The organism is Pseudoalteromonas sp. 5Ae-yellow, assembly GCF_014077565.1.
Taxonomy (GTDB): Bacteria; Pseudomonadota; Gammaproteobacteria; order Enterobacterales; family Alteromonadaceae; genus Pseudoalteromonas.
The window spans coordinates 1-40,725 of sequence record NZ_JACGWD010000041.1 but is presented as its reverse complement, the minus strand read 5'-3'; the positions used below and the strand labels follow the sequence as shown (position 1 = coordinate 40,725).

Genomic DNA, 40,725 nt, shown 5'->3' with positions numbered 1-40,725 from the left:
ATGGCTTGCTTTATCAGCGTTTAGGAAATAAGTTGATAAAATGTGAAGGGTACAGGAGCCGTATACGAGGTCCGTACGTACGGTTCTGTGAGAGGGATGAGGCATAAGCCTCACCCTACTCGATGCTCAAAAATAACGCTATACTAATACCTCCTCTTCAACTGGGCGGTACTTATGCATGCAACAAATTGAAATATTTGATATTCCAAGTCCTTGCAAAAGTATTTGCTTAGTTAACAACAGAGGGTATTGCAAAGGGTGTTATCGTAGTCGGGATGAGCGCTTTTCGTGGAATACCTTATCGAACGACCAAAAAAAGAAGGTGCTTAGTTTGTGCCAGCAGCGCTACAAGCGCTACCTTCAAAAAAAGCAGCAAAATGCAGTGCCAATCACGCAGGCGCAGCAGCAAGGGTTCGACTTTTAAAAGCTTAATCCATATTTGGCTCTTAGTGCGTACACAGTGCCATTGTTAGTTAGGTTAATTAATGACATTTTAAGCTTTTCTACTAAGTTTTCATTACGTTTATTTAAATAATGATAAAGCGGATAAGTACTCAATACTTCTTTTACAAAACAGCCTTGAGGTGACGGGAGCTCATTATTTTGCATTATAAAGTTAATCATCAAAGCTCCCTGTACTTTTTTCTGAGCAAGCAAATTAAGTTGGGTATTCATGCTTTTAACTTTAATAATATTCCCTGCAAACTGTGTGCTTGCTAAATAATGTTCTTGCACAGGGTAGCCATCAACAATTGCGACGCTATCGAGCTGTTCTAAACTGTTAGGTAAACAGTTTTTATATAATACTAAGTCAAACTTAAATAGCTCATAATCGACTCTAATTAAGTTTTCGTAATTTTCTTCAACGCTTGCATCTCTTCCTAACTGCCCATCAAGTACGCCATTATTTGCAGCGAGCAAAGCATTTTGGTGACTAAAATCGATTATATGTATTTTAAAACCGATATCTGCGTATGCTAACTTTAATAGCTCGAGGGCATAATCAGCTTGAGGTGTACTTTGCGGACGATTAAAAGTGAGGTTGTATTGATGACTAAAACAAGATGCACTAAAAAATAAATTTACCAATAATAACAAGATACTAAAATGTCTATTCATTATCAGTTCCAATTACTACAGAAATAAATAAAATAAGACGCGTATAATAACAAGGAGATTACCTCTTGCCCAGTTTAGAGGGGGAATCAAATAATCTTAAAAGCGAATGAGGAAGTATTGTGAGTTTTAATTTATGCCTATTACCACGTGAAGAAAAATATCAAATTCAGTTAGATTATGAAGCGTCTTTTTGGGCGTATCAAATTAAGCGTAATAAAAAAACGAGAGAGCAAGTTTACAACACAATCCACAGCCGCCCAGTGGCAGAGCAAATGGTTTTGAAACAAAAATTTGAACAGTATTTAGCGCTAATGCTTAGCTAAATATCGATATAAAAATGTATAAAGTTGAAGTGTTAAATGAACTAAAAACCCCACTTGTGAATAAATTCTACAAAAAGCACAGCGTAAGAGGGCGTGCTAATAAACAAGATAAGGTATGGGTTACTTACTATAATAATGAAATAGTGGCAGCATGTAGGTTACAAGATAAAACAGAGTTTTTATTTTTATCTACCATGTTTGTTGCGCTGGAACATCGCGGTAAAGGGATTGCAAAACAATTGCTTTCAACACTCTTAAAGTCGCAAAATAGAGAGATAAAGACCTTCGCATATGAAAACGTAGCTGATTTATATCGCGCTATTGGTTTTAACCAGGTGTTAACATATACTCTTGCTTTACAAGTACTTTTTGATACTTACAAACATCGAAATATAGTCGCTCTAGAGTACCCATAATAATAAATAATAATATGGAATAAGCATGAGTAAATGCGTTAACGGGATAATTAGTTGCTTTGTAGTTTTAATAACTATTCTAAGTTGCCAAGTAGAGGCACAAGTAAAACGTTTATCTCCAAGCGAAGGCTTATCACAAAGCTACGTTAATACTATGCTTATAGACACTAACGGTTACCTGTGGCTTTCGACTGAGGCCGGGCTCAATCGTTATGATGGCTATCAAGTTATTCCAATAAATGGACCTAATGGTGAATTAGAAGAGGCGATCATCGATCGTATTTACCAAGACCCTCAAGGACATATTTGGATTGCCTCGTTACTTGCAGGCCTATTTAGGTACGACCCCGTAACAGATTCATATCAGCAATTCCTTGAAAAACCAACCAGTGAAGAAGAGATTATCAATCAGTCTGTTTTTAGTATGGTGGCCGTTGATAAAAAAACGCTTTGGATTGGGCGAGGTCGCGATTTTGCAAAGCTTGATATCGCAACCGGAAAAATAACAACTATTTTTGAGCTGCCTGCTAAATATAAAAATACTCTTGTGAGAAAGCTGTTTGCTTACAATGGTTATATATTTATAGGTACAAGCCATGGCGCATACGTATTTGATATTGCCACAGAGCAAGTTAGACCTCTACAGCACTTAAAAGGTGAAGCTGAACATATTTACCAAAATAATATTAAGTCGTTCGCATTAGGTGAAAATAAACAGTTGTTAGTCGGGGCGGTACAAGGCTTATACGAAGTTGATATTAGTAACTTATCAAAAATGTTTGAACGCCCAGATTTATCTTTTAAGAGTAAAGTATTACTAAGTGACCTAAATGTTTGGAGCATAGTAAACGAACACGGAACAATAGATTTAGCTACCGACAAAGGCTTGTTTAAATTTGATTTAAACACAAAAGAGCTGATTAAAAATACTCGAATAGCCCAAAGTAAGTACACACTTGCCGATACCAGTATTATTGATATGGCTAAAGATAAATCGGGTGGTACATGGGTTGCGACTAAGACTGATGGTGCGTTTTATTTATCTCATGACAGCTATCATTTTAATAATGTCGATGGCACTTTGCTCGGGGGGGATGGTTTATCGCATCACTCTATCTGGGGGATTACCGAATATAAAGACAAGCTTTGGCTTGCAACGCATAATGGTATTACTGAGGTTGATTTAAAAACAAACATTGGTAAAGCTTATTTAAAAGACTACAAAGTTGACTTACTCACCACTGAATTTACCGTATATGAAATAACGCCCTATAAAGATAATTTATGGCTTTATACAAACCGTGGTTTATTTATTTTTGACCCTGTAACGCATCAAGTTAGCGAACCTAAAGTACATAACCCTGCTGATCAAGAGCTGATTACTGGTAGGGTGCATGGCGTTACACTAATGCCAAATGGCGATCTATACTTTGTGCACTCAGATCATGGGGTATTTATATACAATATAGATTCACAGGTAGTAACGCGTTTGGGTGGCCAATTTGATCAATTTGAACCCTTTTTAGCTCATGGCTTTTTACCCGCGTTGAGCAATAAGCCAGACTCACCACTATTTTTTAATGCTGGAATTTTATATCAAGTAAACCCAAGTGATTTAGCACTTAAAATGATTTACAAAGTGCCAAAGCAGCATGAAAACGTAGCCATTAGCGTGCTTTCTTATTTAATAGATAACAACAATATATTGTGGATATCACTTTCTAATTTTGGCTTGATAGGCCTTGACGCATCTACTTATCAATTAGTACATACAATCGATTTAGAGAAGAATAAATTAGGCACATTGCTTTACGATATGGTGCTAGATGATGATGGCATGATTTGGATGAGTAGCCATAAAGGCATTTGGCGATTAAACCCAGAAACACTTCATTTTCAACAATTTTCTACGTCAGAAGGGCTACTCTCTGCTGAGTTTAATAGTAACGCCATGGCACAGCTTAAAGATGGCCATATTGCGTATGGTAGCTTAAAAGGTTTTACTTATTTTCACCCAATGGAAAACCAAAATTACCAATCACTTATTGATCACGTAAATATTACGCGAGTTGATTTAATGTCACGAGATCTATCGCTTGATTTAAAACAGCCGCTCAACGAGGTTGTGTTAAACCATGATGATATAGGGCTTGAAGTGGCATTTTCTGCCATGGCATTTAGCAATCAAGAACGCATCATTTATGAGTATCAACTCGATAACGGACAAAAAAGTTATACTCGAAATAACAACCGCGTATTGTTTCCAAAATTGAATCCAGGTAATTACCAATTAAAAGTTTGGGCTAAAGACCCCCTGACTGGCGAATATACCTCGCCTGCTATTTTAAAAATAAAAGTAAAGTATCCGCTTTGGCGTGCACCTTATTTTATGGTGCTTTACGCCATGCTGTTTATTGGTTTTGTTGCTATGTGGGTTATGCGCCGTAATAAAATTCAGCGTATTTTATTGGCAGCAAATAAAGAAAGTAAAGAAAGCGAAGCGCGTTTAAAATTAGCACTTGAAGGCAGCGAATCGGGTGTCTGGGATTGGGAGTCGAGCAACCCAAGCATTTACCAACCCCGCTTAGCGAGTGAGTTAAGCTATGAAAATGAAACCGTAAGCCTTGATGAATATTTATCTAAAATTCATCCGCAGGACAAACAGCTATTTCGCTTAGAGTGGCTTGAATTTTTATCTACCGATAAAGGCTACTTTAATTGTACCTACCGCCTGCGCCATGCAAAAGGCTATTGGCGCTGGTATAAGGACTTTGGAAAAGTAGTTGAGTGGGATGATAAAACTCCACAAAAAGTAGCGGGTACTTATACAAATATGACCCGTGAGATGGTGTTTGAAGAACACGCTTTACTATTTACGGCAGCATTTGAGCAAACACGTGATTGGGTGTTTATACTCGATAAAAACTTAAATATTCGGGCTTCTAATAAATCACTGCAAACCGCCTTTAACTTCACCGCTGAGTCGTTATCTAGCCGGACTTTAAATTTAGGTATATCGCGCAGCAATCGTTTTGATTATTTACGCATTATGCAAAAGCTATCTGTTGGGGAGCATTTTTCGTGCGAAGACAGTGTGGTTTTAGCTAATGGTGAATCGCGTCATGTACTTGTGAAAATAAGTGCAGTGGCCGATAACGAGCAGCGCCTTAATAGTTATGTCATTATTTTAACCGATATAAACGCACAAAAATCAGCTGAAAACGAGCTGCACCTATTGGCCAACTACGATGCCTTAACTGGGCTGCCAAATCGTACATTATTTAATGACCGCGTTGAACACGCCCTTGAACAAGCAAAACTGCATGGATGCAAAGTGGCTTTGTTACATATCAATATTAAACGTTTTAAATACTTTAATGACTCATTAGGGCACGAAGCGGCTGATGAGCTAATTAAAGAAGTTGCTGAGCGCTTAAAGTGCTCTTTGCGACCATCGGATAGTGTTGCGCGATTTGGTGGCGATGAGTTTGTCGTGTTAGTAGAAGATATTCATCAGATAGAGCAAGTACTTATAATATGTACTAAGTTGATGGATTGCGTGAATCAAAATATTGCGATTAATGGTCAAGTTGTAAACGTTAATTTAAGTATTGGTGTGTCGATATCGCCAGATGACGCAGAGCAAGGCCCCGCACTTTTAAAAGCTGCGAGCATAGCGTTATATCATGCAAAAGACTCTTTAGAAGGGCGCTACCAGTTTTATAAGCAAGAGATGAACCAGCATGTTCAAAGAGCGCTGCATCTTGAATCTCAGCTTACTAGAGCGTATCGAGAAGAAGAGTTTTGTAATTACTATCAGCCTATTATTAATGCTAAGAGCCAAAAAACAGAAGGCTTTGAAGTGCTGCTGCGTTGGCCCGAAAATAAACTAGTACAAACTCAAGAGTTTTCTTTAGCAGCAGAGGGTATTGGCTTAATTACAAAAATTATGCTGCAAACATTTGCGCGTGCTTTACTAGAGCTAAAAGAGTGGCGAAAAGCCTCGCCTCACTTGTATCTTTCTATTAATTTATCGGCGCTCGATTTTGAATTCGAAGATTTAGTACCCGAGATTAGAAATGCGCTAAATCATGCGCAGGTATCATCAGAAGCCATTGTTTTTGAAATAACAGAATCTGTACTTATGCGCGACTCTCATCAAGCTCTGCAAAGCATGGAGCAACTTAAAAAGCTAGGTTGCAAGCTCTACATGGATGACTTTGGTACGGGGTACGCACCGCTCACTTATTTAAAGCGCTTTCCGATTGATGTATTAAAAATTGATAGGAGCTTTGTAGAAGATATTGGGATTGATTCTGACGACGAAGCCATTATTCAGTCAACCCTTGCATTGGCCCACAGCTTAGGTAAAGAATGTGTTGCGGAGGGTGTAGAAAGCTCGCATCAACTTACCTTTTTAAAGGCTCGAGGATGCAAGCATTTCCAAGGGTATTTGTTTAGTAAACCGGTACCAAATAACGAAGTGCTGGCACTTATTAATCGCGATTGGAGCGATATTTTCAATCAATAATAGCGATAGAAAATTAAGGGCGTTTACCACAATGGCGACAATAAATATGACTATTGTGCTGATTGAGTTGGGTCTTAATCGCTTTATTGGCCTCAAGTTTACTTAGCCCTAATTTGTAGCGTAGATCTTCTAAGTGTTCGTGTTGGGCTTGGTTAAGTGTGCCATCTTGAATTTGTTCATGCACTGCATCCTCAAAAAATTGGCGGCGCTTACGTATTTGTTCTGAAAAGCTAGACGCCAATAACCCTGTAGGAATTGCGACCATGCCCATGCTTAGCAATGTGATCACACCGCCAAAAAATTTCCCCATTGCCGTTATAGGCACTACATCCCCATAGCCCACGGTAGTTAGCGTTGCCATTGCCCACCACATAGCCGCAGGAATAGAGCCAAAAGTATCTGGCTGTATATCGTGCTCAATTAAATAAATTCCACATGAAGCTAAAATGAGCACTACGGCCATAATAAAAAATGCCGCTAAGAGTGAGCTACCTTCATCCATAAATGCTTGTAACAATAACTGCATTGCACGTGAGTAACGAGTAAGTTTAAAGACGCGCAATAATCTAAGTACGCGTAAAAAACGTAAATCGAGCGGAAATAAAAACATCATTAAGCTAGGTAAAATAGCGATTAAATCGATAAGTGCCAGTGGCGATAAAAAATATTTTAATCTGCGTTTACTGTTCGACCCTTCAATTGCCATATATTTTGTTTTATCTATACAGGCCCAAAGCCTTGCTAAGTATTCAACAGCAAAAATAGTGACAGAGACAATTTCTAAAACTAAGAATTCGTTGTAATACTGCTCTGCCACACTTGGGATTGACTCAATAACAATGGCTACAACGTTAATCATTATTATGCTAATGAGTGCAATATCAAGAATATGCCCTGAACGTTGATATTGACCTGTACCTTCAAACAGGCAAGCCATTTTTTGGCGTAAAGTTTGCGGTTCATTCATTATTTAAGTTTAAGTACCATGTTAATACTGCCTTCTTCAAAGTCGCGACTAATTTTAAAACCTAACTTACGGGCAAGCTCAATCATCCCCGTATTCTCTGGTAAGGTTATGCCTTCAATCGATTCCACACCTTGGCGTTTACAGTGGTTAATTGCAGCACTCATTAGTATGCGACCAAGCCCTAAACCTTGGCAATCTGAGCGTACTACAATGGCAAACTCAGCATGCAGGTTATCGGGGTCCATAATAACGCGAGACACACCCAGTGTACGAGTTTTACCTTCAAAGCGTTGGCAAACAATAAACGCCATTTCGCGGTCATAATCAATTTGGGTCATTTTAGCGAGTTGGTCGTGGTTAAATTGTGGTAGTTCGCCAAAAAAGCGTTTATATCTGTCCTCTTTATTAAGTGACTCGTCAAATGCTTTATGGGCTTGTTCATCTTCTGGCTTTATCGGTCTGAGCGTAGCTTGGGTGTTGTTTTTAAGCGTTACCACTTCAACAAGTTCAATAGGGTAGGGACGAATAGATAAGCGCTTACGATTGATCTGAGTTTGATAGCGGCTAAGTGTCATGGTGGCATCGAGCACTAAAAATTGACCATTACTGGCAAGTATAGGATTTAGTTCCATTGAGCTTATGTCAGGTTGATCAATAACTAACTGAGAAATACGCGTTAGCAGTGCACACAAACGATACTTATCAACTTTTTCGGGGAGTATGCGCTCCTTTAATACGCCTTTATCGTGCGCTGCTGCAATTAAATACTTTGCTAAGTTCATATTCAGTGGAGGTAGCGCAACGGCGGCTTGTGCATATTCAAGCCCGGTACCTGCTTCACCCAATAATATAACTGGGCCAAAATTAGGCTCTGTTTTAATCGCAATTCTCAGCTCATTTGCGCCTGCTCGTGGCGCCATTTTTTGTAATGAGAACCCTTCAATAACAGCATCTGGATAAGTGTTTTTAATACGGATGAGCATTGCAAAAGCGGTTTGCTCAACCTCGTTAGCATCATTTAGGTTAAGTACAACACCACCTACTTCAGATTTTGAGGCAATACTTGGGCTAATGAGCTTTAACGCGACTGGAAAACCCAGCTCTATGGCTTGCTCTCTCGCTTCTGTTGGTGTGTAGGCAACCTCAGTTTGAATACATTTAATACCGTAATGGTTTAATACTTGGCTTGCCTGATGGGTAGGTAAGTAGCTTTGTCCTTCATCTAAAAACTCATTAATAAGGGTTCTAGCTGCCACCTTATTTATTTTAGCGTCATCAGTGTTCGACTCGGGTGTTTGCGTTAAATGCTTTTGGTTACGACGATACGTTACCAAGTGCATAAATGCACCAACAGCCCCCTCTGGTGTTCTATAAGTGGGTATTGCGTTGTTTGAGCACACTTTTCTGGCAGCGTAAGATGCGTCTTCACCCATAAAGTTAGTTATAACGTAAGGGCGCGCCATTTTAGGCAATGTTTGTAAGGTTTCTACAATAATGTTGGCGTAGTCTTTGCTGGGCGCAAGCGCTGAGGGAGTATGGATAATCAGTAAATTTTTAACTTCTTTTGCGTGCAGTAAAACTTCTAATGCTTGCTTATAACGTGCAGGTGCTGAGTCGCCAAAAATATCCACAGGGTTTGAGGTGGTTTCTGATTGCGGAATGACTTTATTTAGCGCATTTCGGGTTTCAATGCTTAGTTCTGCTAATTTACCGGAGCTTTGAATTAGCTCATCAACAGCCATAACACCCGGGCCGCCACCATTAGTTAAAATAGTCAGTTGCTCTACTTTTAATAATTTGGGGTGCATGGCGAGTGTTTGTGTCGCTGCAAACAGTTCACGTAAGTCATTTACGCGCAGCATACCAGCGCGTTGAAATAACGCATCGTAAACAGCATCAGAGCTTTGCTTTCCGCCGGTGTGAATTTCGGCCGCGAGTGCGCCGGCACTTGTTTTACCTGTTTTAATCGCAATTACAGGTTTGCTAAAGGCCGCAGCTCTTGCTGCTGATATAAAGCCACGAATATCTTCAATGTTATCAATGTAGAGTAAAATAGCTTTGGTTTTAGCATCACGACCTAAAAAGTCGAGTAGTTCATTGAAGTTTATATCAAGGCAATCGCCTACTGATACAAAATATGAAAAGCCAATTTCTTTGTTTTTAGCCCAATCTAAAATGGTTGAGCATACTGCTGCTGATTGCGATACAAATGCTATTTTACCTGGGCTTGCCACGGTATGTGAAAAGCTCGCATTTAACCCAATATGAGGGATCAGCAAGCCTAAACAGTTGGGTCCAAGCAAAGTAACTTGCTTGGCTTGAGCGCATGCTTCAAGCGCGCTTTTTTGCTCCCCAGACAGCCCATCGGCAATAACAATAGCGGTTTTACAGCCAAGCTCTCCAAGCTGCTCAATAATATCAATTAAGGTGTTTTTGTTAGTACAAATAACAGCAAGGTCGGGTACTTTTGGTAAGTCAGCAATAGAAGGGTAAGCAAGTACGCCATGTACTGCGCTATGGCTTGGAGTAACAGGCATTATCGGCCCTTTAAAGCCACCTTGAAGTAAGTTGCGCATAACCACAAAACCAGCCCGAGTTGATATGTTAGAGGCGCCAATAACGGCCACTGAGCTTGGGTTAAAAAATTGGGTTATACGCTTAAGGCTCATGGTTTTTCCTAGGCTGATTAAATTTTGCGTTATTTATAGTTTCAATGTACCCTGTTTACTGTGTTATTTCGAGCGTCTCGATGCTTATTATTGATATCAATCAAGGAGATTATTGTGAATAAAACCCCCGGTTTTTACATTGTTATAGCGGCTATTTGTTTAAGTATAGGCTTAATTAGCTTAGGGTTTATTTTAAAAAGTACCGCTTTGAGTGTGAAAGGGATGGAACGTACTGTGCAGGTTAAGGGATTGGCCGAGCGAGAAGTAATAGCCGATACGGTAATTTGGCCTCTGCAATTTAGTGATGCCGACAATAACCTTGAAAAATTAGTAAGCCGAGTTGAGAAAAAAAATGATGCGGTAACTGCTTTTTTAAAACTCCATGGTTTTGACAACGATGAAATAACAATAGGTAGCCAGTCAGTTATTGATAAGCAAGCACGTGAATACAGTAATGAAAATCAACAATTTAGATACATAGTGCGCTCAAATATTATTGTTTATTCTGCTGCGCCAGATAAAGTGCAAAACGCGCTGAGTAAAGTAAGCCAGCTTGCTAAACAAGATATCGCAATAGTGCAAGATAGCTACGAAACAAAAGTTGAATACATCTTTACTGGCCTCAATGATGTAAAGCCTGCGATGGTGCAAGAAGCAACTGAAAAAGCGCGTGAAGTCGCTAATAAATTTGCTAAAGACTCTAATTCAAAATTAGGCAAAATAAAAACAGCTCGCCAAGGGCAATTTAGTATCAGTAATCGAGATTCAAACACACCGCAAATAAAAAATATAAGAGTGGTAACCAGTGTTGAATATTACTTAAATGACTAGGGCCTGTTGACCTTTCAGAATTAAAATTTGTTCAATCTAGGTGCGATTTAATCGCGGCGTGAGGTTTGTAACCTAGCGGGCTAAGTAAAAACCGAGCTAAGCTTCCGCGTCCTGCTCACGCCCCTTACCTACATCCATGTAGGCAACAAAGAGTAAATTGCCCCTAGGCAGAACCCTTCGGCAGCGCATGTTTGGCATTTATTCCACGTTACCGCCTATTTATGGGAAATAACCACACTGCATAGGCTCTGCCTTGCCTAAATACCAAACATACTGCTGCAAATTTAACCTCGAAAGATAAATAGGCTCTAGGAAATAATATGTCAGAGTCTAAATATGGTCAGTTTGTACTGGCGCCCCGTTCGTATTTTTTCACTGCTATAGCGAGCGTAGTATTTGCGTTTATAGGCTTTAGTTATAATGCATGGCGGATGGAGGCAAGTGAAGATAACAACAATACACGCATTGTTAGCTTTCAAATTTTACAAGAACTAGCCGAGCTTGAGCTTATTGTATTTGCAGCACATTACGATAATAACAAAATAGATGGCAGCCCCAGAAAAGGCTGGGTTAAAGTTAACTTTATTCATGACTTAAGCTACTTAGCCGTTGATAAAGTACATTTAAAAACAAAAGACTTACAAAAGGTCTGGCAAACAAATTGGCCAAATATGGTTGATCACCAAAGTGCTGCGCAATCTATTACACATGCCATAGACAGTGTGCGTACAGAAGTTGTGAGTGAATTAAAGCGCCTTGATTAAGTGAGCAACTTGCGCCGTTGAGCGTTGCAAGTAAGCGGCGCTCAGTAAAATTGTGGTCTCGTTAACTTTTTGCCCTTTTATTACGTTGGTAAGCTGCTGTTTAGCGTTAGGATTTTGTTTTTGCTCTATTTCCATTAATGCTAACAAAGCTGAAAATTCATGCTTTACCGGTGTGCTAGGTTTATTTGCATAGGCTATGTAGCAGGCAACCGGTGTTAAGCCATGAGAGTTGGGCTGCGCCAGCGCTTTAGCTAACTCATCATTTGATTCAAACAACATCAAAGAGCGCACATAGTTAAATGGCAGCTTTGTAGCATCGGCATGCTTAAACACATTGTGCAATACGTTATTTCCTTGTGTATCTTGTACTAAAAAGCCTTTATTTACTTTCAGCGCAGGGGTAAAAAAGCTCAATGCGTCAATATTAGTGAGTTGATTAATAAATGGAGAAGGTGCTGTATTAGTACTTAATATACGGATTGCTATGTTTTGCATAAAGTCATACTTAACACTCAACCGTTGGGCGCTGTCATATAAATGGTTAAGCTGCAAAGTTTGCTGAGCAGGGCTTAACTGCTTAAAGTCGTTATCGAGCTCATTTAACTGTTGCTTTGAAATACGCGCATTAAGTAGTTGTATGCTTAAATCCATTATTATTTCCAAAAATCTTTTTTACTACTATAAAACAAAAAAGGCCGCAAATGCGACCTTTCATATTTAAAGCAATTGTTTAAATTGGTTTTAAGCTTTTTTGCTTGCTACCCATTCATTAACAAAGTTCTCTAGTACATTTAGTGGTACAGGACCATTTTTAAGTACTACGTCGTGGAACTGGCGAATATCAAACTTATCACCCAGTTGCTTTTTAGCGTCTTCACGAAGCTCTAAAATCTTGAGCATACCCACTTTATAAGCCGTTGCTTGTGAAGGCATTACAATGTGACGCTCAACCATTTTAACACCGTCAGATGTTGCATTAGGCGTGTTATTTACGTAGTAATCAATACCTTCTTGACGAGTCCACTTCATCGCGTGAATACCCGTATCAACCACTAGACGACATGCGCGCCATAGCTCCATTGAAAGACGACCAAAATCTGAGTAAGGGTCTGAGTACATGCCCATTTCTTTAGGAATGAACTCTGAGTATAAACCCCAACCTTCAATATACGCAGTGTAACCACCAAATTTACGGAACTTAGGAACGCCTTCTAGCTCTTGCGAAATAGCGATTTGCATGTGGTGACCCGGAATACCTTCGTGGTAAGCAAGTGCTTCCATTTGATATGTTGGCATAGCTTCCATGTCATAAAGGTTAGCGTAGTAAATACCTGGGCGTGAACCATCTGGAGCTGGCTGTTGGTAAAATGCTTTGCCCGCTGCTTTTTCACGGAATGCTTCAACTGCTTTTACTTTTAAATCAGCTTTTGGTTTAACAATGAATAACTCATCTAAGCGTGTTTTCATTGTATCAATAAGTCCAGTGGCTTCATCAAGGTAGCGTTGCTTACCTTGTGCATCATTAGGGTAGTAAAATTGTTTGTCAGTTTTCATAAACTGCATAAACGCTTTTAAGTCGCCTTTAAAGCCTACTTTATCTTTAATTTCACGCATTTCATCATGAATACGTGTCACTTCAGATAAACCAATTGCATGAATTTCTTTAGCCGTTAAATCTGTTGTTGTAGTGCGCTTAAGTGCGTTGTTATAAAACGCTTCGCCATCTGGTAATTTCCATGCGCCATCGCGATCATCAGCACGTTTCTCAAGCTGCGCTAGGTAATTAATTAGCTTAGAGTAAGATGGTTTAACAGCCGATTTTAATGCATCTGATGCATCGCTGATTAACGAGTCTTTTTCGCCTTGGCCAATTTCAAGCGCTGTTACTTTTCGTTTAAAGTCAGCAAGCAATGTGGAATCATCGCCTTTTTCAAACGGTGCACCGTGAATAATGTTTTTGCTTGAATCAATAACATGCGGGAATATAAATTTAGGGGCTATGATGCCTTTTTCTGCACGTACAGTTAAATCAACGATAAGCTGATCAATAACACCAGTTACACCATTTAGGCGTGAAATGTAGTCTTTAGCTTCTTTTACATTACTAATTGAGTGCTGATTAATTAAAAACGCGGGGATCATAGAATGCGTACCAAACATCTGGTTCACAGGGTAATTATGGTAGCGCCATTTAAAGTCAGCAATTGAGCTTTCAAGATCCTGTTTTTTTAAGTCGTAGCTAACTTTTGTTGCATCATCTAATAGATCACGATTAATTGCTTTTAATGCAACTAGGTCAGCTTTTGTTTGTGCTAAATCTTTAAGCTTTCTTTCTTCGCTGCCATCGTCCCATTTATCGTAATCTTGCTTAATCCCCATGTATGTTTGATATACAGGGCTGCTCATTACATCGCGGTTAAATGTATCTTCAAAAAATGCATTGGCTTTGTCTATTTCACTTTGTTGTGATTGAACTGCTTGTGCAATAGGGGCTGAAGTAGATTGTTGTGTTGTTTGCTGGCAGCCAGCAAGTAGTGCAACGCTTACTGCGGCCGCAATAAAAGTGAGTTTACGCATTGTTTTCCCTTTTGTTGTTAGAAACCCATTAGGGTGATTTATATTTATTAGTTTTATATTGTTGTGCAGTGCCTTAGCGCTACACAAACAATTCTAGCAGGTCATTTAAAAAGCGATGACCTTTTAAGGTTACCTGCCAATGGCTGTCTGTTTGAGTCAATAAACCTTTATTTATTGCTTGGTTTAATGCACTTTGCTGACTTTGCAGCGGCAGTGTTGTTAGTTTATTAAAATCATTAATTGGGCAAGGCTCAACAAGGCGAAAGCGATTCATAAAAAATTCAAACGCTAAATCGTCCTGCTCTACATGCCAGCTTTTATACATATATGGTTTAATTAAATCCATATAGCCGCGTGGATGTTTAACCTTTTCGGTACGCGTTATAAGCCCTGTATTTGCATCAGTAACCTTACCATGTGCGCCGCAGCCAATACCGAGATAATCGCCAAAACGCCAATAATTTAAGTTATGTTGGCATTGATAGCCCGGTTTTGCATAGCCCGATATTTCGTATTGCACGTAACCTGCTTGCGCGAGTAACTCAACCCCTTGTTCTTGAATGTCCCACAGTGTTTCATCTTGTGGCAAGGTAGGGGGCTTTGAAGCAAACTGAGTATTGGGTTCAATAGTTAGTTGATACCAAGATATATGCGGAGGATCTAGCGCTATTATTTGCTTTAAATCACTCAGTGCATCGTCAAGTGTTTGCCCCGGTAAGCCGTGCATTAAATCAAGGTTAAAGCTGTTTAAACCGGCTTCTTTAGCTTGCTGCGCAGCATAATTAGCCTCGTCGCTGCCATGAATCCGACCAAGTGCTTTTAACTTGTCGTTTTGCATGCTTTGCACGCCAATAGAAATACGGTTAATACCTGCTTTTACGTAATCTTTAAAACGACCTGTTTCTACTGTGCCAGGGTTGGCTTCAAGGGTAATTTCGCAGTTGTCTTCAAGTCCAATTAGGCTATCGACTTCTTTAAGTAAGCGGGTGTAAGCTGCACCAGTTAATAAGCTTGGAGTGCCGCCACCAATAAAAATACTGTGAATTTTACGCCCTTGCACTAAGTGCAAATCAGCTTTTAAATCATCAATTAAATGCTGAACATATTCAGCTTCAGGTATTTCACCTTTTTGTCCGTGGCTATTAAAATCGCAGTACGGGCATTTTTGCACGCACCAAGGCACGTGCACATATAAGCTCAGTGGTGGAAGGTTCACAGGCCGCCTTTTTGCTTTAGCTCTAGCAATAATTTTTGTAGCGCTTGTCCGCGATGACTCACTGCATTTTTTTGCTCTTTTGTAAGCTCAGCACTCGTACAATTTTTCTCTGCTACAAAAAACACCGGATCGTAACCAAAGCCACCGTTGCCATTTTGAGTTAATGTAATTTCGCCTTCCCAGCTTGCACTGCAAATAAGTGGAGTAGGGTCATCTGCGTGGCGCATTAATACCAGTACACACCAAAAACGAGCACTACGGATAGGGTTATTACCCAAATCAACGAGTAACTTATCAATGTTATCTTGATCGCTGGCACCTGGGCCTGCAAAACGGGCTGAGTAAACGCCGGGCGCGCCATTTAAGCCATCAACTTCTAAACCAGAGTCATCGGCAATAGCTGCCATGCCAGTAATTTTAGCGGCATGGCGCGCTTTAATAATGGCATTTTCAACAAAGGTAGTGCCGGTTTCGGCAACTTCACTTACATTAAAATCGCTCTGTGGAACTACATTAATATTCAGAGAGCTTAGCATGTTAGCTAGCTCTTTTACTTTGCCAGGGTTACCTGTAGCAAGTACTAAAGTTTTGGTCATGTTATTAATCTACGTAAAATTTTTGCTGAAACTGTAATTTTTGAAATTGATTACTTTGTTGTATTTCAATCTCAAAGCGTAAAATCTCTTCGTTGGTGTAATCAACTTGGGCAAGGTAATAAATTGACTCACCTTCTTTTACTTCTTTAAAAGCAAGCGTTTGTTTGTTGCCAAGTAGGTTTTTCGCTGTGCCTGTAAGCTTTGCCGTTTGGGCTGTGTTTTCGGCATCATTTTTTAAAACAGAAATATTCACAATGCCTTTGTATCCGCTTCGCTCAAGGCCATACGCTTTTGATATTTTTGGCTGAATAAAAGTAGAAGGAAAAGCGATGTAATGCACTTGCCAAGGGCCAAGCTTTTTGTATTGTGCGCCTTGCATTTCTTCGCTTTGCGCGTTAAATGCAAATGCTAAACAAGCAATAAAACAAAACTTAATTAAACGGTTCATTATTAACTCCTAGAAACATATAAAAAAGAGACCATAAGGCCTCTAAAAATATTGAGTATAGACTTTTAAATTTAGTAAAAAATGTAACTAGGGATAAGAAATCCACTCAAGAGTATCTGTAAAAACTGAATTGCGATAATTAATATCAATACCGATAAGTCCAATCCACCCATAGGCGGAAGAAATTTACGAATAGGTTTAAGCATTGGTTCAGTAAGTTGGTGGAAAACTGCTTCAATAGGGTTATAGCCCTGGCTTACCCAACTTAAAATAGCGCGAATGATAAGGATCCAAAATACTAAATTAAATATTTCAAATATTGTTGTTATAAATGCATCCATAAATACATACGGTGTATTCCAAATGTAGTGAGATACTAATACAAGAGTACTGACTTTGGCTACGGCAACTATAAATGCCAGCAATAGAGATGCTAAATCAAGCCCACCAAATCCAGGAATGATTTTACGCAGTGGTTTTACCGCAAACGAAGTGGCTTTAACCACAAACTGGCTCATTGGATTATAAAAGTCGGCTTTTGCCCACTGCAGCCAAAAGCGCAGTAATACCACCATTAAAAACAAATCAAACAGGGTACTGATTAAAAATTGCATGGCATTCATAGTGTAACCTTCAATAAAAAGTGGTTTTAAAGTTCTTTTTCCATTTGCTCTGCGCGTGCAATACACGCATCCATTGCATCGCCAACGGTTTTAGTTAAGCCTTCATCTTTTAAGTGCTCAACAGCTGCGTGAGTAGTACCGCCTTTAGATGTTACGTTTGAACGTAGTTGCGAAATACTAATATCAGGCTGACTAAGTGCCATTTCGGCAGCGCCGAGTGCTGTTTGTTGCACTAAACGTCGAGCATCTTCATCGTTAAAGCCCAGCGCTTTAGCTTTTTCTTCTATGGCTTCCATAAATAAGAAAAAGTAAGCTGGCGATGAGCCAGTCACAGCAATAATATCGTTAATTTGCGACTCTTGCTCAACCCATACAGCGATGCCAGTACATTCAAAAACTTGCTGTACAAATTCGTGTTCGCTTTGTGTTTCGCCCGCACCATATAAACCTGATACACCACGCCCTAATAAAGACGGTGTGTTTGGCATACAACGTACCATTTTAACGTCTTGGCCTAGCATTTCACGCAAACGTTTTACAGTTAAGCCCGCAGCAACAGAAATAAACAGTTTATCGCTAAAGTCTACGCCTGACTCTTGAAACGATTTACATAAATCGCCCATCATTTGTGGTTTAACAGACAAAACAATTACATCAGCATCGCGCAGGGCTTCGTTATTGTCACTGGTGGTTTGCACCTTGAAATCAAATGCTACCTTTTCAAGCTTTTCTTGGTTGCGGTTAGTCGCAATTATGTTACTTGCGTTAAAGCCGTTTTTTACCATGCCACCAATAATGGCGTAGCTCATATTACCTGTGCCTATAAATGCGATTTTTTTATCTGACATAAGTCTGTTATCACCTTTTAAGTTCGTGTTCCAAAAATGTCTGTGCCGATCCTTACCATGGTTGAGCCTGCGCTAATGGCAGCTTCAACATCGTTACTCATACCCATCGACAAAGTATCTACTTGAGGATATTGGGTCTTTAGTTTATCAAAGCAAGTTTGTAATTGCTCAAAAGATTGAATTTGCGTATCCAGTTTGTCGCTTTTAGCGGGAATTGCCATTAAACCTCGAAGTGTTAAGTGCTCACATTGGTTAATAAAATTGGCAAGTTCATCTATTTCATCACGGCGGCAACCTGACTTTGCTTCCTCATTACTTATATTTACTTGAATAAGTATATTAAGAGGTGGTTTATCGTCTGGGCGCTGGGAATCTAATCGCTTTGCTATTTTTATGCGATCAACACTTTGCACCCAATCAAAGTTAGCAGCTACTAATGCACTTTTATTTGATTGAATAGGGCCAATGAAATGCCAAATGATGTCGCTATATGACTGTAGTTGAGCTATTTTATCTATAGCCTCTTGAACATAAGATTCACCAAATTCGCGCTGACCATGCTCATAAGCTGCAATAATATCTTCGCTTGGTTTAGTTTTAGACACTGCTAGTAGAGTAACTTCGTTAGTGTTTCGCTGTGTGTTTTTTGCCGCGTCTGCAATTCTAGCGTAGGCGGATGTGAGTCGTTCTGCTATTGTAACCATATATTTATCAGTTAGTTGTGGAGTCATAAATGGATATTACCGAATTATTAGCGTTTAGTGTGCAACACAAAGCATCCGATTTACATTTATCGTCGGGTGTTTCACCTATGATACGCGTAGACGGTGATGTTCGCCGCATTAATATACCAGCCCTTGCAGACAAAGACGTAAACAGTCTGGTTTACGATATTATGAACGATAATCAACGCAAGGACTACGAACAAAACCTCGAAGTGGATTTTTCGTTTGAAGTGCCTAATTTAGCACGTTTTCGTGTGAATGCGTTTAACTCTAATCGCGGGCCTGCTGCGGTATTTCGTACCATACCAAGTGAAGTGTTAACGCTTGATGATTTAGGTGCGCCAGATATTTTTAAAACAATCTCTGATACCCCACGTGGACTCGTGTTAGTAACAGGGCCAACGGGTTCTGGTAAATCAACAACACTTGCCGCTATGGTCGATTATATAAATCAAAATAAACATCACCATATTCTAACAATAGAAGATCCAATCGAGTTTGTTCACGATAATAAATTAAGTTTAATTAACCAACGTGAAGTTCACCGCGATACACATAGCTTTTCAAACGCGCTACGTAGTGCATTGCGTGAAGACCCTGATGTAATACTTGTGGGTGAGTTACGTGATTTAGAAACAATTCGTCTTGCAATGACTGCTGCCGAAACGGGTCACTTAGTGTTTGGTACGCTGCATACTACTTCTGCACCAAAAACTATTGACCGTATTATTGATGTATTCCCAGGTGAAGAAAAAGCTATGGTGCGCTCAATGTTATCTGAATCTTTACGTGCGGTAATTTCACAAACACTGCTTAAAAAAATTGGTGGTGGGCGAGTTGCAGCACACGAAATTATGATTGCAGTCCCTGCTATTCGTAACTTAATTCGTGAAGATAAAATTGCACAAATGTATTCGTCTATTCAAACCGGTGCGTCTGTGGGCATGCAAACAATGGATCAGTGTTTAACTAATTTAGTTAATCACGGTATTGTTACAAATGCGGCAGCGAAAGAAAAAGCGCAAGACAAAACACAATTTGGTGGGTAAGAAATTATTATGGCTTTATCTTTAAACGACTTTTTACTCATAATGATTGAGAAAAAGGGTTCTGACCTATTTGTATCGAGTCAGTTACCTGTAAGTGCAAAAATAAACGGTGAACTAACAGCTCTCAGTGACGATAGACTGACTGATGAGCAATCGCTTGAGTTAGTAGAATCTGCAATGAGCGAAAAGCAAAAAGCAGAATTTCATACAACGAAAGAATGTAACTTTGCGATTGCTACCGACGAAGGGCGTTTTCGTATTTCTGCTTTTTGGCAGCGCGATAGAGCAGGTATGGTTATTCGCCGTATTGTGACGCAAATTCCTGATGTGAGTGATTTAGGTCTGCCGTCTACGCTGACAGATGTAATTATGTCTAAACGCGGTCTTGTCTTGTTTGTAGGTGGTACAGGCACGGGTAAATCGACCTCACTAGCTGCACTTATTGGTTATCGAAACCGTAATCAACGAGGTCATATACTGACCATTGAAGATCCGATTGAGTTTGTTCATGAGCATCGTAAAAGTATTATTACTCAGCGCGAAGTAGGGCTTGATACAGAAAGCTTTGAGTCGGCACTTAAAAGCTCATTACGCCAAGCTCCAGATGTTATTTTGATTGGTGAAATTCGATCGCAAGAAACCATGGAATACGCCCTAAGCTTTGCTGAAACCGGGCACCTGTGTGTTGCAACACTACATGCTAATAATGCGAACCAAGCGATTGACCGTATTATGCATTTAGTACCAAAAGAAAAACACGATAAGCTTAAGTACGACTTAGCACTTAACTTACGTGCCATTGTTGCTCAGCAATTAGTGCCGACTGCTGATGGTGAAAGCCGTGTTGCAGCTATTGAAATATTGCTTAACTCACCAATGGTCGCTGAACTGATTAAAAATGGTGATATTGGCGGAATTAAAGAGGCAATGGCTAAGTCGAAAGAAATGGGCATGCAAACCTTTGACCAAGCGTTATTTGAGTTGTACAGACAGCAGCGAATTAACTACGCTGATGCACTGCACCATGCTGACTCGCCAAATGATTTACGCTTAATGATAAAACTGCGCAATAACGAACAACAAGGTGCGGGCTTTTTACAGGGCGTTACTATTGATGGCCTTGATGATAAAAATAGCGATCAATAATTTAAAAGTAATTAATAAAAAAGCGCCAATTGGCGCTTTTTTTATTTGTATAAAGGGTTGTTTATATAGCCAGTTTATTCACCGTAACTAGATTCAAAAAAGCTTTCTAAAATAATAACCGCAGACATATTATCTACGTTACCTTTACCTAAGTTTTTATAGCCGCCACTTTCAAAAAGTCGCGCTTTAGCATCCGCTGTCGTTAAGCGCTCATCCTGTGTTTGCACAGGAATGCCATAATGATTATGCAATCTGTTGGCAAACTTTTTTGCTTTAAAGGTAACCTCTTGTGATGTTCCATCCATATTTAGTGGTAAACCAACAACCATTAAGTCAGGCTGCCACTCGGCTACTTGTACGGCGATATGGTCCCAGTTAGGAATGCCATCTTGTGCTTTTACAGCCTTAAGGCTAGACGCACTGCCGGTTAACTCTTGCCCAATAGCAATACCAATACTTTTGGTGCCAAAGTCAAAGCCCATTACAGTGCGTTCGCCTTGCGGCTTAAGCGATTTTTTTGTCATGTGTATCTTGTTTAAGTTTGCTAAGGGTTAGTTACTATTATGCGTGACCAGCTTCAGGGCTGAGTTGGCTAATATCAAAGCCCAACATTGAAACTGCTTTTTCCCATCGTTTTTCAACGGGGGTATCAAAAATGATCTTCGGATCGGCTTCTATGATCAACCAGCTGTTATCAAGTAACTCTTGTTCGAGTTGTCCTTGCTCCCACCCTGAATAACCAAGTGTAATAATAAACTGCTCTGGTGCTTGTGCAGTGGTTAAGTTTGCTAGAACGTCTTTTGAGGTAGTGATCATAATATCGCTACTGAGTTTTTGACTTGCTGAATAACCCGATTGGGGAGAGTGCAGTACAAAACCACGGTCAGTTTTAACGGGTCCACCTGCAAACACACTTACTTTTGCTGCGTTTTGCGTTTTGTCGTTATCAATTTCTATTTTATCTAAAAGTTCGCCAACAGTAACATCAATAGGTTGGTTTATTACCAAGCCCATAGCCCCATCTTCATTGTGCTCACAAATATAGGTAACAGCACGTTTAAAAAAAGGGTCTTGCATTGACGGCATCGCGATTAAAAAATGATTTTCTAATGACTGCATAGATTTCACCCTTTTTAGTTAATGAACTTTGAGTATGGCATAGTTATTTAAATTGACATAAAAAGCCCATTAATTGCATGAAAGGCTTAAACTAATGGGCTTTTTATTGTGGTAATTACTTACCTAATTTACGCTCAATTGCATCAAATAAAATACCTGTGATAGAAATATCATAAGCAGCTTCAATTTCGCGTACGCACGTTGGTGCAGTTACGTTAATTTCAGTTAATTTATCGCCAATAATATCTAAACCTACAAATATTAAGCCTTTTTCTTTAAGCGTTGGCGCAACTGCTTGCGCAATTTTTAAATCAGATTCACTAAGTGGGCGCGCTTCGCCTCGACCGCCAACAGCTAAATTACCGCGTGTCTCACCATTTTGTGGAATACGCGCTAAACAATACGGAATAACCTCGCCATCAATAACCAATACGCGCTTGTCGCCTTGTTTGATCTCTGGGATGTAATTTTGCACCATAGCAAAGCGGCTACCGTGCTCGGTTAGCGTTTCACAAATTACACCAATGTTGGCATCGTCTTCTCTAAGGCGGAAGATAGATGCGCCACCCATGCCATCAAGCGGCTTTAAAATAATGTCTTTATGCTGTGCTAAAAATTCACGAATTTGTTTTTGGCTACGTGTAACAAGTGTGTCTGGCGTATGCTCGCTAAACCATGCTGTAAACAGCTTTTCGTTAGCATCGCGAAGGCTTTGTGGCTTGTTAATTATTAACGTACCTTCTTGTTCAGCACGCTCTAAAATATACGTCGCGTAAATGTATTCAGTATCAAAAGGAGGGTCTTTACGCATTAAAATTACGTCAAGATCGGCAAGGGCTATAGTGGCTTTTTCTTCAAGCTCATACCATTTTTCTGCATTATTAAACACTTGCGCTTTAGACGCTGTAGCGTACGACTTGCCTTTACGAAGAGATAAATCGTCCATCTCCATATAATAAATTTCGTAGCCACGTTCTTGCGCTTGCATCATCATTGCAAAACCGGTGTCTTTTTTGATGTTAAATCCACTAATAGGATCTGAAATAATACCTAACTTAATTGCCATGCGCTGTGCCTTACTATAAATGTTACTGTTTATATGAGGGTGCTTTTAGTTATTTCAATTAGCTAAATCGCCAAATTGAAGTTGTAATGCACTTAAGACCGTTAAAGCGGCTGTTTCCGTTCTTAAAACGCGCGGGCCTAAGCGAATATCTACAAACTCTAGTTGTTTGGTTAGTGCCATTTCATCGTCGGTAAAGCCACCTTCGGGGCCTACTAAAAAGCGTACGCCATCTTTAGGTACCGTAATAGTTTTAATGCTGTGCTCAGCACGAGGGTGAAGAGTGAGCTTAATTGCATCGGTTTGTTGTGCAAGCCATTGTTTTAAATCTATAGGTGGGTGAATAATTGGCACAAAATTACGCCCTGACTGCTCAGCCGCAGCAATTGCAATTTTTTGCCATTGTTGGTGTTTTTTCTCAAGACGATCGCCCATTAGTTTCACACCACAGCGTTGACTAAAAATAGGGGTGATTTCGGTAATACCTAGTTCAACTGACTTTTGAATTGTAAAATCCATTTTATCACCACGGGATACACACTGACCTAAATGAATTTTAAGTGGAGATTCTACATCGTGAGGGTTAAGTTCTAATGGCATTACGACGACTGTTTTTTTTGTTACCTCAATTATTTCACTAAGGTATTCGCCACCTTCGCCATTAAAAATAGATACATGCTCGCCTACTTTCATGCGCAGCACTCTGCCAATATGCCCTGCAGCATCGTCATCTAAAGTTACAGGGGTGTTTAGGGCAATACTCGATGTTTGATAAATATGAGGAACTCGCATAGGGCGTCACTTACTACATAGCGTAAAATATATATTGCTATGGTAAGTAAGCTGGGGGCTGTGCGCAATTATTTATTTTTATTAAGTTGTTCGGCGAGATCTATTAAATCTTGTGGGGTGTGTGCTATATCGTGATGATTTTGCGAAGGTTCCGTTAACGTCTCGTCGGTAACCCGGCTTAGTGTATAGCCTGTATCATCAAGATTTATTAAAAAGCGTTCTTCATGTAAGGAGTTATAAATAAAGCGCTGCTTATCACTTGCGAGTAAATAATCGGTGCTATTGAAAAGGACTCCGTGTAAATCGTGATGATCTTTTAAATAATTAATTAACTCAGAAACGCTTATTTCGTTTTCAAGATCGCAATAACTATAGTCTTTAATAAGCTCGTCAAACATCATTTTTACTAATTGGCGGGTATTACTCCCTGCAGCAATAAGTGTACTCGCTTTTGTTATGCCATTACTATTTACATAGTATTCGGCAAATGCGCGGCTAAATTCGTTGTCTATGTCAATTAACAAATAGTTCGTTATTTCAGGCGGCATAGAGCTAGGACCTTGTTGCATCTAAGTAATTACCATTATTACTTAAATGCAGACGTTTTAATTGCTGTATTTTCAGTAAAAAAGGTCTAAAGAGAAAACATACTAATAAGTAAATAACCAATAGCACAAAAAACAGCAAATTCTATGCATGCTACCCCAATATTATCTTGATGGTCTATTTCAAGAGCCGTATCAATATTTGGTAAAGAGATAACTTTTATCACATACGTTAAGCCGTAAAGTAGTATCCACATTACACCGCAATGCATTACAAGTGTAAATATGTTTTCAACCATTTTACCGTTTTGAAATGCTGCGCTAGATAAACCAGCGTACACAGATAATGCTAAACCGATTGATTTTCCAGCATATCTTATACCTATAGAGGTGTTTTCTAAGTTGAAGTTACTTTGTAGCGAAGCGCCTTGGTTTGCTTTGGCAAAACGATATTCTCGTATTTTACTATCAAGTGCAAACATCCCCTGAAGTGTAAAAAAGCTAACGCAAGCAATAAGTAAGTTGCTAAACCCTTGCGTGTGCGTCCACGTGTACAAGCCCAGAGCAATAATACAGTTAGCGATTAACATTCCTGAGTCTACCAATGCAGCACATACATTTTGTTTTAGTATGGCAGCTTCTTCATTAAATCTGTGGAGTATCCATTTTCTGTGAATTAAATGGCCCACTTTTATAAAAGTGAATAAGAGAACAATAATAATTAACACTTTTAACGGGTTTGACTGTGCAGTGCTTACGCTTATTTCGTCAAATAAAAAGGCTATAGTGGCTATAACAACCGATATTTCAGATGCAAAACTAATACCCATGGCAAAGTTGTCGTGTTGCGCTAACTCATCTTTAAGCGCTTGTTTTGCTTTGATTTGAGTGACAACTCGTAAACAAAAAATAGTTATGCAAATAACCGCAAAACTAATGGCAATCGCAATAAAACTAGTGTTAGATAAAGACAAATATGACATGGTGATCCTAATTAAGTTAACCTTTCTAGGTTTTAATCATTCTAGTACGGTTATTGATGATATAAAAGAGAGGATTGATGAGTAACGTAAAGCAACTTCCTATTCAATTACAAAAACTTGGCTTGATGCGCTTTGAACAGTTATACCCGCAGCAAAGTAAACAAAGTGAAGTTGTAAGGTTATTAGCATTAAGCGACTTTGCTTGGCGCAGTTTAGAGTCACAACCTGATTTAAATACCTGGCTATTATGCAAAGACGAAATACAAAATAGAGTAATAGATTCTCCTTTTAAAAACCTGAATTTAGCTGACCTTGATGAAGCACAGTGCCATAAAGTACTTCGTCAATATCGTGAAAAGTACTGGCTTAAAGTCGCCTTTTTAGATTTATGCTGTAATAACCCCATTGCCGATAGTATTAATTATATAAGCCAACTGGCTGACATGCTAATTAATAGCGCCAACCAATGGGCGCATGCACAGGTGGCAAAAGTAAATGGTGAACCGCTTGATGAGCAAAACCAAGCAATGCCGCTAATGGTATTGGGGATGGGGAAGCTTGGCGGACAGGAGCTAAATTATTCCTCTGATATTGATCTTATTTTTGCGTATCCGCGCAGCACAAAAACCCAAGGTGGCCGCAGAAGCCTTGAGGCCCAAGTGTTTTATACCAAAGTTGCACAAAAACTGATTGCAGCACTTAACCAAGCCACCGGTGATGGGCAAGTATTTAGAGTTGATATGCGCCTACGCCCGTTTGGCGAAAGCGGCCCTTTGGTTATGAGCTTTAATGCCATTGAAGATTACTACCAAGAACAAGGGCGCGACTGGGAACGCTACGCCATGTTAAAAGGGCGCTTAATTGGCACTCCTAATAAGTATTGGGATGAATTTATTAAGCTTTTAAAGCCGTTTGTTTACCGCCGGTATATTGATTTTTCGGTGATTGAATCCTTGCGTAAAATGAAGTTAATGATTGCACAAGAGGTTCGCCGTAAACGCTTAACTAATAATATAAAACTAGGCGCTGGTGGTATTCGTGAAGTTGAATTTATAGTGCAAGCCCTGCAAATGGTAAGAGGTGGGCGAGAGGCTAATTTACAAACCCAATCTTTACTCAAAGCATTAAATGAGTTGGCACTTAACCAAGTTATAGATGAGCAAGAAGCAAGCGAGCTGAGGCGCAATTACCTTTATTTACGTAAAGTTGAGCAGTACCTTCAAATATTTGACGATCAGCAAACGCAAACACTCCCTGATGATGAATTGAATCAGCAGCGCTTAAATTTATTATTAGAACAAGCTGATTTTTCTGCCACTTTAAACACTATAGAAAAGGTGATGAAACAAGTTAACGGTGAGTTTGCACTTGTGATTGGCGAGGAAACCGTGCCACTTGATACCTGTGAAGGCGCATTTATTAGTGCTTGGGATCATGGTGATGTGAGCTTTTTAAAAGAGGCCAGAGATGAATGGCAAGCACCCCTTAACGATTTTAAATTAAGGCTGTCTAAGGTAAATATAGGTAACCGAGGGCGTGACACTCTTGATAAGTTAATGCCTGTTTTACTAAATCAATTAAATGACTTTAATGCCGGTGAAGCAGCTTTCACAATGGTTTGCCAAATTTTTAATAAGATAATTTCGCGTACTGCCTATTTAGAATTGCTTTACGAAAACCAAGGTGCATTAAAGCAACTTGTTTTACTGTGTTGTCATAGCAAATGGATAGGGGAGCATATTTCTCGCTACCCCATATTACTTGATGAACTAATAGACCCCGCAGTTCTTTATAAGCCGACCCCGCTCACAGCGTATAAAGATGAAATAAGACAGTATTTTTTACGAATAGAGCATGACGATTTAGAACTGCAAATGGAGTCGCTTAGGCAATTTAAGCAAACTCATCAATTACGAATTGCTGCCGCCGATGCAACCGGTGTTCTTGACGTAATGAAAGTAAGCGATCATTTAACCGTACTGGCAGAGGTGATTGTTGACCAAGCCGTTAATATTGCATGGCATAACACTGTTAAGCGTTTTGGTATGCCACCTGGCACTGATGATGAAAACAAAGGCTTTGCTGTTATTGCATATGGTAAAACGGGCGGCTTGGAAGTGGGGTATGACTCAGATTTAGATTTGGTGTTTGTGCATAATCATGATGGCTCAAGCCAAACCAATGGTGAAAAACCGATAGATTCTCGCCAGTTTTATTTAAAACTCGCTCAGCGCTTAATGCATTTATTTAATACTCGTACTGCATCGGGGATTTTGTATGAGCTTGATACGCGATTACGCCCTGAAGGTGCATCAGGTTTACTGGCTATCAATCTAGAGAGCTTTAATCACTATCAGCAAACTCAAGCATGGACGTGGGAACATCAAGCACTTGTGCGGGCACGGTTGATTTTGGGGCAAAACGATCTCATAGATCGTTTTTCACAAATTCGTAAAAATATACTTTGCCAACAGCGCGATCATACAGTCTTAAAAGCAGATGTAATAAAAATGCGCGAAAAAATGCGCGACCATTTAGCGAAAGGAAATACTGAGCAATTTGATTTAAAACAAGATGTTGGTGGTATGGCTGATATTGAGTTTATTACGCAATATTTAGTACTTAAACACGCAAACGAGTTTGAACAGCTTACAGTTTACTCAGATAACGTAAGGATATTAACGGATGCGGCAAATATAGGTTGTATTACTAAAGAGCAAAAGCAGCAGTTGATAAAAGCGTATATTGATTATCGCTCGTGTTATCACGTGTTGAGCTTGGAGCAAAAAGGCAAATTGATCCCGCGAGAAACGTTTTTACAAGATATTACTAACGTAACTAATATTTGGAATAGTATTTTTGAATTGAATTGAATTGAATTGAATTGAATTGAAAACCCAAGCGCTTGCTTGGGTCTATGTACGTGTAAACCCTTAAACCCTTAAACCTTTAGTTTTAAACAGTTTGTACGTACAAATTCTGATGGTAACTCGGTAATAACCGCTGCTCTTTGTTTATAGCAAAAGTAAGTATAAACCTCATGCTCAAAATCATCATTTATAGCGCGTCCAATTTGGTACAGTGCTGAAGTAAAGTTACTGTCTACTCTAAAATGATCTTTAACTACGTAATCTTTACTTAAGTACCAGTAAAGCTCAATCCCCTCGTTTTTAGCATATTGATTAAGTACATCTTTAAGAGTTGTGCCATTTTCAAAGCGCCTAGGTTCAACCTCTCCAGTCCAATTTGTAGGCATTGGATCTACTGTTCGCGCACGTTCAGCCAATACTCTATCCAAGGTTTGTTCTGGTGTTTTAAGTTTTAAAACAAATTGATCTCGTTCTTTATTACTTTTTACTTGGTTACGAATGGAGGAGTAAAAGCGTGATAATCCTTCGGCGGCTGCATTTTTAGATTTTTTAATATCAAATACAGAACCATCACCCACTAAAAAGTATACGGCGAGTGCTATTAGCACGGCTGCAAATGATATATGTCTAATCCAAAACCACATGATTATTACCCACCTTATTTGTTCCTATTATTGTTATACCATTACTTTTTGTAAAAAGAAGGCGTATTTTTATCCGGTCGAGTTTTAAAGCGACGGTGCAGCCACATGTATTGCTCTGGAGCTGCATTTATACATAGCTCTACGCGTTGATTAACCCGTGTTACATCAGCCTTGTCATCACCACTTGGGAAGTTTTCAAGCTCAGGTACTACCTCTAAATGGTACTTACCATTTTCGTCACGGCGCGAGATTAAACTCATAGTTTCGCAGTTTTTACTGCCAGCAAACATAAGAGTACCTGTTGTCGTTGCAGTGTCGGGAACTGCGTAAAATGGGACAAATTCACAGCGGTTACGGCCGTAATCTTGATCGGGTAAGTAATAGCATACTTTTTTATTTTTTAATGATTTAAGCAAACCTTTTACATCTTTTCGGCCAATTAAGTATTCGTTAGAACGAAGACGGCCATTAGTTGTAAAGTATTCCATTAGTGCGTTGTTGTGAGGGCGATAAAAGCCTAAGCCTTGGCATTTCAATCCCATCACACGACTAGCCATTTCAAGATGCAAGATATGGGGGACAAGTAATAAAATACCTTTACCAGATGCTTGTACACGCTCAAAGTGTTCTAGACCTTTGATTGAACCATATACACTTTCAACTCGCCACTGCGGCCACCACCAGGCCATACCAGTCTCAACCATAGCAATGCCGGTATTTTCCATATTTTTTAGTACAAGATCTTTTTGATCTGCTGCGCTCATATCAGGAAAACATAATTTAATGTTAACTTCTGCAATATGGCGACGGCGTTTCATAAATTTATGAACTAAGCGACCAAGCTGTTTTCCCATCGCCAACTGTAGTTTTTGTGGCAACCAAGAAATCAAATATAAAAATAAAACGCCAACCCACGTTAACCAGTATCGAGGGCCTAAAAAAGATGCTTTAAAAGGAGAAGAAGTGACCACAAAAATCTCTCTGAGAATAAAAACGATAGTTTAACGCTAAGCGCTGTGAAATACAAAAAGCCAGCTAAATGCTGGCTTTGAATAAATTTATATTATGTTTAGCTGTAAAAGTTAAGCTGATTTTAAACCTTGGTTTATAGCAACTAAATCTTCACTTGTTAGTGTACCCGCTGCTTGTTTTAAGCGAAGGGTAGATAACACATAACGGTAACGCACATCAGCAAGGTTACGTTTTGCATCGTATAAATTTTGCGTACTCACGAGTACGTCAACAATGGTACGAGTACCTACTTCAAAACCAGCTTCAGTTGCTTTAAGGGCACTTTGAGCTGAAACAACCGCTTGCTCTAGCGCTTTATAAGTCGCAATATCTGAAACAACTTGATTATAAGATGTAATTACTGTGCGAGTGACTGCGCGGTAATTTGTTTCATAATCTTGGCTCGCTGATACGTAAAACGCACGGGCTTGGTTTGTTGCAGCAACTGTTGCACCACCTGAATACAAAGGCACGCTAAAGTTAAGCCCAACAGAGCTTGAGTCTGAACGTGGTTGATCATCAAAATTAGCGCCATTTATTTGAGTGTCTGTAAGAGAGTCACCATAATTTGCACTTAGAGTTAGTTTTGGATAATGGCCTGCTTTTGCTAATTCAATTTGATCTTTTGCAATATCAACCGTTACTTTAGACACCTGCAGGTTGATATTTTTATCTTCAGCTACTTTAACAAAGTCGCTTGAGCGCTTAGTTGGTTTAGTTGTTGAGAAAGTATCTGTATTTAAAAAATCTAATTTTTCGTGGTATTTACCTGTAATCTCACGAAGCTGCTCGCGTGCTGTTTCTACAGCATTACCTGCAATAATTTCTTGAGCTACCGAGTTATCAAACTGAGCTTGCGCTTCGTGTACGTCTGTAATTGCTGTTAAGCCTACCGCATAACGTTGTTTTGTTTGCTCAAGCTGACGTTCAATTGCACGTTTTTCAGCTTCAACAAATTCAAGGTTATCGCTGGCACTTAATACGTTAAAATAACCCTCAGCAACGCGTACAATTAAGTTTTGTTTAGCTGCATCGTATAGGCCGCTTGCTTGAAGTGCTTGCTTGTCGGCAATATCTAACGTATTCCAGGCACCTAAATCAAATAATGTTTGGCTTAAACTTACACCACGAGAGAATTGGTCTGTGTCACTTTCAACTTTCACTTGGTTAGATAAGTCGCCAACGCTTTGGTACGACGTTGCATCGCTTTTTGTATAACCCATGGTTAAACCAATTTGAGGTAGTAGTGCACTCATCGCCAAATCGCTTTGGTAAGACTGTGCATCAGCTTGGGCTTTGGCTTTTAAAACAGTAGGATCGTTAGCTGTCGCTATTTCAAAAACTTGTAGTAAATCTTCAGCTTTCACTGCTGTTGCACCTAGTGCGCATGATAAACTAACTAGCGCCGCAAGAATGTTCTTTTTCATGTGGGGTTCGGTCCTTAGACAATTTTTGTACTAAAAGCATGTTAACCTGTTTTACTGCATAACAAAAAAAATAATTAGTAAAACAGTATGTTCAAGTGTAACAGAATATATTAACGCATTTTAAAACTTTAGATAAGTAGGAAGTAAGTACATGGTTGATAAAAAGCTCGTTCAATTTACACATAAAGATGTGGATTTAAAGCCAATTAAAAACCTTTATAAAGGTTTTTTTCAGGTTGATTTATACCAGTTTGAACATGCTCTTTTCGCAGGTGGAAAATCTAAAGTAATTAGCCGCGAAATATTAGAACGTGGCGATGCCATTGCAGTACTGCCTTACGACCCAATATCAGATACTGTTCTTTTGATTGAGCAAATACGTATTGGCGCTATTAAAAGTAAGCATTCGCCGTGGCTACTAGAATGTATAGCCGGAATGACAGACGGCAGTACGGATTACGAATCTGTTGTAAAAAAAGAAGCGTATGAAGAAGCAGGGCTTGAATTAACCGAGCTTGAATTTATGCTCTCATACCTATCAAGCCCAGGTGGAACAACTGAGCGCTTACACTTATATTTAGCACGTGCTGATTTAAGCCAAGTAGAATCAGGTGTATATGGTCTTGAAACTGAAGGAGAGGATATAAAAACTCATATTTTATCGGTTGATGATGCGCTAATGCGCCTCAATAACGGTGAAATAGATAATGCGGCAACGGTTATTTGTATGCAGTGGCTTGCGCTAAATCGCGAAAAAATGGCAAGTAAATGGGCATAAACTCTTACTAATATTATGGCGGAACTTTGACAGCACAATTAGCAACAAATCGATATATTCAAAACCTCCCAAAGTATTTAACACTTTGTGAGCATAACTATGTGCGACTATTAAAGTTGTTACCGAGCGAGCGCAATATAGGAAGCATTCGTGAAGTAAAACTTGGCAACAGTGAATTTGCTACAAAAATTGATGGCAGCGCAAAATACACTATGGATATTTCAATTAAGCAGCTAACAGGAATGGTTAAAGGGATAGCGCCGCTGTATTTAACGGCTCGCTTGTATCATGATGCGAAAGTAGCTGAAATAATTCATCACGATTATCATCAACGCATAAAACCATCGTACGGATACCCCAATCCTAAAATGCATCAAAAAGATGAAAAGTATCAACTTAATGCTTTTTTATACGACTGGTTAGTGGCCTGTGTAGAGCACGGGCAAGCAACATTAAATTGGGATGTAAATAATGGCTTGGTTTGATGATACATATACATTTGATAAATCATCTTTGTGCATTGCGCATATTACCGACAGCCATTTATTTGCAGATAAAAATGGTGAATATTTTAATGCAAATACTGCAGCTCATTTTGAACAAGCTTTGGCACACATCGCTGAGCAGCCAGTAGATTGCGTAATTTTTGGTGGTGATTTAACACAAGACCATAGTTTCGAATCGTACTTATTATTTAGTGAACTTATAAATGCCAGTGACATCACTTGCCCTGTATTTTGGGTACCAGGTAATCATGATGAACTAGTAATGCTTAATCGCATAAGTGGCGGAAAAATAAATTCGGCTAAACATATTATTGCTAACGGGGTTGAGCTGCTTCTTATTAATTCTAAAGGGCCTACACCCGCAGGATGGGTTACTGGCGCGCATTTAGATGAAATAACTGATACTTTAGTCAACTCGAATAATAGTAAAGTTATCTTTTGCCATCATAATCCGCTGCCAATAAATGGCTATCTTGATAAGCACTTATTAGAAAATGGTCCACAGCTTTTAAATATTTTAGTTAATAGTAATAATGTATCTGCGCTTTTTCATGGTCATGTACATAATGATTACCAGCAAAGCTTTAGAGGGTTGCCCATATACGCGACCCCAGCCAGCTCAATACAGTTTGTAAAGCACACTTCACAGTGGGAGCAAAAAAATGCGGGCCCAGCTTACAGAATTATCAATATAAACAGTAAAAAAGATAAAGTAGAAGTAAAAACGGAAGTGGTATGGCTAAACGCGTAATTTATATTCATGGCTTTAATAGTTCACAAAAATCATATAAAGCTGTGCGCTTTGGTGAGCTTATGGCAAACTATGACGTTGATTATTGTGTACCGAGCTTAAACCACGAGCCCCTACAAGCTATAATTGAGCTTGAGCAATTACTAACGCCAAATACCGTTTTATTAGGTAGCTCGTTAGGTGGTTTTTTTGCCACGTATTTATCGCAGCGTTATCAAATTCCTGCAGTGGTCATTAATCCCGCGGTCGCACCCTATAATTTATTACAGTCGTTACTTGGGCCTAATTATAATCCGTATCAAGATTATCATTACGACTTAAATAACAGTCATATTGAGGCACTTAAATTACTCGCTGTAGATAAATTAGCACACCCTGAGTTACTGTACTTATTACAGCAAACAGGCGATGAAGTGTTGAATTTTCAACACGCGGTAAAATATTATTCACAATGTAAGCAATTGATAGAATTTGGTGGCGATCATAGCTACGTTGAATTTGAACGCACCTTTGCAAGTATTGTAGATTTTCTTAAAATCACGTAAAACTAGTTAACCTGAACAAAGGTTAGTTACTATATTAACGCTTTAGCGCATATAACAATAAAACTAGTAAAACGTATTAGAGCCTTAGCGGATATAAAGACAAAAACTATGAGTGATCAAAATTATAACGCCGAAGCCATTGAAGTACTTAATGGATTAGATCCGGTAAAAAGACGCCCAGGGATGTACACCGATACCGTACGCCCAAATCATTTAGGTCAAGAGGTTATCGACAACAGTGTCGATGAAGCTATGGCTGGCCATGCTACCCGTATCGACGTAATACTCCACGAAGACAATTCGCTTGAAGTAAGCGATGATGGGCGCGGTATGCCTATTGATATTCACCCAGAAGAAGGTATCCCTGGGGTTGAATTGATCTTCACTAAGCTACACGCCGGTGGTAAGTTTTCCAACAAAAACTATCAGTTTTCGGGCGGTTTACACGGCGTAGGTATTTCGGTAGTAAATGCGTTATCTACGCGTGTAGAAGTAACAGTAAGACGCGATGCTCAACAATACAGAATGGCATTTGAAAGCGGCGATAAAGTAGAAGACTTAAATGTAATTGGTACAGTGGGTAAACGTAACACCGGCACTACGGTTCGTTTTTGGGCGGATGTTAGCTACTTTGATTCACCAAACTACTCAATTACCAAACTTAATCATTTATTAAAAGCCAAAGCAGTTTTGTGTCCAGGACTGCGAATTAAGTTTGTTAATAAGCAAACAAAAGAAACCCAAGAATGGTTTTACGAAACAGGCTTAAAAGATTATTTAGTTGAAGCAATTAAAGGTTTTGAAACATTACCGCAAGACCCATTTGTAGGCGAGTTTAAAAGTTCAATTGAAGGCGCTGACTGGGCTGTTGTATGGCTACCAGAAGGTGGTGAATCAATAGCTGAAAGCTACGTAAACCTTATTCCTACCGCGCAAGGCGGTACGCATGTAAATGGTTTACGCCAAGGCTTGCTTGAAGCAATGCGTGAATTTTGTGAGTTTAGAAACTTACTCCCTCGTGGTGTGAAATTAACTCCTGATGACATTTGGGATCGTTGTAGTTACGTGTTGTCGGTTAAAATGCAAGACCCTCAATTTGCCGGTCAAACAAAAGAAAAACTATCATCACGCTCATGTTCTGCGTTTGTATCGGGGGTTGTAAAAGATTCGTTTAGTTTATGGCTAAATGAGCATACAGATACCGCAGAATTATTAGCTGAGTTATGTATTTCAAATGCGCAAACTCGCTTGCGTGCAGCTAAAAAAGTAGTGCGTAAACGTGTTACTGCCGGTCCTGCCTTACCGGGTAAACTAACAGATTGTAGCGCGGCCGATAACGACCGTACCGAATTATTTTTAGTGGAAGGTGATTCTGCTGGTGGCTCTGCTAAACAAGCGCGAGACCGTGAATTTCAGGCAATTATGCCGCTACGTGGTAAAATTTTAAATACGTGGGAAGTTGAGTCAGGCCAAATACTCGCATCACAAGAAGTGCACGATATTTCAGTGGCATTGGGTATTGATCCCGAGTCAACGGATATGTCGGGACTGCGCTACAATAAAATTTGTATATTGGCCGATGCTGACTCGGATGGACTACACATCGCGACGTTATTATGTGCACTGTTTGTTCGTCATTTTCCAGAGTTAGTAAAAACAGGGCATGTATATGTAGCAATGCCGCCATTATTTAGAATTGATATTGGTAAAGAAGTTTATTACGCACTTGATGAAGAAGAAAAAACCGCTATTTTGGCGCGCATAGAAGCCGAGAAAAAACGCGGAAAAGTAAACGTACAACGATTCAAAGGTCTGGGTGAAATGAATCCGTTACAGCTTCGTGAAACCACGATGGATCCTAATACGCGACGCTTAGTGCAGCTTACGCTTGATGAAGAAGTAGAAACCATGGAAATGATGGATATGCTACTTGCTAAAAAACGATCGCCTGATCGTCGTCAATGGTTAGAAGATCATGGCAATAAGGCGCTCGTTTAATTGCTTGTGCCTAACACTAGGAGAGAAAAATGAAAAAATTACTAGGAAGTTTGCTGTTACTTGGGCTGACTAGCGCTCCTGCAATAGCTAAAAATATACTCGATAAGCTCACCGTAGCACCGGGATTTGAAATTAGCTTATTTGCAAATGATGTAGAAAATGCACGTCAAATAGCCGTTTCAAAAAAAGGGATTGTGTATGTAGGTTCTCGTAAAGCGGGCAACGTATATGCACTTATTGATCATAATAGCGATGGTGTAGCAGATAAAAAAATTGTTGTGGCTAAAGGCCTTAATATGCCCTCTGGCATAGCAATTAAAGATGGCGATTTATATGTAGGCGAAGTACATCGTATTATTCGCTTTAAAAACATTGATACCCAATTAAAAGACCCAAAGTTTGATGTGGTCTATAACAAGCTACCGAGCGAGCGTCATCATGGTTGGAAATTTCTGCGTTTTGCACCAACGGGTGAGCTAATCATTCCGGTGGGTGTACCGTGTAATATTTGTGCTGAAGATGAACGTTTTGGCCGTATTTTTGCGCTTAATGTAGAAACAAAACAAATAAAAACAATAGCCAAGGGCGTGAGAAATACAGTGGGTTTTGATTTTCATCCAGCTACTCAAGCACTATGGTTTAGTGATAACGGTCGCGACATGATGGGCGATGATATTCCGCCTGATGAGTTAAATCGTGCAACGCAAGAAGGGGAGCATTTTGGTTTTCCGTATGTTCATGCTGGCGCAATTATTGACCCTGAGTTTGGTGAAGGTAAAAACATTGCCGATTATACGTCACCAGCACTTGCACTCCCTGCGCATGTAGCGCCATTAGGTATTCATTTTTATAACGGTAAGCAATTTCCAGCAAGCTATAAGCAACAATTATTTGTTGCTGAACATGGCTCATGGAACCGTTCTAAAAAGTCAGGTTATAAAGTAGGGCTAGCAACAATTGAAGTAGGTCGCGTAACTAAATATACGCCATTTATTACTGGCTTTATGAAAGACGAAACAACATTTGGACGCCCTGTTGCATTTGCAGAATTAGGTGACGGCAGTCTGTTAGTAAGCGATGATTACGCCAACGTAATCTACCGTGTAAGCTATAAGAAAAACTAGGTAAGCTTTAATGAGTGATACAGATACCTTGCTAATGCAAGGAATTGAGCAACAAACAATGGGGCGCTTTACCGAAGACGCCTATTTAAATTATTCCATGTACGTAATTATGGACCGTGCTTTGCCGCATGTAGGTGATGGCTTAAAACCAGTACAGCGTCGTATTATTTATGCGATGAGCGAACTGGGTTTATCTGCTAATGCCAAGTACAAAAAATCAGCCCGTACAGTGGGTGACGTACTCGGTAAGTACCATCCACACGGCGATAGTGCATGTTACGAAGCGATGGTATTAATGGCGCAGCCGTTTTCTTACCGCTACCCTTTGGTAGATGGACAAGGAAACTGGGGTGCGGCAGATGACCCTAAATCGTTTGCAGCAATGCGTTATACCGAAGCGCGTTTATCTAAGTTTTCAGAAGTACTGCTTAAAGAGCTTGGTCAAGGCACCGTCGACTGGACACCAAACTTTGATGGCACAATGGATGAACCTGTTGTACTGCCTTCTCGTTTACCGCATATTTTACTCAACGGTATAACGGGTATTGCCGTAGGTATGGCAACTGATATTCCGCCACATAACGTACGTGAAGTGGCTAGCGCATGTTGTTTATTACTTGATAAACCAAAAACAGAGCTTGAAGAATTACTTGAGCTTGTACATGCACCAGATTACCCAACAGATGCTGAAATAATTACCCCAAAAGCCGATATTCATAAAATATATAAAACCGGTCGTGGGTCTATCAAAATGCGTGCGGTTTACACCGAAGAGCATGGCGATATTGTCATTACAGCACTGCCGCATCAATGTTCTGGTGGTAAAGTGCTTGAGCAAATTGCAGCGCAAATGAACGCTAAAAAATTACCAATGATTGCCGATTTACGTGACGAGTCAGATCACGAAAATCCGACACGCATTGTAATTATCCCGCGCTCAAACCGCATTAAAGCTGAGCCATTAATGGCTCATTTATTTGCAACTACCGACCTTGAAAAAAACTACCGCGTAAACTTAAACATGTTAGGCCTAGATGGTCGCCCGCAAGTTAAAGACTTACGCTGTATTTTAAGTGAGTGGCTAACATTTAGACGCGAAACAGTGCGTCGTCGTTTACAGTATCGTTTAGATAAAGTATTAGCGCGCCTACATATTTTAGAGGGTTTATTAGCCGCCTTTTTAAATATTGATGAAGTAATTGAAATCATCCGCAGCGAAGATAAACCAAAGCCTGTATTAATGGAGCGCTTTGATTTAACCGATACGCAAGCAGAAGCAATTTTAGAATTAAAACTTCGTCATTTAGCAAAACTTGAAGAGTTTAAAATTCGTGGTGAGCAAGATGAACTAGCCAAAGAGCGTGATAAATTAGCGCAAATTTTGGGTTCTGAGCGTCGTATGTCGACACTGCTTAAAAAAGAAATTCAAGAAGCCGCTGAAATGTATGGTGACGATCGCCGCTCACCAGTGATTGAGCGCTCAGAAGCAAAAGCACTTAACGAAAAAGATTTAATTCCATCAGAGTCAGTTACTGTTGTGCTATCAGACAAAGGCTGGGCACGCGTTGGTAAAGGTCATGACTTAGATGTACAAGGCTTAAATTATCGCTCAGGTGATGGCTTTAGAGCCTCGGCTCGTGGTAAGAGTAATCAACCTGCAGTATTTTTAGATTCAGCAGGGCGGGCGTTTGCAACCGATGCGCACAGTCTACCTTCGGCGCGTAGCCAAGGGGAGCCAATGACAGGTCGCTTTAACTTAACACCAGGTGCTAATTTTGAGCACGTGGTAATGAGTGAAGACGAGCAAGTATTGCTTATGGCGTCAGATGCAGGTTACGGCTTTATTACCGACTTTAAAGACTTAGTTAGTAAAAATAAAAATGGTAAAGCGTTGGTAAGTGTCCCTAAGGGTGGAATATTACTTTCGCCTATTAGAGTGAACGATGTTGCTAGCGATTACTGTATGGCTATTTCTAACGAAGGCCGAATGCTTTTATTCCCGCTACGTGACTTACCAAAATTAGGTAAGGGTAAAGGTAATAAAATCATTTCTATACCGGGTGCTAAAGTACAAGCCCGTGAAGAGTTTGTAAAAGTGCTTGCTGTTGTGCCACTAGGAAGCAGTGTTACGCTTCATGCTGGTAAGCGTAAACTAACACTTAAACCAAGTGATTTAGAGCATTATCATGGTGAGCGAGGGCGTAGGGGTAATAAACTACCACGTGGCTTACAGCGTGTTGACGAAGTAGTTGTTGAGTTAACACCTCAAGATGATGAACCAAAAGAAGTTGTTAGCGAAGAGTAGCGAATGACTTCTTTTGTACAAATAAAAACGGTCTGCATTTGCAGGCCGTTTTTGTTTTAAAACCATTTTAAAGCAATATTAAAACAAGCAGCTTAAATATTTCAGCGTACACTTGTGCGCTATTGACTCGTTTGTGTCACAAAATAACGCTATAATAATCATAATTGATTTTTGGAGAAGCCCATTTGCTAGCTGTCATACGCGTTTTTATTATGCTGCTGTTTATATTATTCAGTTGTATTTTTGGTTTGTTACTTTCGATTGTAAGACCATTTCATCCTAATAATGTACATATAATAGCGGGTTGGTTTGGCTCAATGGCTAAAATGATTGGCGTTAAGTTAGTTTTAACACGTCATAAAGATGCCGTTGATCCAGGTCCTGCGGTTTATGTTGCTAATCATCAAAATAGCTACGACTTATTTACAGTGCCAGCAATGGTGCCAAAAAATTGCGTAAGTTTAGGTAAAAAAAGCTTAAAGTGGATTCCGTTTTTTGGTCAGCTTTACTGGTTGTCGGGTAATATATTAATAGACAGATCTAATCGCTCCAAAGCGGCGGGAACTATTTCAAAAGCAGCCGAAAAAATTAAGAAGAATGGCTTATCTGTATGGATGTTTCCTGAAGGTACACGAAGTTACGGAAGAGGTTTATTGCCGTTTAAAACTGGCGCGTTTCACACCGCAATGAGCGCAGATGTACCCATGATTCCAGTATGTATGAATACAACACATAAAACCATTAAGCTAAATCGTTGGGATAATGGTACAATTCACATCGAAATGTTAGCGCCTATATCGCTTGATAAAAACACTAGCGCGCGTGAGCATGCTAAAAGCGTGCATAGCATTATGGCTGCTAAAATAACTGAATTAGATGCTCAAGTGAGAGATAAATAATGGAAAACTGGCGTGAAATAAGTGAAGACATCGTAAGTTCACTACTTGAAGATGGATCAGATCCTGAAATACTTTATGAAGTAGAACACCATTTTGTATGTGAAGACTTCCCTAAGCTAGAGCAAGCAGCATTGGCTGCTTTTAAACTAGGCTACGATGTTGAAGAGCCAGCAGAGCTTGAGCTTGAAGACGGCAGCAAAATTTGGAGCTTCGACATAGTAGTAGAAGCTGAGCTAGACGTAGACGTAATTATGGAAGACGTTGATAAGCTAGCGCAACTAGCCGTAGAATGCGAAGTTGAGTACGACGGTTGGGGCACTTACTTTCAAGAGTAATGCAGCTAACTAGAGTCTAGATTTATTAATTTGAAAGCGAGTATTGTAAAAGTACTCGCTTTTTTGTTTGCCCAGCGAAGCTGGCAAACCCGATAGGCTGAAAGATGCCTTATTACCCTGACTAAGGGGAAGATAATCTGAATGGCAAGGGCGTCACTGGCCAACGGTGGGGTCTGAAGGAA

38 protein-coding genes are annotated in these 40,725 nt (G+C 39.6%); 18 read left to right on the top strand and 20 right to left on the bottom strand.

From position 1 onward, the window contains the following. Positions 1-178 precede the first annotated feature (178 nt). Entirely contained in the window at positions 179-424 is a 246-nt protein-coding gene (locus tag H4J63_RS12270) for a DUF1289 domain-containing protein (protein WP_182196853.1), read from the top strand. Here the strand turns inward: H4J63_RS12270 and H4J63_RS12265 are convergent. After that, positions 421-1,119 carry an ABC transporter substrate-binding protein gene (locus tag H4J63_RS12265; RefSeq protein ID WP_182196852.1) on the bottom strand — a complete coding sequence of 233 codons (699 nt, stop codon included), beginning with the start codon at positions 1,117-1,119 and terminating at the stop codon, positions 421-423. The genes H4J63_RS12270 and H4J63_RS12265 overlap by 4 nt on opposite strands. A gap of 119 nt (positions 1,120-1,238) precedes the next feature. Here H4J63_RS12265 and H4J63_RS12260 point away from each other — a divergent pair, with 119 nt between their 5' ends. The 3 genes from H4J63_RS12260 to H4J63_RS12250 are packed head-to-tail and all read left to right on the top strand — an operon-like array spanning position 1,239 to position 6,389. Then, positions 1,239-1,442, top strand: coding sequence for a DUF3283 family protein (locus H4J63_RS12260; protein ID WP_024596204.1), 204 nt, complete (start codon positions 1,239-1,241; stop codon positions 1,440-1,442). Between the two features lie 14 nt (positions 1,443-1,456). Further along, complete coding sequence (locus H4J63_RS12255; protein ID WP_182196850.1) at positions 1,457-1,858, top strand: GNAT family N-acetyltransferase; 402 nt, start codon at positions 1,457-1,459, stop codon at positions 1,856-1,858. Positions 1,859-1,883: 25 nt separating this feature from the next. Then, on the top strand, positions 1,884-6,389 hold the full coding sequence (locus H4J63_RS12250) for an EAL domain-containing protein (protein WP_182196847.1): 4,506 nt from the start codon (positions 1,884-1,886) through the stop codon (positions 6,387-6,389). Positions 6,390-6,402: 13 nt separating this feature from the next. Here the strand turns inward: H4J63_RS12250 and H4J63_RS12245 are convergent, their stop codons facing one another. Together H4J63_RS12245 and H4J63_RS12240 are read right to left on the bottom strand one after the other, a co-directional pair. After that, positions 6,403-7,356 (bottom strand): ion transporter, encoded by a 954-nt coding sequence (locus tag H4J63_RS12245; RefSeq protein ID WP_182196844.1) that lies wholly within the window; start codon positions 7,354-7,356, stop codon positions 6,403-6,405. Then, positions 7,356-10,025, bottom strand: a complete 2,670-nt coding sequence (locus H4J63_RS12240; protein ID WP_182196841.1) for a bifunctional acetate--CoA ligase family protein/GNAT family N-acetyltransferase — start codon at positions 10,023-10,025, stop codon at positions 7,356-7,358. Before H4J63_RS12240 ends, H4J63_RS12245 begins: the two co-directional genes overlap by 1 nt. Before the next feature lie 114 nt (positions 10,026-10,139). On the opposite strand from H4J63_RS12240, the gene H4J63_RS12235 reads away from it, so the two are divergent. Together H4J63_RS12235 and H4J63_RS12230 are read left to right on the top strand one after the other, a co-directional pair. Continuing rightward, entirely contained in the window at positions 10,140-10,856 is a 717-nt protein-coding gene (locus H4J63_RS12235; protein WP_024596209.1) for an SIMPL domain-containing protein, read from the top strand. A 320-nt stretch (positions 10,857-11,176) separates the two neighbouring features. After that, positions 11,177-11,620 carry a hypothetical protein gene (locus H4J63_RS12230; RefSeq protein ID WP_182196839.1) on the top strand — a complete coding sequence of 148 codons (444 nt, stop codon included), beginning with the start codon at positions 11,177-11,179 and terminating at the stop codon, positions 11,618-11,620. Here H4J63_RS12230 and H4J63_RS12225 read toward each other — a convergent pair. The 8 genes from H4J63_RS12225 to H4J63_RS12190 all read right to left on the bottom strand — a co-directional run bounded on the left by H4J63_RS12225 (position 11,603) and on the right by H4J63_RS12190 (position 18,659). Next, entirely contained in the window at positions 11,603-12,271 is a 669-nt protein-coding gene (locus H4J63_RS12225; RefSeq protein ID WP_182196836.1) for a hypothetical protein, read from the bottom strand. The two genes, H4J63_RS12230 and H4J63_RS12225, sit on opposite strands and share 18 nt — an antisense overlap. Before the next feature lie 90 nt (positions 12,272-12,361). Then, positions 12,362-14,197, bottom strand: coding sequence for a DUF885 family protein (locus tag H4J63_RS12220; protein ID WP_182196833.1), 1,836 nt, complete (start codon positions 14,195-14,197; stop codon positions 12,362-12,364). A 79-nt stretch (positions 14,198-14,276) separates the two neighbouring features. Next, positions 14,277-15,413 (bottom strand): radical SAM family heme chaperone HemW, encoded by a 1,137-nt coding sequence (hemW, locus tag H4J63_RS12215; protein ID WP_182196830.1) that lies wholly within the window; start codon positions 15,411-15,413, stop codon positions 14,277-14,279. Beyond that, on the bottom strand, positions 15,410-16,009 hold the full coding sequence (locus H4J63_RS12210) for an XTP/dITP diphosphatase (protein ID WP_182196828.1): 600 nt from the start codon (positions 16,007-16,009) through the stop codon (positions 15,410-15,412). Before H4J63_RS12210 ends, hemW begins: the two co-directional genes overlap by 4 nt. 4 nt (positions 16,010-16,013) lie before the next feature. Beyond that, the gene (locus H4J63_RS12205) at positions 16,014-16,457 is read right to left on the bottom strand and encodes a DUF4426 domain-containing protein (protein WP_182196825.1); all 444 of its coding nucleotides are present in this window, start codon (positions 16,455-16,457) and stop codon (positions 16,014-16,016) included. A gap of 71 nt (positions 16,458-16,528) precedes the next feature. Next, positions 16,529-17,080 carry a YggT family protein gene (locus H4J63_RS12200; protein WP_182196822.1) on the bottom strand — a complete coding sequence of 184 codons (552 nt, stop codon included), beginning with the start codon at positions 17,078-17,080 and terminating at the stop codon, positions 16,529-16,531. A gap of 26 nt (positions 17,081-17,106) precedes the next feature. Further along, a complete protein-coding gene (gene proC, locus H4J63_RS12195) occupies positions 17,107-17,928 on the bottom strand; it encodes a pyrroline-5-carboxylate reductase (RefSeq protein WP_182196819.1) in 822 nt (273 codons plus the stop codon). Positions 17,929-17,945: 17 nt separating this feature from the next. After that, entirely contained in the window at positions 17,946-18,659 is a 714-nt protein-coding gene (locus H4J63_RS12190) for a YggS family pyridoxal phosphate-dependent enzyme (RefSeq protein WP_182196817.1), read from the bottom strand. A 2-nt stretch (positions 18,660-18,661) separates the two neighbouring features. Here H4J63_RS12190 and H4J63_RS12185 point away from each other — a divergent pair, with 2 nt between their 5' ends. Together H4J63_RS12185 and H4J63_RS12180 are read left to right on the top strand one after the other, a co-directional pair. Then, positions 18,662-19,702 carry a type IV pilus twitching motility protein PilT gene (locus tag H4J63_RS12185; RefSeq protein WP_039488318.1) on the top strand — a complete coding sequence of 347 codons (1,041 nt, stop codon included), beginning with the start codon at positions 18,662-18,664 and terminating at the stop codon, positions 19,700-19,702. A gap of 9 nt (positions 19,703-19,711) precedes the next feature. Further along, on the top strand, positions 19,712-20,848 hold the full coding sequence (locus H4J63_RS12180; RefSeq protein ID WP_024596219.1) for a PilT/PilU family type 4a pilus ATPase: 1,137 nt from the start codon (positions 19,712-19,714) through the stop codon (positions 20,846-20,848). Positions 20,849-20,922: 74 nt separating this feature from the next. Here H4J63_RS12180 and ruvX read toward each other — a convergent pair whose 3' ends face one another. The 6 genes from ruvX to H4J63_RS12150 form a co-directional block, all read right to left on the bottom strand. Then, entirely contained in the window at positions 20,923-21,372 is a 450-nt protein-coding gene (gene ruvX / locus H4J63_RS12175) for a Holliday junction resolvase RuvX (protein WP_002961947.1), read from the bottom strand. Positions 21,373-21,409: 37 nt separating this feature from the next. After that, positions 21,410-21,967 (bottom strand): YqgE/AlgH family protein, encoded by a 558-nt coding sequence (locus H4J63_RS12170; RefSeq protein WP_002961948.1) that lies wholly within the window; start codon positions 21,965-21,967, stop codon positions 21,410-21,412. Between the two features lie 115 nt (positions 21,968-22,082). Further along, positions 22,083-23,033: a glutathione synthase gene (gene gshB, locus H4J63_RS12165; RefSeq protein WP_182196814.1), complete on the bottom strand. Its 951-nt coding sequence runs from the start codon at positions 23,031-23,033 to the stop codon at positions 22,083-22,085. A gap of 54 nt (positions 23,034-23,087) precedes the next feature. Beyond that, positions 23,088-23,822, bottom strand: a complete 735-nt coding sequence (rsmE, locus tag H4J63_RS12160) for a 16S rRNA (uracil(1498)-N(3))-methyltransferase (RefSeq protein WP_002961950.1) — start codon at positions 23,820-23,822, stop codon at positions 23,088-23,090. Between the two features lie 68 nt (positions 23,823-23,890). Then, positions 23,891-24,391: a hypothetical protein gene (locus H4J63_RS12155; RefSeq protein WP_082007357.1), complete on the bottom strand. Its 501-nt coding sequence runs from the start codon at positions 24,389-24,391 to the stop codon at positions 23,891-23,893. 65 nt (positions 24,392-24,456) lie between these two features. Continuing rightward, on the bottom strand, positions 24,457-25,350 hold the full coding sequence (locus H4J63_RS12150) for a hypothetical protein (RefSeq protein WP_182196812.1): 894 nt from the start codon (positions 25,348-25,350) through the stop codon (positions 24,457-24,459). A gap of 77 nt (positions 25,351-25,427) precedes the next feature. Between H4J63_RS12150 and glnE the strand changes: the two genes are divergently transcribed. Continuing rightward, complete coding sequence (glnE, locus tag H4J63_RS12145) at positions 25,428-28,223, top strand: bifunctional [glutamate--ammonia ligase]-adenylyl-L-tyrosine phosphorylase/[glutamate--ammonia-ligase] adenylyltransferase (protein ID WP_182196788.1); 2,796 nt, start codon at positions 25,428-25,430, stop codon at positions 28,221-28,223. Positions 28,224-28,291: 68 nt separating this feature from the next. Here the strand turns inward: glnE and H4J63_RS12140 are convergent, their stop codons facing one another. From H4J63_RS12140 to tolC, 3 genes are all read right to left on the bottom strand, one after another. Then, positions 28,292-28,864 (bottom strand): toxin co-regulated pilus biosynthesis Q family protein, encoded by a 573-nt coding sequence (locus H4J63_RS12140; protein ID WP_182196785.1) that lies wholly within the window; start codon positions 28,862-28,864, stop codon positions 28,292-28,294. Positions 28,865-28,905: 41 nt separating this feature from the next. Next, complete coding sequence (lpxL, locus tag H4J63_RS12135) at positions 28,906-29,835, bottom strand: LpxL/LpxP family Kdo(2)-lipid IV(A) lauroyl/palmitoleoyl acyltransferase (protein WP_024605070.1); 930 nt, start codon at positions 29,833-29,835, stop codon at positions 28,906-28,908. A 111-nt stretch (positions 29,836-29,946) separates the two neighbouring features. After that, positions 29,947-31,302 (bottom strand): outer membrane channel protein TolC, encoded by a 1,356-nt coding sequence (tolC, locus tag H4J63_RS12130; protein WP_024605069.1) that lies wholly within the window; start codon positions 31,300-31,302, stop codon positions 29,947-29,949. A gap of 151 nt (positions 31,303-31,453) precedes the next feature. Between tolC and H4J63_RS12125 the strand changes: the two genes are divergently transcribed. The 9 genes from H4J63_RS12125 to rraB all read left to right on the top strand — a co-directional run bounded on the left by H4J63_RS12125 (position 31,454) and on the right by rraB (position 40,543). Next, complete coding sequence (locus tag H4J63_RS12125) at positions 31,454-32,080, top strand: NUDIX domain-containing protein (RefSeq protein ID WP_024596229.1); 627 nt, start codon at positions 31,454-31,456, stop codon at positions 32,078-32,080. Between the two features lie 26 nt (positions 32,081-32,106). After that, positions 32,107-32,565: a DUF1249 domain-containing protein gene (locus tag H4J63_RS12120; protein ID WP_024596230.1), complete on the top strand. Its 459-nt coding sequence runs from the start codon at positions 32,107-32,109 to the stop codon at positions 32,563-32,565. Continuing rightward, the gene (locus H4J63_RS12115) at positions 32,552-33,337 is read left to right on the top strand and encodes a metallophosphoesterase (RefSeq protein ID WP_182196783.1); all 786 of its coding nucleotides are present in this window, start codon (positions 32,552-32,554) and stop codon (positions 33,335-33,337) included. The genes H4J63_RS12120 and H4J63_RS12115 overlap by 14 nt, the downstream gene beginning before the upstream one ends. After that, positions 33,322-33,882: a YqiA/YcfP family alpha/beta fold hydrolase gene (locus H4J63_RS12110; RefSeq protein ID WP_024598881.1), complete on the top strand. Its 561-nt coding sequence runs from the start codon at positions 33,322-33,324 to the stop codon at positions 33,880-33,882. The genes H4J63_RS12115 and H4J63_RS12110 overlap by 16 nt, the downstream gene beginning before the upstream one ends. A 108-nt stretch (positions 33,883-33,990) precedes the next feature. Then, positions 33,991-35,880, top strand: a complete 1,890-nt coding sequence (gene parE, locus H4J63_RS12105) for a DNA topoisomerase IV subunit B (protein WP_024596231.1) — start codon at positions 33,991-33,993, stop codon at positions 35,878-35,880. A 29-nt stretch (positions 35,881-35,909) separates the two neighbouring features. Further along, positions 35,910-37,004, top strand: coding sequence for a sorbosone dehydrogenase family protein (locus H4J63_RS12100; protein ID WP_182196780.1), 1,095 nt, complete (start codon positions 35,910-35,912; stop codon positions 37,002-37,004). Positions 37,005-37,014: 10 nt separating this feature from the next. Beyond that, a complete protein-coding gene (gene parC, locus H4J63_RS12095) occupies positions 37,015-39,309 on the top strand; it encodes a DNA topoisomerase IV subunit A (RefSeq protein ID WP_182196778.1) in 2,295 nt (764 codons plus the stop codon). Positions 39,310-39,494: 185 nt separating this feature from the next. Further along, positions 39,495-40,208, top strand: coding sequence for a 1-acylglycerol-3-phosphate O-acyltransferase (locus H4J63_RS12090; protein WP_024596234.1), 714 nt, complete (start codon positions 39,495-39,497; stop codon positions 40,206-40,208). Then, positions 40,208-40,543: a ribonuclease E inhibitor RraB gene (gene rraB, locus H4J63_RS12085; protein WP_007376503.1), complete on the top strand. Its 336-nt coding sequence runs from the start codon at positions 40,208-40,210 to the stop codon at positions 40,541-40,543. Before H4J63_RS12090 ends, rraB begins: the two co-directional genes overlap by 1 nt. The last annotated feature ends 182 nt before the right edge of the window (positions 40,544-40,725 follow it).

Excerpts from the sequence above, each read along its gene's own strand:
- H4J63_RS12270 (WP_182196853.1), top strand. The coding sequence starts at position 179 with ATGCAACAAATTGAAATATTTGATATTCCAAGTCCTTGCAAAAGTATT.
- H4J63_RS12265 (WP_182196852.1), bottom strand. The coding sequence starts at position 1,119 with ATGAATAGACATTTTAGTATCTTGTTATTATTGGTAAATTTATTTTTT.
- H4J63_RS12255 (WP_182196850.1), top strand. The coding sequence starts at position 1,457 with ATGTATAAAGTTGAAGTGTTAAATGAACTAAAAACCCCACTTGTGAAT.
- H4J63_RS12250 (WP_182196847.1), top strand. The coding sequence starts at position 1,884 with ATGAGTAAATGCGTTAACGGGATAATTAGTTGCTTTGTAGTTTTAATA.
- H4J63_RS12245 (WP_182196844.1), bottom strand. The coding sequence starts at position 7,356 with ATGAATGAACCGCAAACTTTACGCCAAAAAATGGCTTGCCTGTTTGAA.
- H4J63_RS12240 (WP_182196841.1), bottom strand. The coding sequence starts at position 10,025 with ATGAGCCTTAAGCGTATAACCCAATTTTTTAACCCAAGCTCAGTGGCC.
- H4J63_RS12230 (WP_182196839.1), top strand. The coding sequence starts at position 11,177 with ATGTCAGAGTCTAAATATGGTCAGTTTGTACTGGCGCCCCGTTCGTAT.
- H4J63_RS12225 (WP_182196836.1), bottom strand. The coding sequence starts at position 12,271 with ATGGATTTAAGCATACAACTACTTAATGCGCGTATTTCAAAGCAACAG.
- H4J63_RS12220 (WP_182196833.1), bottom strand. The coding sequence starts at position 14,197 with ATGCGTAAACTCACTTTTATTGCGGCCGCAGTAAGCGTTGCACTACTT.
- H4J63_RS12210 (WP_182196828.1), bottom strand. The coding sequence starts at position 16,009 with ATGACCAAAACTTTAGTACTTGCTACAGGTAACCCTGGCAAAGTAAAA.
- H4J63_RS12205 (WP_182196825.1), bottom strand. The coding sequence starts at position 16,457 with ATGAACCGTTTAATTAAGTTTTGTTTTATTGCTTGTTTAGCATTTGCA.
- H4J63_RS12200 (WP_182196822.1), bottom strand. The coding sequence starts at position 17,080 with ATGAATGCCATGCAATTTTTAATCAGTACCCTGTTTGATTTGTTTTTA.
- proC (WP_182196819.1), bottom strand. The coding sequence starts at position 17,928 with ATGTCAGATAAAAAAATCGCATTTATAGGCACAGGTAATATGAGCTAC.
- H4J63_RS12190 (WP_182196817.1), bottom strand. The coding sequence starts at position 18,659 with ATGACTCCACAACTAACTGATAAATATATGGTTACAATAGCAGAACGA.
- H4J63_RS12185 (WP_039488318.1), top strand. The coding sequence starts at position 18,662 with ATGGATATTACCGAATTATTAGCGTTTAGTGTGCAACACAAAGCATCC.
- H4J63_RS12180 (WP_024596219.1), top strand. The coding sequence starts at position 19,712 with ATGGCTTTATCTTTAAACGACTTTTTACTCATAATGATTGAGAAAAAG.
- ruvX (WP_002961947.1), bottom strand. The coding sequence starts at position 21,372 with ATGACAAAAAAATCGCTTAAGCCGCAAGGCGAACGCACTGTAATGGGC.
- H4J63_RS12170 (WP_002961948.1), bottom strand. The coding sequence starts at position 21,967 with ATGCAGTCATTAGAAAATCATTTTTTAATCGCGATGCCGTCAATGCAA.
- gshB (WP_182196814.1), bottom strand. The coding sequence starts at position 23,033 with ATGGCAATTAAGTTAGGTATTATTTCAGATCCTATTAGTGGATTTAAC.
- rsmE (WP_002961950.1), bottom strand. The coding sequence starts at position 23,822 with ATGCGAGTTCCTCATATTTATCAAACATCGAGTATTGCCCTAAACACC.
- H4J63_RS12155 (WP_082007357.1), bottom strand. The coding sequence starts at position 24,391 with ATGCAACAAGGTCCTAGCTCTATGCCGCCTGAAATAACGAACTATTTG.
- H4J63_RS12150 (WP_182196812.1), bottom strand. The coding sequence starts at position 25,350 with ATGTCATATTTGTCTTTATCTAACACTAGTTTTATTGCGATTGCCATT.
- glnE (WP_182196788.1), top strand. The coding sequence starts at position 25,428 with ATGAGTAACGTAAAGCAACTTCCTATTCAATTACAAAAACTTGGCTTG.
- H4J63_RS12140 (WP_182196785.1), bottom strand. The coding sequence starts at position 28,864 with ATGTGGTTTTGGATTAGACATATATCATTTGCAGCCGTGCTAATAGCA.
- tolC (WP_024605069.1), bottom strand. The coding sequence starts at position 31,302 with ATGAAAAAGAACATTCTTGCGGCGCTAGTTAGTTTATCATGCGCACTA.
- H4J63_RS12125 (WP_024596229.1), top strand. The coding sequence starts at position 31,454 with ATGGTTGATAAAAAGCTCGTTCAATTTACACATAAAGATGTGGATTTA.
- H4J63_RS12115 (WP_182196783.1), top strand. The coding sequence starts at position 32,552 with ATGGCTTGGTTTGATGATACATATACATTTGATAAATCATCTTTGTGC.
- H4J63_RS12110 (WP_024598881.1), top strand. The coding sequence starts at position 33,322 with ATGGCTAAACGCGTAATTTATATTCATGGCTTTAATAGTTCACAAAAA.
- parE (WP_024596231.1), top strand. The coding sequence starts at position 33,991 with ATGAGTGATCAAAATTATAACGCCGAAGCCATTGAAGTACTTAATGGA.
- H4J63_RS12100 (WP_182196780.1), top strand. The coding sequence starts at position 35,910 with ATGAAAAAATTACTAGGAAGTTTGCTGTTACTTGGGCTGACTAGCGCT.
- parC (WP_182196778.1), top strand. The coding sequence starts at position 37,015 with ATGAGTGATACAGATACCTTGCTAATGCAAGGAATTGAGCAACAAACA.
- rraB (WP_007376503.1), top strand. The coding sequence starts at position 40,208 with ATGGAAAACTGGCGTGAAATAAGTGAAGACATCGTAAGTTCACTACTT.